General features: G+C 34.5%; 50 protein-coding genes, 2 pseudogenes, 1 riboswitch and 1 other annotated feature (2 of these 54 running past the window's edge). Of the genes and pseudogenes, 16 read left to right on the top strand and 36 right to left on the bottom strand.

From position 1 onward, the window contains the following. From FOT98_RS16680 to FOT98_RS16670, 3 genes and pseudogenes are all read right to left on the bottom strand, one after another. Positions 1-23, bottom strand: partial view of a PadR family transcriptional regulator gene (locus FOT98_RS16680; RefSeq protein WP_063263601.1) — the 5' end (the start) only. It extends 517 nt beyond the left edge of the window; only the first 23 of its 540 coding nucleotides appear in the window; it begins with the start codon at positions 21-23; the stop codon falls past the left edge of the window. 178 nt (positions 24-201) lie between these two features. Continuing rightward, a complete protein-coding gene (locus tag FOT98_RS16675) occupies positions 202-1,014 on the bottom strand; it encodes a polyphosphate kinase 2 family protein (protein ID WP_063263602.1) in 813 nt (270 codons plus the stop codon). 89 nt (positions 1,015-1,103) lie between these two features. After that, positions 1,104-1,297: pseudogene (locus FOT98_RS16670) on the bottom strand (carbon starvation CstA family protein); the annotation flags it as partial. 82 nt (positions 1,298-1,379) lie between these two features. On the opposite strand from FOT98_RS16670, the gene FOT98_RS16665 reads away from it, so the two are divergent. After that, positions 1,380-1,844: a hypothetical protein gene (locus FOT98_RS16665; RefSeq protein WP_063263603.1), complete on the top strand. Its 465-nt coding sequence runs from the start codon at positions 1,380-1,382 to the stop codon at positions 1,842-1,844. A gap of 19 nt (positions 1,845-1,863) precedes the next feature. On the opposite strand, the gene FOT98_RS16660 is transcribed toward FOT98_RS16665, so the two are convergent. Further along, the gene (locus FOT98_RS16660; protein ID WP_063263604.1) at positions 1,864-2,142 is read right to left on the bottom strand and encodes a hypothetical protein; all 279 of its coding nucleotides are present in this window, start codon (positions 2,140-2,142) and stop codon (positions 1,864-1,866) included. 27 nt (positions 2,143-2,169) lie between these two features. Further along, a complete protein-coding gene (locus FOT98_RS16655; protein WP_063263605.1) occupies positions 2,170-3,432 on the bottom strand; it encodes an MFS transporter in 1,263 nt (420 codons plus the stop codon). A 130-nt stretch (positions 3,433-3,562) separates the two neighbouring features. On the opposite strand from FOT98_RS16655, the gene FOT98_RS16650 reads away from it, so the two are divergent. Continuing rightward, the gene (locus FOT98_RS16650; protein ID WP_390842388.1) at positions 3,563-4,045 is read left to right on the top strand and encodes an 8-oxo-dGTP diphosphatase; all 483 of its coding nucleotides are present in this window, start codon (positions 3,563-3,565) and stop codon (positions 4,043-4,045) included. 28 nt (positions 4,046-4,073) lie between these two features. Here FOT98_RS16650 and FOT98_RS16645 read toward each other — a convergent pair whose 3' ends face one another. Genes FOT98_RS16645 through FOT98_RS16635 form a run of 3 tightly spaced genes read right to left on the bottom strand, consistent with a single transcriptional unit; the run spans position 4,074 to position 7,228 of the window. Beyond that, the gene (locus FOT98_RS16645) at positions 4,074-5,699 is read right to left on the bottom strand and encodes a YndJ family protein (protein ID WP_063263607.1); all 1,626 of its coding nucleotides are present in this window, start codon (positions 5,697-5,699) and stop codon (positions 4,074-4,076) included. Positions 5,700-5,704: 5 nt separating this feature from the next. After that, positions 5,705-6,316 (bottom strand): DUF4166 domain-containing protein, encoded by a 612-nt coding sequence (locus FOT98_RS16640; RefSeq protein WP_063263608.1) that lies wholly within the window; start codon positions 6,314-6,316, stop codon positions 5,705-5,707. A 3-nt stretch (positions 6,317-6,319) separates the two neighbouring features. Then, positions 6,320-7,228: a DoxX-like family protein gene (locus FOT98_RS16635; RefSeq protein WP_063263609.1), complete on the bottom strand. Its 909-nt coding sequence runs from the start codon at positions 7,226-7,228 to the stop codon at positions 6,320-6,322. A gap of 191 nt (positions 7,229-7,419) precedes the next feature. Then, positions 7,420-7,606, top strand: a riboswitch (Lysine riboswitch). Positions 7,607-7,805: 199 nt separating this feature from the next. On the opposite strand from FOT98_RS16635, the gene FOT98_RS16625 reads away from it, so the two are divergent. Both FOT98_RS16625 and FOT98_RS16620 read left to right on the top strand, forming a co-directional pair. After that, on the top strand, positions 7,806-9,035 hold the full coding sequence (locus FOT98_RS16625) for an aspartate kinase (RefSeq protein WP_063263610.1): 1,230 nt from the start codon (positions 7,806-7,808) through the stop codon (positions 9,033-9,035). Between the two features lie 346 nt (positions 9,036-9,381). Further along, the gene (locus tag FOT98_RS16620; protein ID WP_063263611.1) at positions 9,382-9,837 is read left to right on the top strand and encodes a VOC family protein; all 456 of its coding nucleotides are present in this window, start codon (positions 9,382-9,384) and stop codon (positions 9,835-9,837) included. Between the two features lie 206 nt (positions 9,838-10,043). Here the strand turns inward: FOT98_RS16620 and FOT98_RS16615 are convergent, their stop codons facing one another. Together FOT98_RS16615 and asnA are read right to left on the bottom strand one after the other, a co-directional pair. Further along, the gene (locus tag FOT98_RS16615; protein WP_063263612.1) at positions 10,044-10,481 is read right to left on the bottom strand and encodes a helix-turn-helix domain-containing protein; all 438 of its coding nucleotides are present in this window, start codon (positions 10,479-10,481) and stop codon (positions 10,044-10,046) included. A 136-nt stretch (positions 10,482-10,617) separates the two neighbouring features. Next, on the bottom strand, positions 10,618-11,601 hold the full coding sequence (asnA, locus tag FOT98_RS16610) for an aspartate--ammonia ligase (protein WP_061676615.1): 984 nt from the start codon (positions 11,599-11,601) through the stop codon (positions 10,618-10,620). Between the two features lie 70 nt (positions 11,602-11,671). Further along, positions 11,672-11,930, bottom strand: a binding site (T-box leader). 405 nt (positions 11,931-12,335) lie between these two features. Here asnA and FOT98_RS16600 point away from each other — a divergent pair. Beyond that, the gene (locus tag FOT98_RS16600) at positions 12,336-12,470 is read left to right on the top strand and encodes a DUF3934 domain-containing protein (protein ID WP_000047588.1); all 135 of its coding nucleotides are present in this window, start codon (positions 12,336-12,338) and stop codon (positions 12,468-12,470) included. 105 nt (positions 12,471-12,575) lie between these two features. On the opposite strand, the gene FOT98_RS16595 is transcribed toward FOT98_RS16600, so the two are convergent. The 8 genes from FOT98_RS16595 to FOT98_RS16560 form a co-directional block, all read right to left on the bottom strand. Beyond that, positions 12,576-15,782 (bottom strand): DEAD/DEAH box helicase, encoded by a 3,207-nt coding sequence (locus tag FOT98_RS16595; RefSeq protein ID WP_063263614.1) that lies wholly within the window; start codon positions 15,780-15,782, stop codon positions 12,576-12,578. Between the two features lie 133 nt (positions 15,783-15,915). Then, positions 15,916-19,554 (bottom strand): S-layer homology domain-containing protein, encoded by a 3,639-nt coding sequence (locus tag FOT98_RS16590; RefSeq protein ID WP_063263615.1) that lies wholly within the window; start codon positions 19,552-19,554, stop codon positions 15,916-15,918. 50 nt (positions 19,555-19,604) lie between these two features. After that, the gene (locus tag FOT98_RS16585) at positions 19,605-23,531 is read right to left on the bottom strand and encodes a choice-of-anchor L domain-containing protein (protein ID WP_063263616.1); all 3,927 of its coding nucleotides are present in this window, start codon (positions 23,529-23,531) and stop codon (positions 19,605-19,607) included. Between the two features lie 222 nt (positions 23,532-23,753). Further along, complete coding sequence (locus tag FOT98_RS16580; RefSeq protein WP_063263617.1) at positions 23,754-24,686, bottom strand: response regulator; 933 nt, start codon at positions 24,684-24,686, stop codon at positions 23,754-23,756. A 2-nt stretch (positions 24,687-24,688) separates the two neighbouring features. Further along, positions 24,689-25,987: a sensor histidine kinase gene (locus FOT98_RS16575; RefSeq protein ID WP_080467874.1), complete on the bottom strand. Its 1,299-nt coding sequence runs from the start codon at positions 25,985-25,987 to the stop codon at positions 24,689-24,691. A gap of 62 nt (positions 25,988-26,049) precedes the next feature. Beyond that, a complete protein-coding gene (gene malS / locus FOT98_RS16570) occupies positions 26,050-27,762 on the bottom strand; it encodes an oxaloacetate-decarboxylating malate dehydrogenase (RefSeq protein WP_063263724.1) in 1,713 nt (570 codons plus the stop codon). Positions 27,763-27,837: 75 nt separating this feature from the next. Beyond that, positions 27,838-29,277, bottom strand: coding sequence for an aspartate ammonia-lyase (gene aspA / locus FOT98_RS16565; protein ID WP_061676611.1), 1,440 nt, complete (start codon positions 29,275-29,277; stop codon positions 27,838-27,840). A 24-nt stretch (positions 29,278-29,301) separates the two neighbouring features. Continuing rightward, complete coding sequence (locus FOT98_RS16560; RefSeq protein ID WP_063263619.1) at positions 29,302-30,573, bottom strand: cation:dicarboxylate symporter family transporter; 1,272 nt, start codon at positions 30,571-30,573, stop codon at positions 29,302-29,304. 377 nt (positions 30,574-30,950) lie between these two features. Between FOT98_RS16560 and pyrH the strand changes: the two genes are divergently transcribed. Next, a complete protein-coding gene (pyrH, locus tag FOT98_RS16555; protein ID WP_000806134.1) occupies positions 30,951-31,694 on the top strand; it encodes a UMP kinase in 744 nt (247 codons plus the stop codon). Positions 31,695-31,745: 51 nt separating this feature from the next. Here the strand turns inward: pyrH and cls are convergent, their stop codons facing one another. Continuing rightward, positions 31,746-32,957, bottom strand: a complete 1,212-nt coding sequence (gene cls / locus FOT98_RS16550; RefSeq protein WP_063263620.1) for a cardiolipin synthase — start codon at positions 32,955-32,957, stop codon at positions 31,746-31,748. Between the two features lie 119 nt (positions 32,958-33,076). Here cls and FOT98_RS16545 point away from each other — a divergent pair, with 119 nt between their 5' ends. Continuing rightward, positions 33,077-34,015 (top strand): esterase/lipase family protein, encoded by a 939-nt coding sequence (locus FOT98_RS16545; protein ID WP_063263621.1) that lies wholly within the window; start codon positions 33,077-33,079, stop codon positions 34,013-34,015. 44 nt (positions 34,016-34,059) lie between these two features. Here the strand turns inward: FOT98_RS16545 and FOT98_RS16540 are convergent, their stop codons facing one another. The 5 genes from FOT98_RS16540 to FOT98_RS16520 form a co-directional block, all read right to left on the bottom strand. After that, on the bottom strand, positions 34,060-35,205 hold the full coding sequence (locus FOT98_RS16540; protein ID WP_063263622.1) for an ABC transporter permease: 1,146 nt from the start codon (positions 35,203-35,205) through the stop codon (positions 34,060-34,062). A 1-nt stretch (position 35,206) separates the two neighbouring features. Next, positions 35,207-36,316: an ABC transporter permease gene (locus FOT98_RS16535; protein WP_063263623.1), complete on the bottom strand. Its 1,110-nt coding sequence runs from the start codon at positions 36,314-36,316 to the stop codon at positions 35,207-35,209. 37 nt (positions 36,317-36,353) lie between these two features. Then, positions 36,354-37,292, bottom strand: a complete 939-nt coding sequence (locus FOT98_RS16530; RefSeq protein WP_063263624.1) for an ABC transporter ATP-binding protein — start codon at positions 37,290-37,292, stop codon at positions 36,354-36,356. Between the two features lie 136 nt (positions 37,293-37,428). Beyond that, positions 37,429-38,529: a sensor histidine kinase gene (locus FOT98_RS16525; protein WP_061676603.1), complete on the bottom strand. Its 1,101-nt coding sequence runs from the start codon at positions 38,527-38,529 to the stop codon at positions 37,429-37,431. 4 nt (positions 38,530-38,533) lie between these two features. Next, the gene (locus FOT98_RS16520; RefSeq protein ID WP_061676602.1) at positions 38,534-39,172 is read right to left on the bottom strand and encodes a response regulator transcription factor; all 639 of its coding nucleotides are present in this window, start codon (positions 39,170-39,172) and stop codon (positions 38,534-38,536) included. A 283-nt stretch (positions 39,173-39,455) separates the two neighbouring features. Between FOT98_RS16520 and FOT98_RS16510 the strand changes: the two genes are divergently transcribed. From FOT98_RS16510 to exsE, 4 genes are read left to right on the top strand one after another with little or no spacing between them, the layout of a single operon-like run. Continuing rightward, on the top strand, positions 39,456-39,938 hold the full coding sequence (locus FOT98_RS16510) for an RNA polymerase sigma factor (RefSeq protein WP_235608063.1): 483 nt from the start codon (positions 39,456-39,458) through the stop codon (positions 39,936-39,938). After that, positions 39,935-40,378 carry a hypothetical protein gene (locus FOT98_RS16505; RefSeq protein ID WP_063263625.1) on the top strand — a complete coding sequence of 148 codons (444 nt, stop codon included), beginning with the start codon at positions 39,935-39,937 and terminating at the stop codon, positions 40,376-40,378. The genes FOT98_RS16510 and FOT98_RS16505 overlap by 4 nt, the downstream gene beginning before the upstream one ends. Further along, positions 40,371-41,441 carry a hypothetical protein gene (locus FOT98_RS16500; protein WP_063263626.1) on the top strand — a complete coding sequence of 357 codons (1,071 nt, stop codon included), beginning with the start codon at positions 40,371-40,373 and terminating at the stop codon, positions 41,439-41,441. Before FOT98_RS16505 ends, FOT98_RS16500 begins: the two co-directional genes overlap by 8 nt. Then, entirely contained in the window at positions 41,438-42,394 is a 957-nt protein-coding gene (exsE, locus tag FOT98_RS16495; RefSeq protein ID WP_063263627.1) for an exosporium protein ExsE, read from the top strand. The genes FOT98_RS16500 and exsE overlap by 4 nt, the downstream gene beginning before the upstream one ends. Positions 42,395-42,423: 29 nt before the next feature. Here the strand turns inward: exsE and FOT98_RS16490 are convergent, their stop codons facing one another. Both FOT98_RS16490 and dsdA read right to left on the bottom strand, forming a co-directional pair. Continuing rightward, entirely contained in the window at positions 42,424-43,671 is a 1,248-nt protein-coding gene (locus tag FOT98_RS16490) for a DUF445 domain-containing protein (protein ID WP_063263628.1), read from the bottom strand. A 159-nt stretch (positions 43,672-43,830) separates the two neighbouring features. After that, on the bottom strand, positions 43,831-45,171 hold the full coding sequence (gene dsdA / locus FOT98_RS16485) for a D-serine ammonia-lyase (protein ID WP_063263629.1): 1,341 nt from the start codon (positions 45,169-45,171) through the stop codon (positions 43,831-43,833). A 149-nt stretch (positions 45,172-45,320) separates the two neighbouring features. Between dsdA and FOT98_RS16480 the strand changes: the two genes are divergently transcribed. Further along, positions 45,321-45,866 (top strand): helix-turn-helix domain-containing protein, encoded by a 546-nt coding sequence (locus FOT98_RS16480; RefSeq protein WP_063263630.1) that lies wholly within the window; start codon positions 45,321-45,323, stop codon positions 45,864-45,866. 165 nt (positions 45,867-46,031) lie between these two features. Continuing rightward, positions 46,032-47,321: an acyl-CoA thioesterase/bile acid-CoA:amino acid N-acyltransferase family protein gene (locus FOT98_RS16475; protein WP_063263631.1), complete on the top strand. Its 1,290-nt coding sequence runs from the start codon at positions 46,032-46,034 to the stop codon at positions 47,319-47,321. A gap of 40 nt (positions 47,322-47,361) precedes the next feature. Here the strand turns inward: FOT98_RS16475 and FOT98_RS16470 are convergent, their stop codons facing one another. From FOT98_RS16470 to FOT98_RS16445, 6 genes are all read right to left on the bottom strand, one after another. Continuing rightward, positions 47,362-48,042, bottom strand: a complete 681-nt coding sequence (locus tag FOT98_RS16470) for a prolipoprotein diacylglyceryl transferase family protein (protein WP_063263632.1) — start codon at positions 48,040-48,042, stop codon at positions 47,362-47,364. Between the two features lie 15 nt (positions 48,043-48,057). Continuing rightward, positions 48,058-48,612 (bottom strand): TlpA family protein disulfide reductase, encoded by a 555-nt coding sequence (locus FOT98_RS16465; protein WP_063263633.1) that lies wholly within the window; start codon positions 48,610-48,612, stop codon positions 48,058-48,060. An 18-nt stretch (positions 48,613-48,630) separates the two neighbouring features. Next, positions 48,631-49,344, bottom strand: a complete 714-nt coding sequence (gene ccdA, locus FOT98_RS16460; RefSeq protein WP_063263634.1) for a cytochrome c-type biogenesis protein CcdA — start codon at positions 49,342-49,344, stop codon at positions 48,631-48,633. Between the two features lie 54 nt (positions 49,345-49,398). After that, positions 49,399-50,211: a M56 family metallopeptidase gene (locus tag FOT98_RS16455; protein ID WP_063263635.1), complete on the bottom strand. Its 813-nt coding sequence runs from the start codon at positions 50,209-50,211 to the stop codon at positions 49,399-49,401. A gap of 1 nt (position 50,212) precedes the next feature. Then, a complete protein-coding gene (locus tag FOT98_RS16450) occupies positions 50,213-50,629 on the bottom strand; it encodes a BlaI/MecI/CopY family transcriptional regulator (RefSeq protein ID WP_063263636.1) in 417 nt (138 codons plus the stop codon). A gap of 107 nt (positions 50,630-50,736) precedes the next feature. Then, positions 50,737-51,135: a DUF3942 family protein gene (locus FOT98_RS16445; protein ID WP_063263726.1), complete on the bottom strand. Its 399-nt coding sequence runs from the start codon at positions 51,133-51,135 to the stop codon at positions 50,737-50,739. A gap of 381 nt (positions 51,136-51,516) precedes the next feature. Between FOT98_RS16445 and FOT98_RS16440 the strand changes: the two genes are divergently transcribed. Then, positions 51,517-52,215: a peptidase E gene (locus FOT98_RS16440; RefSeq protein ID WP_063263637.1), complete on the top strand. Its 699-nt coding sequence runs from the start codon at positions 51,517-51,519 to the stop codon at positions 52,213-52,215. Positions 52,216-52,271: 56 nt separating this feature from the next. Here the strand turns inward: FOT98_RS16440 and FOT98_RS16435 are convergent, their stop codons facing one another. Further along, positions 52,272-53,681, bottom strand: coding sequence for an MATE family efflux transporter (locus tag FOT98_RS16435; RefSeq protein ID WP_063263638.1), 1,410 nt, complete (start codon positions 53,679-53,681; stop codon positions 52,272-52,274). Between the two features lie 99 nt (positions 53,682-53,780). Beyond that, the gene (locus tag FOT98_RS16430; RefSeq protein ID WP_063263639.1) at positions 53,781-54,545 is read right to left on the bottom strand and encodes a DUF2087 domain-containing protein; all 765 of its coding nucleotides are present in this window, start codon (positions 54,543-54,545) and stop codon (positions 53,781-53,783) included. Positions 54,546-54,752: 207 nt separating this feature from the next. Here FOT98_RS16430 and FOT98_RS32940 point away from each other — a divergent pair. Both FOT98_RS32940 and FOT98_RS16425 read left to right on the top strand, forming a co-directional pair. After that, positions 54,753-54,854: pseudogene (locus tag FOT98_RS32940) on the top strand (MBL fold metallo-hydrolase); the annotation flags it as partial. 361 nt (positions 54,855-55,215) lie between these two features. Further along, positions 55,216-55,638, top strand: a complete 423-nt coding sequence (locus FOT98_RS16425; protein WP_063263640.1) for a PH domain-containing protein — start codon at positions 55,216-55,218, stop codon at positions 55,636-55,638. A gap of 92 nt (positions 55,639-55,730) precedes the next feature. Here FOT98_RS16425 and fumC read toward each other — a convergent pair whose 3' ends face one another. Together fumC and nhaC are read right to left on the bottom strand one after the other, a co-directional pair. Next, positions 55,731-57,119, bottom strand: coding sequence for a class II fumarate hydratase (fumC, locus tag FOT98_RS16420; RefSeq protein WP_063263641.1), 1,389 nt, complete (start codon positions 57,117-57,119; stop codon positions 55,731-55,733). 124 nt (positions 57,120-57,243) lie between these two features. Then, a protein-coding gene (gene nhaC / locus FOT98_RS16415; protein WP_063263642.1) for a Na+/H+ antiporter NhaC crosses the window boundary here: on the bottom strand, positions 57,244-57,671 show its final stretch. The gene runs 976 nt beyond the window's last position; the window shows 428 of its 1,404 coding nt (coding positions 977-1,404); its start codon lies off the right edge, out of view — the gene reads right to left on this strand; the stop codon is at positions 57,244-57,246.

Below are 57,671 nucleotides of genomic sequence, written 5' to 3'. Positions count from 1 at the left end.
AAAACAACATCTCTTCCCTTCAAAATAAGACCCCCACATTGTATATAATCAATAATCATATTAACATTGTTAATATGATTATTGATTATATACCTTATTCCGTTAATTGTAAAATGTTTCTAAATAAAAAAAATACCCTATAATTTTATTGTTTAAAATTACAGGGTAACTCTACTTTATATTTCATATGTAAACTCTGTACTATTTTACAACTGCATCTTCATTAGCTGCAAAAACCTCTGTCTTTCCCTCTTTTATTTCATGATAATACGAAGGTAATTCTATATTATGTTCTAAGAGATAATCCTCAATTAATGAAATAATCACTTTCAACGTTTTCAATCGAGCGTATAATTTATCGTTACTCGCGATAATTTGCCATTTCGCATTTGGCTTATTTGTTTTTTCAAACATGTCTTCCATCGCTTCAACATATTCATCCCATTTTTCACGGTTGCGCCAATCTTCATCTGTAATTTTCCATCTTTTCAAAGGATTGTTCTCTCTATCTTTAAACCTCTTTAATTGTTCGTCTTTACTAATATGATAGAAAAACTTTCCGACTATATAATGATCATCTGTTAATAGTTTTTCAAAATCATTAATCTCATCATACGCTCTCGTCCACTCTTCCTTTGTAGCAAAACCTTCAACACGCTCAACTAACACACGGCCGTACCATGAGCGATCAAAAATAGTAATTTGTCCGTACTGAGGAAGTTTTCGCCAGAAACGTTGCAAGTAATGGTACCGTTTTTCATGAGGTGCTGGTGCTCCAATTGGATTTACTTGGAACCCACGTGGATCAAGGTGTTCTGTCACTCGCTTAATCGCTCCGCCTTTTCCAGCCGCATCCCAGCCTTCCATAACGAGCATCACTGCAATTTTTTCTTCTTTTACTATTTGCTGCAATGCTAATAAGCGCCTTTGATATTTTTCAAGTTTCTTATTGTACTTAGATTTCGATTCAATTCTTTTCGTTACATCTACTTTAGCAAGATGTCCATTTTCCATAAAACAAATCCCCCTTGTTGTATGACAATGTTATTTTAACATATTTTTGGGAATTTTTTCACATTAGAAAAAACTGTGTAGAAAAATCTCTACACAGCTTCCTTCTCTAATTGCACATCTACTTCAATATTCTCATTTTTATTTTTCACAGCTTTCATAAAGAATACAGCCGTTAATATAACGGTATTCCCCCCGCACCTACCATATAAGATGTGTTTAACTGAATGTTAAAAGCAATTTTTGCATTTAAAATATAAATTATATTCATGATTGTCACAAATATCCCCTTACATTATATGGTATATACTCACATAAAGAGAAGATAATAATAAATAAATCCGTTACAGAATGGTGGCTCTCTAAAAATGAAAAGAAAAATATTTTCTCTCTTTGCACTAATCTGTTTAGCATTGCCAATACAAGCTAGTGCATACACATTTCAATCACTACCAATTGAATCAAAGTCAAAACAGTGGTATATCGAAATTGATAAATCCCATAACGCAAACAAGCAAGCAGTGCAGCCAAAACAAGGTGTATATGGTACATATCGTTTACTTGTAAAAAACATCGGTAATGATGTATCAAACGTAGCTGTAGAAATCGTTGATAACACCCCTACCTCTAAAGCTACTTTTAACCCTACTACATTACATAACAACGTTTCAAAAAGTCAGACAAGCTTTGACTACATCTTATTCCCTTTAGACTTTCACAGCCATAATTTCAAAGTCGTCATCACTTGGGAAGAAAACAATTTCTCTTACAACGGTCATCCGGTAAATGAAGGGAAACAAATGAAACAAACATTTGTATTCCATGAAGAGTAAGCCCTAATTTGATTATGGCTTACTCTTCATTTACAAAACCATATTGAATCGCTTCTGTTACCTCTTTTGTGATTTCCAGTTCTGTTGCTTCGGTGCTAATTTTCTTATGCCAAATATGTACAGAAGGCTTTTCGTTACAAAGATGTTTTAATAATACTAGTTGATTATATGTTAGCGTATGTTCTCTACGGATAACGATATAGACTGTGAAATTTTTTGCTTCAAAGATCTTTTCCTGCAAAGTGTATTCGCTGTCCAATTCCTTTGCTACTATGTCGTTCAAGTTTTCTATAATCATATAAGTCGTTCCCCTTCCCTTATATCATCAATCAAATCGTCGAATACTTGGCACACATAACGCTATTCCAATTGTTACAAGTACTAATATAGCTAGTGTTATAATCGTTATCTCGCCACCTATGACAGTAGCTAACCATCCTACAACTACATAACCTAGTGGCAATAAAGCAAATGAACCTAGCATATCAAGGCTTGCCACCCTTCCAAATGCTTCTTCTGGCACAAGCTCTTGTAAACTTGTTTCCCAAATGAGTCCAAATATCATCATACCGAACCCTTCAATTGCCATTAATCCAATTAATGCAGGTGCCCAAGCAATAAACGGCATTATTAAAAGCGCACAACCACTTATTAATACACCACCATAGGCAAGTAATCCCCGCTTATGCCACCGTTCCCTCCCGCCAAATATTAGCGCGGAAATTACAGCTCCAACACCAGAAGATGCCATTCCTAATCCATACACGTATGCTTCAAAATGATGATGAACATTAAATAACCACGGAATTAATACGACGATAATTCCTGCATAACAAATATTAATGAAAGAAAAAACTAAAATTGTAATCCATAGCCACGGATGATTTTTTAAAACGAAAACACCTTCCATAAACTCTTGTTTGTAATCGATTTGTCTCTTTTCAATGGGTTTTACTTTTTTAAACTTTATTTCTCTTAAAAATAATAAACATAAAAATGATAGCAAATACGTTACTGCATCCAGTCCAAATCCTATTCCGGCAGATGCAACTGAAACAATCAATCCTCCAAGAGCCGGTCCAATTAGTCGTATACCTTGATTACTCATTTGCGTTAATGCATTAGCTGCATTTCGAATTTCCGGTACAAATACTTTCGCCCTTACAGCCGCATATGCTGGCTGAAATATCCCTTCCATAAGCCCATATAATGCTACGAGTACATATAGAAGTGGAATTGTTAAAACATCCATAAATATAAGCATTGCAAATAATAGCATTAATGTGCAACGGATTATATCTGTAAATAACATTAATTTCACTCGATCAATTCGATCTACTACTAATCCAGCAAACGGTAACGCAAGAATATTAGGAAGCATGTACATTGCCATAGTCATTCCCATTACAACTGTTGAACCAGTTAATGAATACACAACGACTGGCAAAATAACCATCGTTATCGAACTGCCTAAAGTCGAAAGTAATTGCCCAATCCATAAAAATTTAAAATGTGGTGACGCTTTTACTGGCAACAATAATTTTCCAACATACCCCAAATCTTTTTCTCTTTGTACTTCCCCTTGCATTTCTCTCTCCTCTTTTCAATTGATTATAGGATCTGTAATATATAACTGAAAATTAACACTATTCTATTTTTTATTATATAAGAAACTATTATGTTATGGTAAAATTATCAAGAAAAATAAAGGAGAATACATGATTATGCCTCATAACATCGAGCACCGTATCTATACAATGTGTATGATCCAGCAAAATAATGACGTTTTACTTATAAAACGTCCCAATCATCGAGGTTTTCCTGGCTACATAGCTCCTGGCGGAAAAGTAGATTTCCCAGAAAGCATCTTACAAGCTGCTATACGAGAATCGAAAGAGGAAACTGGGCTTCACGTTTCTAACTTAATTTTCAAGGGACTAGATGAATACGTAAATCCGAAAGAAAATGTTCGATATATGGTATTCAATTATTGGACAGACTCATTTGATGGTGAACTTCTTATGAACCCTCCTGAGGGCGAATTATTATGGGTGCCAATTGATGAAGCACTAAATCTTCCTATGCAAGATTGGTTTAAAGAGAGATTCCCATTATTTTTTGAAAAGGGTACGTTTGAAATTCAACGCGTTTGGGACCGAGACTTAGATAAACAAGTTGCTATAACAATTACACATACATAAAAAGGCTTGGAATCTCTCCAAGCTTCTCTTACTTCTCCTCTATTTTCTTAATTTCATAATCAATTTCTAAAAACTTAACTCCAAATATCCACATTCTATGATTAGCTTCTAATATGTGATCCATGCTCTCTTTTATAATAAAAGTCTCTGCTAACGGTAAACGTATCGTAAAGAAACGAGTATGCAAATAAATCCCCTCATCTCCCTTACCATCTTCTCTTAGCTTACTAGTAATAATTAAATCATTACTCTTATTACATAATTTCAAAATCCCTGTCATATTCGAATATGGTAAAGGTAATGCAATATTCATATACGTCTCGTTCTCATATGTATGCTTTGAATAAAGAGCTACAAATATAGATTCTCCTACATCATTTTTTCTTAGCCAAGCCCTTACACCCTCTCTTCCATCCTTCTCATCTATTATCCCGACGATAGAGCCATGCATCGTTTCCCATTTGCCGCCCATTCCTAAATGTATTTGTCCTACACGTTTACTCATTTTCTCATAGAAAAATGCAAGAGGGCGGAACCAACGATTCCATTTAATATGTGATTGTAACTCATACTCTATTGTATTTTCATAAAAGCGAATAACACTTAAAGGAATCTTCGATATGTCAAATGCCTCACTATGAAAATCATTCATTTTATCAACTAAGCCTTTGTATTCTTTGCTTTCTATTAAATTTCTGTTATGTAAAAATGCTTCACCAACTGTCACATTCCCTCTTAACCTGCTCATTGGTTTCCCATAATATTTATAATTCGGAGCACTCTTTTCAATCAACCAGCCAACAAATGCTGGTAATGCTACTCCAATTCCATTGACAACACCGTGAATCCAAACCATTTGAGCAATTGTAATCGTCAGTACATGTTTCAAATTCCCATACGAATATATAAGTGAAAACATAATTGTTACCATGAGTGTACTAGACGATATGATCAGGAGAATCTTTGCACTAATAGCATTAAATTTCGTTCGCCAAACATACATCCCATAACCATAAATCGCACATAAATATAGGAACACTGCAAAAAATTCAAATACTCTTGAGTACGTAATTCCTATTGCAACTGTCATAGGTGAAACAACGATGATAAACATAATAGCATCATATACTTTACTTCTCTTTTCTCTTTTTCTCCCAATTAAACCCGCTGATAACGGCAATAGAAACGCTGAATAATGAAAGTGTGCAGCGGTAAGCAAAACAATGTCAGAACTAAAATGCATAATGGACAATTTTGCTACTGAAGCAAAAAACCAGCAACCACCTAAAAACAAATACATAAACGCACTATCGATAGCCGTCTCTTCTAACGGTTTCCATCCTCTTTCTAGCAATCTACTTACACCAAATAACGCAACAATTCCTGTATATACAAACCAAAGTAACGCAAAGAAATAGTGATTTGTTACGAAAGCTAGCGTTGCACTAATTACTGCAATTGGATATAACAGCGATACGAGTTTATAAAAGAAAACATATGATCCATTTCTTCTTTTCTTATCAATGATGCAAAATGACATCGGTATAAATAACAAAATAGATAATAAAATAATTGCTTCAACTGGGTTTATATTTGACCACTCACATATTAGAAAAATAATATAACAAGCAAGCCCAACTATTATATTGTTCATTTCGTTTATTTCCTTTCCACAAATGTTCCCTTATATGAAAATAATGAACCAATTAACGGATTGCGTACTTGTACATGAATTCGAAAACATTGTATTGTTTCATCATAACTTTCTACAATGTTGGCCTCCCCATATAAAAATCTAGGTAACGGGACTTTCCTTCCAAACATGTAAAACCATTGTTTCTTTGAAGAAATATGCATTGCTCCCACCTCATCAATATGAAAATTCAATGTAGAAACAAGTAAGTGCGGTTCACCAAAATAATCTACAATTTCATTATTCTCTTCATCCATCTGCATAATGGCGTTAAAGTATCTTTTCTTATTATGAAAATAAAAAGTACGATTCCACCGTACAAGTTCATTTCCATGTTCATCTCGCTCAGCGGTATTATGTATTGTAAATGGCACTTCCTTCCCCCGCTCAGAGAAAAACATTCTAAACTTCGATGTAATTTTTAATATTAATTTTACGAAAATAGAACCTCCATAAATTTCATCCATCCTCCCTTCTCCAGTAAAGCTATTTTCTTCCGTAATCTCATAGCGTTTCTGTAATTTCGGATGAAGTTTTTTATACGAATCTCCTAATAGCCTTTCATACATATTAACCATACATTATCCCTTTCTCTTCCTCTTGCAATTTTTTGCACTTGGTAAATCAAAACTATTTATATAACCGACAATCGATAACCCCATTAGTAAAACGTTTAATGTAATTGGATTAAACGGCTCTGTAAAGCTTACAATATTCGTAAATCCTGCTGCTATCGTTAAGGCTATTAACATAAAAATATGTACGATAAATACTTTTCGCTTTTGAAATGGCAACAACCATATGACACCAAAAATAATTTCTAGTAATCCAATTATTTTAAGTACAAAAATACTATGTTCAGTTGAACCAATCATCACAGACAGCATTTTTACTTCTTCTGAATGAGTAAACACTAGTTTCGGTACTATTCCTTGATACATCCATACAAAAGCAAATAAAAAACATACGAGCCAATATGTTATTGTTCTTTTAATTAGTAATCTAGGGTGAAGCCCTTTTTCTAGCCATAATTTTAAAGCATCAAAACTCCAAGCAGTCGCCCAGCCTAATAACGGCCGAAACATATAGACATCTATTATATTCCCTATACGACCAAACCTCGTATCATAATCATATTGTGTCTCAAAATGAATGTGTTCTTTACACGGTGTATACTTCCAATAACCACGCCCTATTTGAATAAGTGATAATTGATTGTCTGTCCAAAATTTTAAAGAAGAAATCCGTTCACCTGTTTCTTTTTTTATTTCACCTATCGATTCCCCTTCACCAGCTATTTCAAGTCCAAATCCGATTTTTGTTTTATATAAAAACTTCTGCGATTCTCCTTCTTCTTTCTCTAAATACGAAATTTCAGTAAAGCGGGCATCCCACTCTGTATGTATGTTTGGCTCTTGCGTATATTCCCATAATTTCTCCATTGTTGTGTTCATTTCTGCCGAAACATAAATAGGCTTTTTCCCCTTCATTCTTCCACCTCCAATGCACTATACTTTTAATGTACATGCAACGAATTCATTTTGCTACATTTTTCACAAACTTCCCTGTAAAAAGAAAGAATTTTTAAAATTTATACAAAACACTTGATTCCCCGAAAAATTTAAATTATTATAAAACAAATGTTACCAACAACTTCATAAATCAAACACTCTCGCCTAAAACGTGAGATAGAGGTTGCGATACTTATGATTATTCTAATGGAGACACAGAGATGTCTATGAAATTAGATGAAAGGAAGTATTGCCGAAATCGATAATTTTCTCTGCATTTATCGATTGGGGCTGTTTTCGAATAGAAACAGAACTGTCATATGTACAGAAGTGTATGTATGAAGAGCTATCTACAAAAAAGAGATATCATTCTTATGATATTCCTTTTTTGGCGGTTTTTTTATTAGCTCCGTTTTCTGTTTCCCTTTTCCTGTAACAGCACCATCCTCACTTATTTGAGATGGTGTTTTTTGTTTTTCTCTGGTAACTACAGGAATGTTGGGATTTATATATGTCCTAATCTATTCTTAAAAATGGATGAAAGAAGGAATTCGTAATGGAAACGATTGTACAAAAATTTGGTGGCACTTCTGTCGGAAGTGTTGAGCGTATTCAACATGTAGCAAATTTAATTATTGAAGAATATGAACGAGGACATAGTATCGTCTCTGTCGTTTCAGCAATGGGAAAGAGCACAGATGAACTTGTAGCACTTGCTAACGCGATTTCAGAAAATCCGAGTAAACGCGAAATGGATATGCTTCTATCTACAGGAGAACAAGTAACTATTTCATTATTAACGATGGCACTACAAGCAAAAGGTTATAACGCGATTTCATTAACAGGATGGCAAGCTGGTATTACGACAGAATCTGTACATAGTAGTGCACGGATTACTGACATTCATACAGATCGCATTCAGTCTTATCTTACTGAAGGTACGATTGTTATTGTAGCTGGCTTCCAAGGAGTTAGTGAAAACCATGAAATTACAACGCTTGGACGCGGTGGTTCTGATACAACTGCTGTTGCATTAGCTGCTGCGCTGAAAGCAAAAAAATGCGATATTTACACAGATGTGACCGGTGTTTATTCGACGGACCCACGAGTTGTAAAAAACTCTTATAAATTAGATGAAATTTCTTATGACGAAATGCTAGAGCTAGCAAATCTCGGTGCTGGTGTATTACACCCACGTGCTGTTGAATTTGCTAAAAATCATAATGTCATTTTAGAAGTTCGCTCAAGTATGGAACAAGAAAACGGAACAATTGTAAAAGGAGAATGTAACATGGAACAACAATCAATCGTTAAAGGTATTGCATTTGAAGATAATATTACACGCGTCACAATGAAAGGATTGGAACAAGGTTCACTTTCAACAGTTTTCTCTACATTAGCAGTGGCACATATTAATGTAGATATCATCATTCAAAGTATTACAAATGAAGGAACTGTTCACCTCTCCTTCTCAATCCATTCTAGTGATTTAAAAGAAACATTAGAGGTATTAGAACAACATCAAGAAACATTACAATACGAATCTGTAGAATATGAAAATCATTTAGCAAAAGTATCAATTGTAGGATCTGGTATGGTCTCTAATCCAGGTGTTGCTGCGAATATGTTCACTACTTTAAAAGAAGAAGATATTCATATTAAAATGGTAAGTACATCAGAAATTAAAGTGTCTGTCGTTATTGACCGCCTTCATTTAGTAACAGGTGTTGAGGCACTGCATCAATCATTTATGGCGAAAATTGAGCCTTTAGTGCAGATGAGTTAATTTCCACTAGTAAAACTTAAAACAAATTATATGAATCTATTTCCTTCCTATATAAATAGAAACAGGATAGGACTATTTTGCAGGAAAGTCGAAGTTATATTATCGAATAGAAACTACATTATCAAATCCTTAAAATAATAGCATTCACGAAAGAAAGTTCACGCGTATTTCAATAGTAGAGGGTTTACGAAGTGTTGTTCGTTAATAAAATATTATATACTATACCCGAAAACAACTTGTCACACTTTCCTACACTGTGACAAGTTGTTTTTTGTTTAGAAGGAACTTTAGTATAATTATGAGGAGAATTAAATAATACATTTCTACATATAAGGAGATAAAAACTATGGCAAACAACAAATTACTAAGAATGGACAATGTCAGCATCGTTGTAGAATCTCTTGATAACGCAATATCTTTCTTCGAAGAGATTGGATTAAAACTAGAAGGACGCGCTACTGTCGAAGGTGAATGGGCCGGTCGCGTAACTGGTCTCGGTTCTCAGTGCGTGGAGATTGCTATGATGGTAACCCCAGATGGCCATAGCCGAATTGAACTTTCGCGATTTCTCACACCACCTACTATTGCAGATCACCGGACAGCTCCTGTAAATGCCCTCGGTTATTTGCGCGTCATGTTCACCGTTGAAGACATTGACGAAATGGTATCTAGACTTACTAAGAAGCATGGTGCTCAGCTCGTTGGCGAAGTAGTTCAGTACGAGGACTCGTATCGACTTTGCTACATTCGTGGAACTGAAGGAATTTTAATTGGTTTAGCGGAAGAACTCGGTAACAAGTAAGTAATGTTTTATAAGAAGTCTTTACTGAAATAAAATATTTAAAAGAATTTCTTGCTTCATAAAACTTAGATTTTCAACCCCGTCCTAGCTTTAGAACGGGGTTATGCTTGTTTGAGCTTTTTAACATACTATCAACATCCCAAAATCATCATAAAACAATTGGATTTCTTGTTATACTCTTTCCTAGGAAATATAATGGACTCTTCTCACTTCTTATCATATATATCTTTCCTTTTGAAAAATGATCTGAACTCATTCAAAATAACTTTCTTCACGTCAGAATAAAAAGCCATCATGAATAGTGCTATCCCTAATAAGATCTCTTGCATTCCTTCATAATCAACGAAGGCACTCACAATCAGCAAACCAAACCCAATATAAAAACCAAACTCATTCTCTTTCTCAAAATCTTCATCTTCATCAATATGTATTTTCTCTTTTAAATTTTGGTTCCCTTTTATTAACTCATCGAGCGTAACATTATACATTTCGCTCAATAAAATCAAATTTTCAATATCAGGGTAACTTTTATCATTTTCCCATTTATACACCGCCTGCCTCGTAACACCAATCTTTTTAGCAACATCTTCTTGTGAAAACCCTTTTGACTCTCGTAATCTTTTAAGTTGTTGTCCTAAGCTCATAACGTCCCCTCCTTTAACAAATGATGACATAATAGGAGATAAAAAAAAAAGAAACTATTGGTACAATCCACTGTAAACCATTCGTTTACACAATAAAAAAGAGAGAATAACTCTTTGAGTTATTCTCTCTCTTCTATTAAAACAGATGAATGTTTTCTTTCTTGCAAGCTTCACGTAAATCGTCAGGCCATACAGAAGATTGAACTTCACCGATATGTGCTTTTCGTAAGAAGTACATGCACATTCTTGATTGTCCAATACCACCGCCAATTGTTAATGGTAGTACGTCTTCTAAAATACCTTTATGGAAATCGTACTCACGTTTGAAATCTTCACCTGTTTTCGTTAATTGCTCATCAAGTGATTTGCTATCAACACGAATTCCCATTGATGATAATTCGAATGAAGATTGTAATACTGGGTGCCAGAATAAAATGTCACCGTTTAATTTCCAATCATCATAATCAGCTGCGCGCCCATCATGCTTTTCACCTGAACGAAGTGCATCACCAATTCCGATAATGAAGACTGCACCGTGTTCCTTTGCAATTGCATGTTCACGATCTTTCGGTGTTAATTCTGGATATTTATCTTCTAATTCTTGGGAAGTGATGAAAACAATTTCTTCTGGTAAATACTTTCCAAGGAACGGATATTTTTCAAATAAGTGATCTTCTAAATCTTTGAATATTCCATAAATTGTTTGTACTGTTTTTTGTAAGTAATCTACAGTACGCCATTCTTTTTGAACGATTTTTTCCCAATCCCATTGGTCAACGTAAATGGAATGTGTTGCATCAAGTTCTTCATCACGACGAATCGCGTTCATGTTTGTATATAAACCTTCACCAGCTTCATACCCATATTCATGTAATGCGAATCTTTTCCACTTCGCTAGTGAGTGAACAATTTCTAATTCTTCTCCTGAATGTAACATATCAAATTCAATTGGACGTTCTACACCGTTTAGATGATCGTTTAATCCTGATTTTTTCGTTACGAATAATGGTGCAGATACGCGGAATAGTTCAAGGCGTTTTGCTAATTGATCCTCAAAAAATGTTTTAACTTCCTTAATTGCGATTTGAGTCTCTCTTACTGTCATTAATGATTGATACATGGTGGTTTCCTCCTAAAATGTTTGGATGTTGTGAAAAGAAGCCAACAAAAAAAGCCCTTCTTCCCCAAAAAACTGGGACGAAAGACTTTGGTTCCGCGGTACCACCCAAATTAGCAACAGAGGTTGCTCACTTATACAGTACGGAGATGAAATATCTCGATACTGTTCTTCTTGTAACGGCGAAGTACCCGGCTAAGTCTACTTTCCTGTAAAGGATTTCGGTTAGCAACTCCAGGAGGTTCTTCATAATAGGCTTCGTATCAGGCTCACACCACCCCTGACTCGCTTAGACTACATCCTACTACTACTCGTCCTTTCATAGTCGTTTTGTTGTCACATCTCTGAAACATTTTATTAATGATTATTCTATACAAAAAATAAAGAAAGTCAACAAAAATTTAAAAATATTTTTCAATTCTTTATTTTACGGCTTTATTGATTGTTGCTAATTTAACATCTTTACTTTTTCTGTCTCGTCAATCCCAAAAACGTTTCACTAACCGAAACTAACGTATACACAACAAGTAATGTAATCGTTCGAAATATAGAATCCGCAGTATTTCGTATTATTTTCATTTTCTTTATAATTCCTTTCAGTTTACTTGCAAATTCATGTTATACTATAGCATTCAAGCAGTTTATTTTTACTTAAAGTAAACATAGTCATTTATAAAGAGTATTTTCTAAATCATTGACTATTATCAAATAAGATTTTTATATAACGGAGTGATCATATGAGTAAAACGAAAGCAAAACCAAAAAAAGGTGTAGGACAAGGTACAGGAAGTAAAGGGTGGAACCGTTGGCAATCAAGTGCAAAGAAAAAGGCAGCTGCCAAGCCATACAAAAGTAAAGGCACAAAGAAGTAATTTAAATAACATTTGATTTCTTTACTTTGTACAAAACAAAACAAAATATAATTATTACAACAAAAAAGCTATGTCCTCATACATTTGAAGGCATAGCTTTTTATGTTAGATCATTAAAATATCTCGAATTTCTTCCTCAGTAATTGAGGACAATTTCTCTTCTCCCGGCTCAATCACTTCAGCGATTAAATTTCTCTTACTCTCTTGCAGTTCATGCATTTTTTCCTCAATTGTTCCGTGAGCCACTAACTTAATAACTTGTACCGTATTTTTTTGTCCCATTCGATATGCTCTATCTGCTGCTTGTTGTTCAACAGCTGGATTCCACCATAAATCGTACAATATAACCGTATCGGCACCCGTTAAATTAAGACCCGTACCACCAGCTTTTAAAGAAATGAGAAATAGATCCCCTTCTCCGTCGTTAAACCGATCACATAGCTCTACACGTTCTTGCGAAGGTGTATTTCCGTCTAAATAAAAGTATGGAACAGCTTGACGATTTAACTCACGACCAATAATAGACAGCATCTTCGTAAATTGAGAAAAGATTAAAATTCTCTTACCAGTACTTCTGCATTCCTCTAATATCTCTAACAGTTGCTCAAATTTAGCTGAACTCCCCTTATAATCATCAACGAACAAAGCGGGATGATTACAAATTTGTCGTAATCTCGTTAAGCCAGCTAAAATTCTAATTTTATTTTTGCGTAACGTATCTTTATCTAAATGCTTTAACGTTTCTTCCCTTAATTTTGCTAAATAAGCAGCATATAGTCTCTTTTGATCTGGTAATAACTCCGATGACTGTAAGTGCTCTATTTTATCTGGAAGCTCCTGTAATACGTCTTGTTTTAACCGTCTTAATACGAAAGGTTTTACGCGCTTCGCTATATCTTCGCGCCTCAAATCACCGAATTCTTTTCTTCCCGGTAATAATTCCGGAAAGACGACATGGAAGATAGACCATAGCTCTTCTAATGAATTTTCTACAGGCGTTCCCGTTAGTCCGAAACGATGCTCAGCTTGAATTGTTTTCACTGCTCTTGCAGTTTGCGTTGTAGGATTTTTAAACGCCTGTGCTTCATCAAGAAATAGTGTATGAAACGGCCTCGCATACGATCTTATATCTCTTCTCAGTAACGGATATGACGTAATTACGACATCAAATTCCGCTACGTCCTTTAAAATTTTTCGTCGTTCTGTTTGATTTCCATCTGCAATAACCGCTTTAATATGCGGGGCGAATTTTTTCAATTCACTAAACCAATTGTAGACGAGCGAGGACGGTGAAACGACTAATATAGGTAGCTTCTTCTCCCGAATTTCAGGCAAAACAGAATCTATAAAAGCAATACTTTGCAACGTTTTTCCAAGTCCCATATCGTCTGCTAAAATACCGCCAAAACGATAATAGGCAAGTGTTTTCATCCACTCGAATCCGTATACTTGATACTCTCTCATTACAGCATGTAAAGTTTGCGGTACTGTAAACTTTAATTTTTTCGGGTTTTGAATGCTTTCAACTAAGTCTTGAACAGACTCATCTAAACTTAAAACATGACCCTCGTGAAGTCCGTTCATCCATTTTACACTCCGAATAAGCGGAACATTCACTTCTTCCCCATGTAAAAATTCTTTTCGAATACCTGATTCTTTTACAAACTGATTAATTTCATTAAACTCTTTGCTCTCTAGTGATAATAAAGAACCATTCGCTAATCGGTAATATTTGCGTTTCTCTTCAAGAGCGACTAATACACCTTTAATTTCCGCTTCCGGTATTCCTTTTATATCAAAACGAAATGATAACCAATCAATTCTTTCTTTTCTTCTTACCCTAATAAGAGGAGCTGTATCCCTTTTATGAATGCGTAATTTGATTGCTGTTGTCGCGTAAATATCAACTAAACCTTTTAACGTTGGAACGATATGATATAAAAAGTTATACTCCGCTTCTTCATTATGCATAAAGTATCCACCTTCTGTTTTCGCGAAGGCACTTTCACTCATAATATCTAAAATCTCTTTTTCCTTTTTCTCATCCCGATTAAAAACAGACGGCTGCCCGTCTTCTTCTAGCGGATTGATCACAACATTGCCATAATGAAATTCAAGACCTGCTAACAAACGATTTTTCACTCGATCTAAATATAATTTTGCTTTTAGCGACGGCGTTTCAATACGATCTGATATGACTTCATCAATGCGTACCGTTCCAAGTTTCATTAATCCAGGTACAACTTTCGCTACGAAATGTTCCATCTTACTTTCAGGAATATAAAACTGATTGCTATTTGAGCGACTCATCATCTTTTGCAATTCAATAAGTCGCATACAATCTTCCATAGGTAAAGAATATAATTTCCCATCGTAAAGAGCGTTGTTATACATTTCCATCACTTGAACACGATTTAGGCCGTCTATATGAAGTGTAAACCCACCATTATTGCCTTTCGTAAACTCAAAATGTAATGGCAATAAACCGTTTGACATTTGTAATCCGTGAAACAGTTGCTCATTTTGTTTCAGCTGTACATACTCAACTTTAGAAAGTGAAGAGAGCATATCTTTCCATGAAGCTGGCGGTATGAATATCATACTTTCCTCTTGTTTCGCATGTACTTCTAACGCATCTTCATACATTTTTTCATTATGATACATTTTAATCAGCTGCTGAATAACCACATCCGTCTCTTGCCTGAAGCTATGTACATCTGATGTGTATGTAAATTCATTGGAACAATGAAAAGCCTCTCTTTTCTCCACTTTAGAAAGAAATTCTCTAATATGCTTTATAAAATAAGTTTTCGCAAGTTTTAACTGAATTCCAAGAAGGGCCCCACCACTTTTCGTCGCTACTGGTGAACATATAAACGAAACATCTAATATTTCACGTGTATCAAAACGGTGTTGTTTACTTTTTGGCCGCAGTGGTTTGTCTGCAAACAACTGAAACATCCCGCTCGTTAATTGATCATTTCCGCTCATGTTTTCATTACTAGCAGAGACCATGCCGCCCGTTTGCTGGTTATAATTTATTTGTATGAGTACGGCTGCAACATGTTGACAGTACGTTTGAAAAGACGCTAATGAAGGGCAACTACATCTCGCAACTACATCACCCTTTTTAGCTTTTTCTACTGTAACATGAAAATCTTCATTCCCTTTTACCGTCGCCTCACAAATTTCTTTCGTTTCATCATAATGATTCACAATTACTTTATTTGATTTATAATAAGCTTCGCCTCTTTTATAGGAGGTCTCTCCGCATACTTCTTTTATAATTGATTTATTTATATAAAAACTCAATGGTGCACCTCCTTACGTTACTCATTTCATTCTATAAAATATTTTACATGTATAATCCAGTAAGTAAAGCCGTACATACGAAAAACAAAGACAAGCCCCTTTCTCTATATAACGAAAGGGGCTTGTCTTTTAATTAATTGATGTCATCTAAATACCAAGATCCATCTTTTTTCACTAAATCATACGTATACGTAAATGATTCACCTTGTTCACCTAAAACTGGTACGCTTACTTTCACACTTAACGTTGACGGTGTTTCACTTACACTTGTGAATGTTTTCATTGCCTCTGTATTATAAACATTCGTTACAGGATATAAATAATACGGATTTAATATCCACTGTCTATTATACTTATAAGCTTTTTCAAATTGCTTTCCTGTAAATTTCGGCTCATAAAACTTTTTCATTTGTTTTTGTAAGTCTTCAAACTTTTCTTCTTCAGGCGATTTAACTGCCGCTTGTAAAATATTATTTGCGTGCTGCTCCGCATCTAATATTAATTGCTGAGCACTTTGTAAAGATAAACCTGATAGTGCTCGCTTATCTTCCTCACTTCCCGAAACTTGAGCACTCACCTTACCTGTCAATCCTTTATAAGCAACATTAATTCCAGTCGTATCTCCGATTTTCGCATCGTCCTTTACTGTCACTTCTCCATGCTCATTTACGATAACGAAATCTTTCGAACTTTTGAAAGTAAGTAGATTCGGTTGTGTTATTTTTTTATAGCGATACGGTTCAATTGGTAGCCCTAATGTTTCGTATTGTTTCATTACTTCTACCGGCACAGGTATCGCTAAACGTACTTGCAATTGTTCTTTTTGCTTTTTCATTACAAATGTTTTTTCAGGATCTACTTGTAACTTCGTTGGCTTCACGATATAAACTGGAACTTCTATTTCAGCCAGTACTTTTTCACCTTCTACTAGCTCAAATAATAGATTTACTTTCTGTTCCTCTTTTGCGTTCGGTTTCACATGAATTGCAAAATTATCTGCATCTTTTCGTTTTGCTTCTACTACATCTGTATTTTTACTTGATACTCGTATTTCCTGATCCTTCGATAATTTATCTACTTTCATTGTTAATTGATTTTCATCAAAGATTCTTTTTACTACTTTTAAATTTGTATCTTCTCCCTCTTCAAGTAATAAATAATCTTGCGCTGATTGTAAATCATACTTTTCACAATTACTTATTTTCTTGAACTCTCCATTTTTATCTATTAACGATTTCTTAATAGAAAAAATGTCGGCATAAATTATACTCGCCTCTAAACCGGCTTGAATATAATATCCAAGTGACCCTTTTGCACAAATACTTTCAAACGTTTCTAAATTACTAGAGTCAATGTCTTTTATTCCCTCCGACGCTCTTGCCAGTGCTTCTAATTTCAATCCAGCTTCAAAATTAGTCCCTATTAAAATTATATTAGCAAGTGTTAAACCGCCTTTAATTTCGAAACCTGCTTTCCCATCAATTTTTGCTTCCCCTTTAAATTTAAGATTAGGGCCTGTTTGATCGTGTACAAATACTATTCCGCCGTTTTCAATTCCCCCTTCAAACGAATCTGTTTGCTTCACATCTACCTCTATGCCGATCGATAAATCTGCTTTTACTACAAGCGAAGCTTCCAACATTACACTTATAGCTGGAGCAGCCGGCAGTGGTACGCGAACCATAAACAAAGATTTTTTAAATGGTTTCAGTGAAAGACCTTTTTTATCAATAATTTCTTTCCATTCTTCAAATGTTAAAGTTTCGGATTCTTTCTTCTTACAAGCTACTTTCCCTCCGAAACAACGGGAGTAATTAAAAGTGTATTTTATATTATTCTCAACTTCACCTTTAAGAATAAATTTTAATTCATCCAAACTAGTCGCATCTTTAAACAAAATATCAGCATCTACATTTTTAATTTTCATTTTACCATTTAGTGAAAAGGCTAGATCCTCATTAATTCCTAACTCCTTACCTGTTACTTTAACATTCGTGTTCGTACTAAATTCTTTTTTATCAACGTCATATTCAGCAAATGCACGTTGTAAGAAATACTCTGGTCCCTGTAAAACATATTGATTTTTTTCTTCCTCTCCATTAATTTTCTGGTTAAATGGATTTAAAGGGGCTGACTGTTTTTCTTCCAGCGTTACACCTTCTGCTAAATAAACAATTTCAGCATTGTCTCTCGTAATTGATAGTTTTTCCTTCACATCTATTTTTTCAATTACTTCTTTAGCCTCTGGCTGTACTGCTTTTACAACCTTCTCCCCATCACTTCCATCCGTTATAGAGATAATTTTAATAACAACTCCAAGCGGATTATTTGGGATTGGTGGTAAAATTAAAATATTATCATTTTTCAATCCTTTTAATTTTGCTGCTTCTTTTTTGAATGTGAAAGTATCTGTTTGCGTTTGTTCTATGTCGTTTTTATATTGCTCTTTCACTTCATATACGTTCTTTTTATATATGATACTTGCTTTTTCACCGTCTCCTCCATTACCTGTACCGCCACCGGTATTCCCATCGTTATTACCGTCCCCTGTAGTCGGCTCATCTCGCTTGTAATCAATCACTTTACTAACGACCGCTGTCGACTCGGCTCTTGTTAACGTTTGTTTCGGTTTAAACGTCCCGTCTGGATATCCTGAAATGATTTTTGCATTTATTAATGCAGCTATTAATTTAGGATTTTTCGTAAATTCACCTTTATCTCCAAATTTTATTTCTTCATTTACTTCCTTTAATTTCAACACTTTCGCAATAATGATCGCCATTTCTTCCCTAGGAATTTCTTGCTCTGGTTTGAAGCTATCTCCATATTCTTTCTTTTCAATAATTCCTTCTTTTATCGCTGTTTCGATGTACTGATTTGACCACTTACTTTTCGGTACATCTTTAAATGTCTCTTGATCTTTTATAATCTTATATCCTTGCTGCAACACGATCATCGACAAAAATTGTTCTCTCGTCAATCGATCTTCTGGACCAAAGATTCCATTCCCTTTACCAGATACAATCTTCAACTCTTTTAATCTCTTTATATCTTTATACGCCCAGTAGGAAGGTGGCACATCATCAAATACATATCCATAATCCAGTAATTTAACGATGACTGCTGTCGACTCGGCTCTCGTTAATGTTTGTTTCGGTTTGAACGTTCCATCTGGATATCCTGAAATAATTTTTGCATTTACTAATGCAGCTATCAATTTAGGATTTTTCGTAAATTCACCTTTATCTCCAAATTTTATTTCTTCATCTACCTCTTTTAACTTTAAAACCTTTGCGATAATAATCGCCATTTCTTCCCTTGAAATTTCTTGCTCTGGCTTAAAGTTATCTCCGTATTCATTCTTTTCAATAATCTCTTCTTTTATTGCTGTTTCAACGTATTGATTTGACCACTTATTTTTCGGTACATCTTTAAATGTCTCTTGATCTTTTACAATCTTATAACCTTGCTGCAACACGACCATCGATAAAAATTGTTCTCTCGTTAATCGATCTTCTGGACCAAATAGCTCATCTCCCTTACCAGATACAATCTTTAACTCTTTTAATCTCTTTATATCTTTATATGCCCAATAAGAAGGTGGTACATCTTTGAATACAAGCTCATTTGTATTCAAAGCTGCACTATTATACTGATTTGTTTTTTTATTTACCTCGTTAGCAGCGTACGCAATTGCGCCATCAAATATCAATGTTACAAATAGTACAAACAGTATACTCAATTGAGCTACTTTTTTAAGCCAATTTTTCATCCCGTATTCCCCTTTTGCATTCAAAATGAAATAAAGATAAACGCATCAAATTATTCATCAATTGTAGAAAGAACAGTCTCTACGTTTATACCGTCTCCAACCTTTTTAATGAATGATTTTCCAATATTTAAATCTCCTGAAATTTTAGGCAGCAGTAAATAATCAAGCCATACAGTTTCCCCTGATTGAATGGAATTAATACCGCGGTTCAACTCTGTTCCTGGTGTATAAACAAAGTTTTTCTTGTCAGCTTCATTTAACTCTACATGCAAATCATAAATAACGTTTGGAGATCTATTTTCGATCCCTACCTTGACTACATATGGAAGACCTTTATATGCTTTTTTATCTACTTTAATATGCATCTTCACTCCATCTTCCCCGTATACTTCAATTGGCTTAGCTGTTTTAAAACCGGCAGAAAGTGGCTCATCAAACGGGTATAGTGTAGATGAGAAATTAGCATTTAAATGATACTCGCCCTTTTTATCTCCACGAACATACCACTCAGCTTTCTTAATCTCATTTCCACCTATCGTTCCTAAATGAATTGTTTCATTTTGCTTTTCGGAAATTGGAGCTAAACTTAATCCTTCTGGTAAATTTAGCGCTACATTTGTATTTGTTAATTCAAATGGCTCGTCCGCAAAACTTTGAATCATCATTTCCACTTTAAAGAACTCTTTCAGCCAACTTACCTTTCCTGGAACAACCATATATCCAACTGCAGGAGGGGCTTCTTTTTCTTGGAAACGTTCATTTTGAATAACAACTGGGTACACATTAACTTCACTTGTACCACTACCGATTGATACGTGTAAATCACCTTGTATAACTTTACCTACATTATTAATGATGTAATCAACTTTTTTATTCTCATTATCTATTTTTAAATGCAGTTCAAATTTATACACGTGGCGATTATCTGGATGATTGACATCAATACCAGCCTTCTCTATTTCTTCTTTCGACATTTGAGTTACGTTCATCTTCCCATCAAATAACTGCGAAGATTCTAATATGACTTTCTGCTTCGTCCGCTCATCATTCTTTACAACCACATCTACTGCAACTGGCTTATATCCTTTCTTATAAACGTATACTTTATAAGCGCCTTCTTGTGGTTTTAACGACAAAGTACCATTACTACCTGTTATTAACTTTTGTGTTTTCTTTTTTGAATCTTCTAAAACGACGCTAACATTATCCATTCCGCGTCCATTGACATCTTGTACTTCTAGTAATAAACCAGTCTCTTTCTCTGTTACTTCCACAGGAATATTCAAACTTTGTTTATCTTTCGTTATCGTAACAGTTGCCGTTCCTTTTTTATCTTGAGCTACTAACTTCCCAGAAGCATCTACTTCTACTACAGACGAATTAGAAGATTTAAAATTCACACTTTTCGTAACATCTTTCAGCGAACCATCTTCATATACCCCTGTAACTTTTAATTCATATGCTTCTTTCGTTTTTAATGCAATTTTATCCGTACCAACTTGTAATGCAACGAGTGGATTCTCTACTTTTACTTTCACTTCCTTTTTCATATCTCTTACAGATACTGTAATAATAGATTCCCCTTCTTTTTGCGCTACAATATTTCCGAACTTATCAACTTTCACGTTGTCGTTATTACTAGAAAATGTCGCTTCGTTATTAATTGATGAACGGTAATCCTCTTCGTAAACTCCTGTTACTTGTAACTTTTTCGTACCTTTAATGGGTAATGTTACATTTGATGTTTCAAGTTCAATGTCTTTCAGACCGTTTTCAACGTATACTGGAATACGTATCCTCTCTCCTCTATAATTAACAATCAGAGTCGTTTGTCCTTGTTTAATTCCTCTAACCTCTCCATTAGCTGTAATTTCAGCGATATTCTCATCATTTATCCAAAAACTTACTTGATCAGTGACATCCTTCTCACTATTGTCATACTGTGCTTTTACTACAATTTTATCTTTAGTTCCTTCCTTTAATGTAAGCTGTTTTTTATCGGTTACTACCCCTTTCAATTGTTTTTCTACCGTTACTGTTCCCTCTAATGTTAAACCCTCATAGGTTACTTTAATTTTTGTTTCTCCTTCTTTCTTTCCGTTCACATACACCGAATCATACATTGAATCATTTGTTAATTCAGCAATATCTTTATTATCAATCACTATTTCCGATAATCGAGTAATATTTTCATTATAACCATCATCATAAAATGATCTCACTGAAAAAGGATAACTTTCTCCTTCTATTACTACCCAATTAATATTAGGACTAATATTAATTCCCTTTAATATACGATTCGATTTTTTCACAGTTACATTTACCGTTTTCTTAATTCCACCGTATTCTACGGTAATAGTTGCCTCTCCTTCATTTACAGCTCGAAAACTATTAAAACCAATGATACGTACAACATTTTCATCTGAGCTTGTTAGTTTTAAATTCCAATTTATACTTTCCACTAATCCGCCATCATAAATTGCCCTTGCAACGATATACCCTACATTTTTATCTGTTAATGTAAAGTTTTCTCTATCTAGTTCAATATCTTTTAATGTTTTTTCAACTTCTATCAGAGCCCGAATACTCTTCTCACCATATTTTATGGTCATACTAGTTACCCCAACATTTTGTGCAATTATTTTATTTTTCGAATCCACCTTCGCAACCTGAGTATCATTTACTACTATTTCAACATTCTCAGTAATGTCTTTTTCTTGGCCATCATTGTATTTAGCTACTACTTTAAAAGTTTTCTCTTCACCAACTTTTAATTTCATCTGTTCGGGATCGATATCCATTCTATTCATAAATATATTAATTGTATCCCGAAAAATAGTGGCCCCATCTCTCACTCCCAGTAAAGTAAGTTGCAAATCACGTTCTTGTTTACTTACTTCTATTTCAATCGTTTTCTTAGATTCGCCTTTCTCAAAAAATACCTTTCCTTGATTTTTCGTTACACTAGTACCTTTCTGAGGAAGAGTTACGTTCCACTCCACACTATCGTCTTTATTTGTATTTCCTATCCTTATAACATTAACACTGACTTTTGCCTTATCGATACCTGTATCCTCTACTCTCCATCCAGCAACATAAACGTGATCATACTCTACAGGGGAGGGTATATCTTCAAATGTAAAGGGTTTAACAATCACATTTGAATCTACACCGTTATCTTTGTCATCCGCTATTACTAACTTCATCCTATTCCAATCGTTTACTTTTAAGCTAGAGCTAGCATTTAATACTGTAGTCATTCCATCCATTTCCGTATTTTTAGAAGCCTTTGTATTCGAAATATAATAACTACTATTAGCCCACTTATCAATCGTAGAAGTTGTCACTGGACTCCTATTCCAATTTGAGATAACCGCTATATTCTCCTGGTTAATAAACATTCCTACCACATCACTATAATTCGAAAATTCTTCATACTCATCTGAAGCAAGCACATACTGCACGTTCATTCTTTCTTTCAATGGCTTAAACTCAAACTCTAAAGTACTCGCATCAAATGTTTTCGTTCTATTACCTAGCAATTTCTCTAAATCACTATCACCGGGTTGATTATTAATTTGTGTATAACTTTTATACTTATTAGGCCCTATAATGCCCTTCGCATTACCTGTACTTAATATAACTCCGTCTTCAATTCCAAAAATATTTTGCTTCGCTTGAAATGTGCCAGCTGCTTGATTTGCACCTTTATATTTCACATTTCGAATTTCTACTCCATCACCAACGAGCTTTTTCGCTAGCTGTTCTGCGTTCACATTATCATCTAATGTGGATACTGAAATGTCTGGGTTATTACTCTTACCAGCCTCTTGCACACTTTTAATTTCAAATTTTCTATCTTCTTTAATTATTTCTTCCCCATTTGCTTTTACATAAAAACCTGGAAACTGTAAACATAAAATAGCAATCATACAAACTGTTAAACCATTTTTAAACTGCTTATATTTTCCTCCCAACTACTTATCCCCTTTCCTTTTTCAAATACAAGCGTCTCCTCTATTGACTCCTTCCTTTGCATTTTATTGGAAACTCATAAATATATTAATCTATTCCTATTATCAAATTCAATAGCATTTTTCACAAATTGTTCATTTATTCCAAAAATACTTTTCGACACAAAATAAACCAAATCTATGTAAGATTTGGTTTATCAATGGTTATACCCTATATCGTATTTTTTAATCTATCTCCATCAACCGTTTCGCTTCAAAATAAAGCACTTGAATAAATTTCTTCGTATTAATTCGTATATGGCCAGAAGTCGCTATTTCATCCTTTGTCATTTCTGTCATCCGTTTTCTCACTACAGTGAAATCAAAAAACTTCGGAGCATAGCTTTCAAATTTCGGATTTGAAAAATCTGTTAACCCTAAAGAAGCCAAATGATTTAATGACTGATAAATCGCTCTGCGCACTCTTTGTTCAGATGCTTTTTTCTCTTTATCAATATCCGTATCTAAAGCTCCCTCTCCTAATTTTTTCATCGTAATATAGTGGAAAATATCTTTTAATGCCGGAAATCCAAATTCAAATGTTTGCGCCTTTTCTTGTCCGTATAAATATTCCAGCATACTAAGTAAATCTTTACTTCCATTCTCTCCCGCAATACCGAGTTCTGCTAGTAAGAAGCGTCCGGAATCTGCTATCTTTTTTGCTTCTTGCACCGGTTCATTGCGCATTTGCGGCTGCTCCCACTGAAACACGTTATTCAATGATTTTTGAATATCATGTATGGAACGCTCCAAGCGAATCCGTTCCATTACTTTTCGTACGACAGATTCAACTTCAATTTTGTTTAATGGTTTCGTAATATAATATTCCACACCAAGTGTATATGCCTCACCAATGAGCTGTTTCGATTCAACTTGGGAAATCATAATAATTTTCCCGTTGAATGAAGGCGCTATATGGCGAACTGTTTCAATGCCATCTCTCATTGGCATGAGTAAATCAATAAACAAAATATCCACTTTTTTATAATTTAGCTGTTCTACTTCTACAAAAGCTCCATCTTCCGATTCTCCAATTACTTCCCCAAGATCGCCATCCTCAATAATTTGCGAAAGCATCGAACGGAAAACTTCATCATCGTCTACAATATAATAAAACAAACCTATTCCCCTTCCCGCTTTAAACTGCCCTCCGGTAAACAAACGATAAACTTACATCCTTTTTCATTTTCATTGTTTTCTAACCTTACTTCTCCGCCGAGCTCTGTTACCATTTCGTGTATGTAAGAAAGTCCAATACCTGTTGACGGTGTTCCTGTTTGATCATACTTGGAAGTAAACCCGGGCTTAAATACTAATTTCTTATACTTTTGTGCTATACCAGGGCCATCGTCAATTACTTCAAAGATTACATGTTGATCTCGTTTATATAACTTAATATGAATGAGACCTCTATCTTCAATTGCTTCCACTGCATTGGCAACTAAATTATTAAAGATTGATAACACTGTATACACGTGATATGCAGCGTGTTCACCTTCTATATGTTTAGAAAAACATATATCTTTCTCTAGCATTCCAGCGTACTTTTCATTTATTCTTACAATCATTTCTGTAAGCTCATGACCTTCTACATACTCCGCCACATTTTTATCTAATAACAGTTTGGATAATCCTGCAAAAATTCTTTGATTATCCTTTTTTATTTCGTGCACTTCTCCTGCTATTTTCAATGCTGTTTTACTGCTAGAATCATTTTTCTCCTGTAAATTTCGATATAGTTGATATGCTTCTTGTGTAATCAATTCTGCATTTTGTAACGTTTTCTTCAAATGAACTGATTCTACATATAAATTTGAAAGGTGCATGAACATTTTTTCATTTTCTTTTCGAACTTGCGATTCTTTTAATTTCGTTTCATATAAAATCATCATATTTAAAAAGCCTAGTGCAAAGAAACTGCGGAAAATAGCAATAATGATAAGTTTATTTACTTCAGAAACTGTTATCGTTGTACCGAGCACGACCATATGATAAATCGCTAGTTCTGACATACTTGCGATAATTTCAATTGTAATTCCAAGGCAACCAATAACGATTGGTTTCTGATGAAACTTATTCACCCTACAAAATGAAAAAAGACTTCCATAAATAAAATAATAAAAGAACACAGGATAACGCAAATAAAATGATTCTGTCATATGAAATGACCCTTGCATAACCCAGTCAAGACATACGCGGAATAAAACGACACATATACCGACAAGAATACCTGCAGCCGCTGCTGGGATTCTTCTTAAAAACAGCAATAAAAAGAAGAAAAGCGGCGTCCCAAAGCTAACGCGAAACGTATCGTTAAAAGGATGAAAATTAAGCTCTCCAGCAATCGGAACAACAACCATTAATATAATTAAAAGAGATATATCTTTCTTCCATAACTGATTCCAATTCAAAGGTGCCACTTCCTATACTTTTTTCAGTAGTAATAGTGAAAGCCCGCTTATATAATAAACGGGCTTTATTTCTATATGCTAACCTTTTCTACCGCTTTTATTTGGCGATACTCTGGCTCCCAGATTGCTTCTTTCACTGCAATCTTGATATCGGTATCACTTAAATTCTCTCTAGCTACACCTTCTGCAACAGCAACTTTCGCTACTTCAATTGCAACCATTTCCGAGATATTACGTAACTCTTCAACTTCTGGCAAAATAGGTGCTCCTGGCTGACTTGTGTCTACCATGCATGCAACTGCTTCAGCAGCTGCTGCGAACATTCCATCCGTCATGACGCTTGCACGTACAACAATTGTTCCAAGACCAAGCCCTGGGAAAATAAGTGCATTATTTGATTGTCCAATTACATACGTTACACCGTTATATGTAACTGGTTCAAATGGACTTCCTGTTGCTACTAATGCTCTTCCTTCTGTCCACTCGATTAAATCTACTGGTTTTGCTTCAGCAAGTGGCGTCGGATTCGACATTGGTAAAATGATTGGTCTTTCTACGTGAGAAGCCATTTCTTTAATAATCTCTTCTTTAAATGCGCCTGCAACCGTTGATGTACCGATTAAAATTGTTGGTTTTACATGTTTCACAACTTCAGCAAGTCCGATCACATCATTTTGTTTCCACTCACTTACTTCTGCTTCTTTTCGTGCATACGGCATTTGGAAATCAAGAAGATCTTCCATATCATCTGTAACTAACCCGTTACGATCAATACACCAGAAACGCTTATATGATTCTTCTTCTGATACGCCTTCGCGGACCATTGCATCTCTAACTTGATCTGCGATACCGATTCCAGCCGTCCCAGCACCAAATACAACAACGCGGTGTTCACTTAACGGTACACCTGAAGCTTTCACTGCCGATAATACAGCAGCAAGGGAAACTGCACCTGTACCTTGAATATCATCATTAAATGTACAAATATCATGACGATATTTATCTAAAATTTTCCGTGCATTTCGAGAACTAAAGTCTTCCCAATGTAATAGTGCTTTCGGGAATTGCTTATTTACCGCTTGTACAAACGTATCAATAAACTCATCGTAAGCTTCACCAGTTATACGAGGGTGACGATTTCCAATATAAAATGGATTGTTTAATAGTTCTTCACGATTTGTACCTACGTCTAGAATTACCGGTAATACACGACTAGGATCGATTCCAACCGCGGCCGTATAAACAGCTAATTTTCCGATTGCGATGTTAATACCACCAACGCCCCAGTCACCAATTCCAAGTATGCCTTCCCCATCTGTTACAACGACTAAATCAATGTTTTCAGCTGTTGCACCGATATTTGCGAATGCTTCTTCAATACCTGACGGATCGTTAATTGATAAATACACACCACGTGGTTTACGGTATTCATGACTATATCTTTGAATCGCTACACCAACAGTTGGTGTATATACGATCGGTAACATTTCACGTAAATGGTTTGTTAATATACGATAAAATAATACTTCATTTCGATCATGCAACGCTGTTAAGTATACATTCTTTAATAAATCATCCGGCTGAGAACAAAATTGCTCGTATGCTCGGCGTGCTTGTTCTTCTAATGTTAAAACTGCTGGCGGTAATAACCCTTTTAAACCTAATTCTTCTCTCTCTTCTTGCGTGAAAGCGACCCCTTTATTTAAAAGTGGTGTTGATAATACTTCTACTCCTCTTAATGTCGTTTCTAATGAACCATTAGAAGCTACTGTAAACTTACTCATAACATCCCTACCTCTATTCATATATAGCATTTCTATATTGTAAACAAAGAAGAGGGGCTTGTCCCCCCTCTTCTTTTAATTTTTCTTTAAAAGAGTTGCTCCTGCAATCCCTGGGTGTGTCATTTCGAACGGATCTAGAATTAACTCTAAGTCTTCTTGTGACAATACACCATTTTTCACACAAAGTTCTCGAACGGATTGCCCTGTCGCGATTGCTTCTTTCGCAACGCGAGCTGCTGCTTCATAACCGATATGAGGGTTCACGGCTGTAATAATTCCTACACTCTTCTCAACATACTCTTTTAAGCGATCTTCATTCGCTTCAATTCCTTTTAAGCAATTATCTGTAAAGGCACGGAAACCATTATTCATAATACTAATTGATTGAAGTAAGTTGAAAACAAGTACTGGTTCCATAACGTTTAATTCTAGTTGTCCTGCTTCTGAAGCAAGGCAAATTGTATGGTCGTTACCAATTACTTGGAACGCAATTTGATTAATTACTTCTGGCATAACAGGGTTTACTTTCCCTGGCATAATAGATGAACCTGGTTGACGAGCAGGTAACATAATTTCCGCTAAACCAACACGTGGACCTGATGCCATTAAGCGGAGGTCATTTGCAATTTTAGACATATTCATCATACACACTTTAAGTGCTGCAGATACTTCTGTGTATGCATCCGTATTTTGCGTTGCATCTACTAAGTCTTCTGCACCAACAAGTGGTAATTCACTAATTGCAGCTAAATGTTTTACAACTGCTTCAATATATTCTGGATCTGCATTTAATCCTGTACCAACTGCAGTTGCTCCCATATTTACTTCATATAGATGTTGACGTGATTGCTTGATACGTTTCATATCACGTTCAAGTACGCGAGAGTATGCTTTAAATTCTTGACCAAGACGAATTGGCACAGCGTCTTGTAAATGTGTACGACCCATTTTAATAACATGATCGAACTGTTCTGCTTTTAATTCAAATACATCGTGCATATAACCCATCGTTTGTAATAAACCTTCTAATGCGTTTAATGTTGCAATATGAATCGCCGTTGGGAATGCATCGTTTGTTGATTGCGCCATGTTTACATGACTATTTGGACTAATATAATGATAGTCTCCCTTTTCCATTCCTAATAATTCAAGAGCACGATTGGCCATAACTTCATTTGCATTCATGTTCATTGAAGTACCTGCTCCGCCTTGGATTGGATCTACGATGAAATGATCATGCCATTTTCCATCAAGAATTTCTTGAGCGGCTTCTGCGATCGCGCCGCCCTTGTTCAATTCCAATCTTCCTACATCTGTATTAGCAAGCGCTGCAGCTTTTTTTACAATTGCGAATGCTTTAATTAAGCCTTCATGGATTTTGTATCCTGTAATTGGGAAGTTTTCTACTGCACGCATAGTCTGTACGCCATAGTATGCATAGTTTGGTACTTCTTTTTCACCTAAAAAATCTTTTTCAATTCGAACACCATTTTTAACTTCAGTTAATGTTGCCATGATTATTCACTCCTTAACGATTTCTTATGCTGCTTTTGTTTCTTTGACTGTTTCTACATATTGTTTTGCTTTCTCATTATCGAATTCGCCTTCCCACTTCGACATAACAATGGCCGCTAATGCATTTCCTAATACATTGACAGATGAGCGAATCATATCTAAAATGCGGTCAATTCCCGCAATTAACGCGATACCTTCTAGTGGTAATCCCATTGAACCTAACGTTGCTAATACAACAACGAATGATGCACCTGGAACTCCCGCCATACCCTTGGATGTTAACATGAGAACGAATAATAACGTAATTTGCTCTGTCAGTGACATGTGCACACCGTACATTTGTGCAACAAACAATGCCGCTAACGCTTGATAAATAGCCGATCCAGTCAAGTTAAATGTATAACCTGTCGGAATTACGAAAGAGGCAACTGCCTTTGGACAACCGAACTCTTCCATTTTTCTCATTATATTAGGTAAAACAGCTTCTGAACTTGCTGTCGTAAATGAAAGAATAAGTTCTTCTTTTAAAATTTTCATTAATGTAAAAATGTTTACGCCAACCATTCGTGCATTAATACCTAATACAATCACAACGAATAGTATAACAGTTACGTATACAGCTAGCACTAGTTTTCCTAAAGGAAGTAGTGTTGCTACACCAAATTTTGCAACTGTAACCGCAATTAATGCGAATACACCAAATGGTGCAAATTTCATAACTTGATTTGTAACCCAAAACATCGCTTCGAGTACACCTTCAAAGAAGTTAAAGACAGGCTTTCCTTTGTCTCCAATTGCCGCAACTCCTAAACCGAATAATACGGAGAAGAAAATAATCGGTAATAAGTCACCTTGTGAAATCGATTCAAATACATTTTTCGGTACAATATGAACAATCGTTTCTGCAAAGCCTTTCTTCTCTGTTGCATCTGCTGTTTGTTTATAAGAAGAAATATCACTTTGCTGTAAATTACTCATATCAACGCCAGTACCTGGCTGGAATATATTCGCTGCAAGTAATCCCATTAAAATAGCAATCGTCGTAATGATTTCGAAATAAAGAATCGTCTTCCCGCCCAGTTTCCCAAGCTTCTTCATATCTCCTACACCAGCTACCGCAACAATTAATGCTGAAATAACAATCGGTACTACAATCATTTTAATTAAGTGAATAAATATATCCCCAATTGGTGTGATATAAGAAATCGCCGTTTTATTACCATAGAAGATTGCCCCTACTACAATCCCTAAAACAAGTGCAACAAAAATTTGTGTTGCCAATCCGAATTTTTTCATTTATGTTCATCCCCTTTATGCGAACGCTTTCATTTCGTATTTATAAAAGCTTACACACACATCATATAGGCGAACCTACAAAATCATACAAAAACCTACAAGTTCGTCACAAAAAATTCAAAAATTTTTCTTCTCTTTTTCATTGACACCTTTTCATGAAAAAGAAATAAAATATACTTGATAAGTAATCAGATTGTTTCGTATAATCAAAAAGATATATACTTACAACAAATCGAAGCGAAAAGGAGTGGATGGTATGAAAAATTATGTACAAAAATTCGACCTATCTTCTTCTTTTCTTTTTCATTTTCTTAAAAAGGAACAAAGGCATTTGCCTTTGTTCCTTTTTTATTGCGATCTATATAGGGGGAATTGTTATGAAGCCATACAAAAGAGTCTTAATTAAATTAAGCGGCGGCGCACTTGCTGATCAATCCGGAAATAGCTTTAACTCCAAACGATTAGAACATATCGCAAACGAAATTATATCGATTATTGACTTAGGTATCGAAGTATCCATTGTCATCGGCGGCGGTAACATTTTCAGAGGTCATCTAGCTGAAGAATGGGGAATTGACCGTGTAGAAGCTGATAATATCGGTACGTTAGGTACAATCATTAATAGCTTAATGCTTCGCGGCGTTTTAACAAGTAAAACAGATAGAGAAGTACGCGTTATGACTTCCATCCCGTTTAATGCAGTAGCAGAGCCTTATATTCGCCTCAGAGCAGTACATCATTTAGATAACGGTTATGTTGTCATTTTTGGCGGCGGTAACGGGCAACCGTTCGTTACGACAGATTATCCAAGTGTTCAAAGAGCCATTGAAATGAATAGTGACGCAATATTAGTCGCAAAACAAGGCGTAGATGGCGTCTTTACTAGTGATCCAAAACATAATAAATCAGCGAAAATGTACAGAAAACTAAACTATAACGATGTTGTTAGGCAAAACATTCAAGTCATGGATCAAGCCGCTTTATTACTTGCCCGTGATTATAATTTACCCGCTCACGTCTTTAACTTTGATGAACCTGGAGTAATGAAACGAATTTGCTTAGGTGAGCATGTGGGGACTTTGATTAATGATGATGCTTCATTGCTTGTGCATGAAAACTAACTATTTACCATAAAAAAAGGTGTCTATAAAAGACACCTTTTTCATTAACCTTTATAAATAGAAATCAGCCAATCCCCCCAACTTTTCCTTACAACGCTCCCAAAACGATAACTTCTCAAAAAACTCTTTCGTCATTTCTTTTGAATCACGAAAATCTTCTGTTAACGCCTTATTCACTTCTGAAGCGATAGTTCCACCATGAATATACAAATTCATCTCATCATTTATATAGAAACTTCGTGCAGTTATGTTCGTTGTGCCGATAACAGTTAGTTCATTATCAATCAGCATTAACTTTCCATGAAACATACCTTTTTTATAACCATATACCGTAATCCCGTTATTAACAGCTTGACGAATATACGGATACGCTGCTTCTTTAATAAGAGGAATATCTGGTTTATATGACCATAGTATTTTTACTGTAACACCACGTTTTTTCACTTCCATTAAAGCATTCATAAATTCTTTATTTTTCGCTATAAAATAAGGTGTTGTAATGACAATTGAATGCTTCGCTTGTTGTATTAATTCGATATATGTTTCAGCGACGTGATGTCCATTGTAGCTAGTCATCGTATGTAATGTGTTCCCTTTACTCGCTTTATTCGTACTTCTTTTGATATGTTCTTTCGTATCTCGTTTCCAATCTAAAGCGAATTGTTCTTCTAAATCTTTTGCTCCTTCTCCTTTAAGACGCACATGATAGTCACGCCAATATCCAAATCGCTTATCTTTTCCTAAGTACTCATCTCCTATATTAAAACCACCTGTATAGCCAATCTCCCCATCAATCGTCGTAATACGGCGATGATTGCGATGGTGAAGTGAATAAAATCCGAATGGTAATTCAGGTTTTCTACTATATGTAAAATGCACACCACTTTCCCGCAATTCATTTATCACCTTTCTTTCGAATGATAAATCATTAATGCGATCAACTGATAAATAAACGTTTACTCCTTCTTTTGCCTTCTCTTTTAATAAGTTTAAAAAAGTATGACTACTTTTATCATCCGACAAAATAAAAAAGTACGTGTAAATAGATTGTTTCGCTTCTTTTATATCAGTAAATAACTGTTTATAAAATGACTTCCCTTCTACATATAATTGAAAGTCACTATGATGAGGTGCATACTCTGTCGGCATGTTTTTCCCGGCTTCCATTTTTCTTCCGAGCGTAACGTCAATATGCATACAAATTAATATAAAAATAACAATCGCAATAATAATAGAAGTAACTCGCAATATTTTTTTTATCATTTTGATTTCCTTCCGCTCAAATTACTTTCTACTCCGTAGTGTTTCATTTAAATATGTTTTCATACGAAATGTATTTCTTAATTTTTTATCGATGTTAAACAGATAAAGGAGAGAAGAATATGAGAAAAGGAAAAATCCCTATTGTTTTTATCCCAGGGCTTTTCGGTTCTATGAGTAATAATATTATTCCAGGTACCGGTAATTGGGGCTTTGGACTTGCTGCGTTTGTTTATGAGCCATTCATCATGATGTTAGAAAGTATGGGTTACAAACGAAATAAAGACTTGTTCATCTGTTTTTATGATTGGCAGCAGCGTATTGTTTTTTCTACACAAAAATATTTATTACAAACGATTGCCTATGCGAAAAAAATTACAGGTTGCGATAAACTAAATCTAATATGCCATAGTATGGGCGGACTTCTTGGACGGACTTACGTTCAAAGTGACGAATATAAAAATGATGTGAATCAGCTTATTATACTCTGTACACCAAACGCTGGGTCTCCAGCAAATTATAGTTATTGGACTGGAGGTAGTCTTCCTGTCCATGCCTCTTCTAAAATAAATATCGTCCATTTTTATATGGAACAATACATTCACTATTTAGGCACCTTACATAACATGAATACAGTTGAGGCGATACATCTTTACTTTCCAGGATTACAAGATGTTATTCCGTGTAAAGATTACGGAAATTATTTATTTGTAAAATCTGGATCTTCGATTACATTTCTTCCTTATAGTAGGATGAACACGAAAAACCCTTTCCTCGATGCATTAAATGAAAATAGATTTATGATACAAAAAAGAAATATTGAAACTATACTCATTGCCGGGGATGGAGAGGAAACCATTCAATATTTACAAGTTGTCCCTTCATATTCCAAACTGAAATGGACAGACGGCAAAGTCGTCGGTGATATACTGACAAAACATGGTGATGGTAACGCTGTTCTACATAGCGTTTTTCTTCTGGAGGGAAATAAATATGTTGTGCATGCTTCACATAACGAAGTGCTCTACAAAAGCATCCCTATATTACAAAAGATACTCTAAAGCACGAATAAAAAAGGTGCGGCATGAAGCCACACCTTTTTTATTTAAACAAAGTTTCTCGCATCATTATTTCTTCCAAACTTATAAATAGCAATTAAGAAGAATGCAATCGCAAAGGCGAATAAAATTAAAATGTTTAAATACAACTCAGAGAATGGAATTCCTTGTTGTAGTTTTGATACAGTGTCTAATAGCCATCTCTGCGGAAGAAAATCAGCTACTTTTTGTACCGCTTTCGGCATAATGTCATACGGAAAATAACATCCAGCTAGTAAACATGTCGGTACAATAATCATATTTTGCAGTGCATTTGCTGATGCTGAGTTTTTCGAAAAAGCGACAAGGACTAACGATATTCCAATCGCTATTAAAGCAAATAGCATGAGTACACCAATCATCACGATGAAAGGCATATTGATATTTATATGAAAAACATTCGTTAGGACTAGGATTGTAATTAGAATTTGTACTGTTAATATCATCAAATTTACCCCGACATTAGATAATATGAACTTCTTCCCATCTATCGGCGTTGATAAGAGTCTAAAATACGTTCTATTCTCTTTTTCCTTTAAAATCTGACCGGATAAGTTCGCTGCTGAAAATAACATAAACATAATAAGGTAACCCAGCGTTTGTTTTGTCATATCCTTATTTTTCGAAGTATCTTCTAGCGTTTCAGTTTTCATTTTAAATGAACCTTTTTGATACCCAGCGTACATAGTATCAAATGTACTTTGATCTGCCCCTGCTACTTTACTAATAGCCGCTACATTATCAATATAATTGTATAAATATGATTTTATAAATCCTGTTACTTGATCGCCTTTAATCGATGAAATTTCAATATGAGCTGGTTTCCCTTCTCGAACACTTTTGGAAAAACCAGAATCTAATGTAATCACTCCATCAAGTTTTTTGGAAGTGAGTTTATCTTCTACTTCAGATTCTTTAATTTTACTTACCTTTACATGATTTAATCCTTCTAAAAATTTCACCGTATCATTTGCTATAGATTGATTTTCTTTATTTATAACCCCGATATTTAACGTCCCTTGCCCCACATTCCCATACATTGAGAAGGAGATTAGCGTCCCTATTATCGGTAAACTAATTATAATAAGTAAACTTTTTTTATTTTTCAAAAGCACAGATAATGTTTTTTGTATGAGCCATAAAATATCTTTCATACTATAGCCCCTCCCGTCTACGTAATGCGATAATTGGAATTAATAAAAAGAGTGCCGAAATGCCAAGGTTTAAACATATTACTGGCAGTGCTGCACCTACATCATTTGCATAAATAATTTTCATAACAGCTGTGTTCGCCCACGTTAATGGTGATAAATTCGTAACGAAATTTTCTTCTATTACGAAATATGCACCACCAAAAATAGAAGCTAATTGCACTACTACCATAATAATTGCTCTTGATGATTCCGGTGTTTTTGTAATATATCCGATTCCTAAACCGAAACTAATTGCTAAGAAGATTTGTGTTAATAAAATAATAAATATGATTCCAAGATGGTCGCCCCAATTCGCTTGAAAAACAAATTTACTAAATAACATGACGAGTAATATGCACAGAGCATTTGCTACTAGGCTACCAAGTACTTTTCCAATGAATATTTCAGCCTTACTTATAGGTGCAGCAATGAGACGATCTCCTGTTTTACGTATTCGTTCTCCTCGAATTAAAGAACTTGCTCCCATCGCAGCATATAGTGCAATCATCGTCGTCATTACAACCGCATAGTAATCCATAGAACCTGGTTTTTTCGCAGCTTGTAAAGATGTTTCTTTTATATAATCATTATGATTTCCATTTGAAATAACTGCGCTCACCTTACTAGGATCAACTTTTGCAACTTCAGCCGCTACATTGTACTTATCAACAAATGTTGTAAGCATGCCTTCCACAATACTTCCCTCAATACTACTTTTGTCACTCCCGTAAAATTTTGCACCATCTTTATTTAACTCTACATAAGCAGCATATTTATTTTGCTTCACTTCTTCTTTCCCATCTATACTGCCGGAAGCTTTTTTAAAATGAATACCCGATTTATCGACTTCTTTCGTAAATGCTGCAAACGATTGAGAAAGTGTACTACTCGCTTCATCTTTATATAGTACTTGTATATCCTTAATCGATTGACTATCACTATTAAATGCATTTGTTAACGCTGTTCCTAATACAAGCATAAGCACAATCGGAAATGCTAACATAAAAACTAAAGTTCTTACGTCTCTGAAATCTCTTTTAATATGCATAACTGCAATATTGAAGATGTTCAATTGATGAACCTCCCTTTACCTTTTCTTCATTTACATTTTATTTATCTCGTAAGTTTCGTCCAGTCAACGTAAGGAATACTGTTTCTAAATTTGGAGCCTGTTCCTCTAACGAGCGGATTTCAATGTCATGATTAATGAAGTGTTGAATAATTTTATTTAAATTGTTTACTCCTGCATCCGAGTTTACTTTAATTACGTTCTCTTCAATTTGAACAGCTTTCACACCGTTTATCACTTTTAACTGTTCTACATCTAAATTTTCTACTGACTTCACTTCCACCCAAATATCTTTCGTATCAGTAATAATCGCTTTTAACTGTTCTTTCGTACCTTCTGCAATTACTTTACCGTGATCCACAATTGCTATTTTCGTACAAATCTCTTCTACTTCTTCCATGTAGTGGCTCGTGTAAATAATGGTACTTCCCATTTCATTTAATTTTCGAACAGACTGGAGAATATAGTTTCTTGACTGTGGATCAATTCCAACTGTCGGCTCATCCATAATAATTAACTTCGGTCTATGAGCGATCGCACAAGCGATATTCAGTCTTCGTTTCATCCCGCCAGAAAAGTTTTTCGGGTAACTTTTAAGTTTATCACTAAGCCCTACAAACTGAAGTGCTTCCTCTACTCTTGCTTTTAGCTCAGCACCTCTTAACCCGTACAATCCAGCAAAGAATTTCACATTTTCATAGGCAGTTAACTCTTCATAAATCGCAATATCTTGCGGAACGATACCGATATTCATCTTCGCAAATCGATTATGTTTCTTTATATTTTTTCCTAATATGCTAATTTCACCTTCATTACTTCTTAACAACCCAGCAATCATATTTATCGTTGTACTTTTACCAGCACCATTTGATCCTAAAAAGCCAAATATCTCTCCTTCTTTAATAGATAAAGACATATTATCTACCGCGATGAAATCACCAAATTTTTTCGTTAAATTTTTAATTTCTAATGTATTCATCATTTCACCCCTATTTCGGTTTCTCTGCTATTATTATAAACAAAAAAAATGAACCCGCTCAGTGCAGAAGTTCATTCTTTTCACATGAGATTATTCACTTTTTTCATATGAGATGATTCATCTTCGTCCCATTCTCTTATATCGGCAACAGCATTGTTACTGAAAAACCACTTGTTCCATCTACAATAATTTTCCCGTTTACTGACGCTGTTCGCTCCTCCATCCCCATAATCCCGAGACCTTTCTTAACGAGAGTTTCACCTTTTCCGTTATCCTTCACTTGTACTTTCACCATCTTGTTAAGTACATGAATATCGATTGAAATGACTGTCGCATCAGCATATTTCATCGCGTTCGTTAGTGCCTCCATAACATTTTCACCGATAATCTTCCACTGAATCGGTGAAATCATATCTAAATTCCCTTTATATACGAAAGGAATATTTATATCATGCTTACCGGCAAATTCCTCTATGAATAATTTCATACGATGAATACCAATTTGCTCAGTTGGTGGCTTCATATTTTTTAATGTAACTCGAATACTTTCAATTCCATCTTTCGAAATATGAATTGCATTTTGTAATAACTCGGCAGATTTCTCTTTATCTATCCCCATTAATCTCTTTGCCGCTTCCATTTGAATTAACGCTCCTGTCATCGAGTGGCCAATTTTATCATGAATTTCTTGAGAGAGCCGGTTTCTCTCTTCTAACTTAAATGTGTACTCTGATTGCTTTATGTACTCTTTATTTTCATGTAAGCTTTTCGTCAGCCGCTGCATATCTTTTCGCATCTTATCATTTTGTGATTCAAGCTTTAACACACGCGATATATAACGTTCTGCCATAGTTAATACAAGGAAAGAAAATGCAACAATTAATCCATATGTCATTCGAATACTTTCATCTGTAAAGATAATAGGAATCATCATAATGATAAAGAGCTGCCATTTCTTCTCTATATAAGGAAATATAATTTCATATAAGTTCAATGGTAAAAACAAAATAAAAAACGGATGAACCTTCCATGCAAATAACATAACTACGCCAATTGACAGAGAAGTTAATATGTTTTTGTACGTATCTTTTTTAAATATAGAAATTAGCACGTTTACAGAAAGATATAAAAGCAAAGTCAGTATAATCCATGGTAAGTTCACAACATTTAAATAAATGTAACTAAACACAATATATATAAAAACAATTAATTTACTTACAATTAACCAAAATTCCATATCACTAATCTACTTTCCCTGTTAAGTAATAAATCGCAATTTGTGTGCGATGTTCTAGTCCAGTTTTCCCTAAAACCGATGTAATATAATTTGCAATCGTTCCTTCTGATATGAAAAGTTGCTTTGAAATTTCTTTATTCGAGAAACCTTTCGCAATTAATGCGATAATACTAAGCTCTCTTTCTGTAAAAAGACTCTTATCTATTTTGCATTCGTCCTCTTTACTTTCCATTAAATTAGACTTAATTTTATCAAGCACTACATCTTGCATAACAGTTTGACCGTTATATACTCCTTTTATTGCATCACGAATACGCTCTGGATCATTATTTTTTAATAAATAACCTTTCGCCCCGTTTTTTACTGCGTCCAAAATATATTCATCATCATCGAACGTCGTTAAAATTAGCGGTTTCGTTTTCGTCTCTTCACAAATGAATTTCGTCGCCTCTACCCCGTTCATATTTGGCATACGAACATCTAAAAGAGCAATATCAACGTCGTTCTCTTTACAATAGTCCACTGCTTCTTTCCCATCATTTACTGTATCTACCACTTCGAACTCTTCATATGTATTTAAAATAATTTTCATGCCTTCTCTAATAAAAGAATTATCATCTGCTATTAATATTTTAATTTTCATGTTTGTTAGTATGGACATTCCCCTACTAACATTCACATCCTTTCTTCGTGTAACATTTCCTACTTGCTCATTATATACTTCTCTTTACCATTTTTTCACACCTTTTTTCATATAGCTTCCTTTCTAAAAATATATTATTCTTTTTTTACAACATGTGTAGGGTGACCGGCCATTTCTTACGTCTATATAATAGAATGCGTCAAAAAGGAGGGAGAGACCCATTGAAGAAAAACAATTAATTGAAAAAGCACAGCAAGGAAGCGAACATGCTTTTCGTATCCTTGTGCAAACATATCGTCACTATATTTTCCAAGTTATCTTTTCTATTTTAAGACATGAAGAAGATGCGAAAGATGTTACACAAGAAGTATTCGTAAAAATCCACGCCTCTCTCCCAAATTATCAATTTCGCGGATTAAAAACGTGGATGGCGCGTATTGCCACCAATCACGCTATTGATTATAAGAGAAAAAAAGCTAGAGAAAACGAAGAACTCTCCTTATGTAAAGAAACTGAGGAAAATATAAAATCCTCTCAGAATATTGAGGCTTTATTATTGACGAAAGAGCAAAAATTACTCATTGCTCAAAAACTGAGAGAACTTCCTGAAAATTACCGCGACGTCGTTCTCTCACATTATTTAGAAGAAAAAAGCTATCAAGAAATTGCTTTACAGGAAAACATCGAAGTGAAAACAGTCGAAATGAAATTGTATCGGGCAAGAAAATGGATTAAAAAACATTGGAAGGAGGAAGAGTTTCTATGACGCATTATTCAAAAGAAGTTTGGCGCAATTATACTTTAGATTTTTTAGAAAGCAATGAACGTGAATCTATGGAAGAACACCTTTATGAATGTGATCATTGTTTAGCGCTTTATATGGAAAGTATCGATGAACAACACGAAAACCTTCCAATGATAAATGATGATTCATTTACGAATGAAGTTATGACGCAAATTGATTTTGAAACGCTACAACCTAGTGAAAATATAAAAACAAACTCACTAAAGCGAACGATTATTCACTACATAATTGCGACCGCAGCTACAATTATTTTTATGGTAAGTGGTTTATTCCAATATATTTTCACAGCGACATCAAATTTCGAGAAATCTTCAAAACATAACGAGTCTTCTATCTCACAACAAATTGTAAACAAATCGGTAGACACATCAAAAAAGGACGGAGGTTCAAAGCATGAATAAAAATCCCTTTTTAGCACTTGTATTAGGGCTAATTCCCGGGCTTGGGCATTTATATTTAAAGAAATTTGGACGGTTTATTTTATATAGCGGAGGGGCTTTATTACTATTTTCTTTTGCAGTTTTTTGCGTAGTAGAATTAGGAGAGCGCACCATTGTCTTTCTCCCCCTATTTTTACTAGCTGTTCTATGGATAATTAACTTACTAGATTTAGTTATCACCATTATAAACCAAACGAAAAAACAAGAAGCTGGAGAATTGATAAATTCCTCTAAAGAGAGCGAACGATTTTATATCATTCTTCTATCAATCATTCCTGGACTTGGACATTTTCAATTAGGACTTATGCAACGGGGGCTTACATTTTTAGTAGCTTGCACAGGAATCGGAAGTATGATTATTTTCGTTGCACTTTTAACATCGCAAGAAAGTTTCCTTATCTTCCTTATTACATTACCTGTTTTATGGATTTACAATTTCTTCGATGTTGTTCAGCAACTCCAGAAAAAAGAACGTGGCGAGCAACTAGATGATCGTACTATTTTCGAAGAGTTTGAAGAACATCGTGAACAAGGAAAGAAGAATAAAACATTCGCTTCTATTTTAGCGATGTTCCCCGGAGCAGGACATATGTATTTAGGTTTACAACGCCGCGGCCTTCAGCTTATGGCAGCCTTTTTACTTTCAATATATTTACTCGATTTATTAAGACTTTCTGCGTTTTTATTTTTAGTTCCAATCATTTGGTTCTACAGCTTCTTTGACGCTTTACAGCAAACTGCAAAGTATGGAAAAGAACGTGTACATGACGAACCTATCATTGATTATTTTATCAATCATCAAAGATGGATCGGTATTGGGTTAATTACACTCGGTGGTTATTATTTATTAGATCAAACACTCCTTCCTATTTTGAATGATTACTTTGCAACTATATTTAACATTCATCTTAGCGAGCTATATTATCGCTATTTCCAAACATCTATCGTTGCACTCCTCTTAATTGGTGGCGGCTTTAAATTGTTACTTGGAAATAAAGAAAACAAAGGTGGTACAAAAGAATGAGAACATGGCGCGTTGGAACATTTTCAATGGGGCTTTCTATTATTTCATTAGGTTGCTTCTTACTATTTTCAGTTATAAAAGGGACTGAGGTATTAGATTCCTTAACAGCATGGTGGCCTGTTTTACTTATTATACTTGGCGTGGAAATTTTACTATACCTTCTATTTTCTAAGAAGGAACAATCCTTTATTAAATATGATATTTTTAGTATTTTCTTTATCGGCGTTTTAGGAAGCGTTGGAATTTCTTTTTACTGTTTATTATCAACTGGATTACTAGATGAAGTTCGTCATTCTATTCATACCACTCGCCAAACGAGTAATATTCCAAGTGGACAACTTGATATACCTGAATCTATCAAAAAAATTGTAGTGGATGCAGGACAGTACCCTCTAACAATAGAGGGAAATGATACAAATCAAATTCACCTTCTTGGAACATATGAAATAACGACGAAAGCTAATGAAAAACTCAATTTAAAACAAGAAGATTTCCTTTCAGTTCAAACAGCAGGGGAAACGATGTATATTACTTTAAAATCTTTACCAGTTCAACATACGTTATGGAATTCAGCACCACAGGTCAAACCGACACTCGTTCTTCCGCAAAATAAAAATGTAGAAGTTCGTGCTTCAAATAACGAACTATCCCTTTATCCAGGTCAATTACAAAATAATTGGTTTGTACAAGAAAGTTCACATGTATCTGTTCATTTAACGAAAGAAAGCGATGTATCTGTAATCGCCGTAACAAACAAAAAAGAAGCACACGGAAACACACCTTGGGAACAAGTTGAAGATTTAACGAAAAAAGAAAATAATTCTTCAGAAGAAAATCCAGAATTCAACGAGCAAGAACATTGGTATAAAAATTCGATTAAAACAGGCAGCGGGACGTACAAGTTAAATATTGAAAAAGCTTATAATATCAATATGAGTATAATTGAAAAATAAAAACCTTCCACAATTGTGGAAGGTTTTTCTCATATAATCGCTTTAATTCCTTCTAACACTAATCCAATCATAAATCCGCAAACAGCCCCGTTTACTCGGATCCACTGTAAATCTTTACCGACGTTATTTTCAATCATTTCGATTAACGTTTTATCATCTAACTTATCAAGGTTTTCTTGTACAAGTTTTCCGATTTTCGAATGATTCTTTTCAACAAGTGTGACAACTTGTTTTTGTAACCACTCTTCTATTTTTTGAACAGTTTGTTCATCTTCTTTTATTTTATTCATTTGTGTTTGTAAAAATGGAATAACATATTTATCCGTAAATTCTGCATTTTTCACAAAAGTAATTGCCCTTTGTTGTACTTGCTCCAGCATCTCTTTAATTTTGTCAGTAGCATTCCAATTGGCAATCCATTTCTCTTTCCAATTTTCTAATTCTTGTAGTAACGCTTCATTTTCTTTTACATTTATAATTTCTTGACGAATTTTCGATAATATAAGTTGTCTTGTGCTATTATCTGCATCTTGTAAGCTGTTAATATTGCTAATAATGAATTTCTGCAAAATACCGCCAATTTTATCTTCATCTACAATATTCATAAACGATTTCAAAGTAAACTGTAAAAATCCATCTACTTTTATGTTTTCCATCGCCTTCATACCTAAGCTTCCGAGCTGGTATCGTGCTTCATCTTGCGCTGTCCAATCTTTCACTTTTACTAAAATGTAATCAAGTGTCTTTTCATCATATTCTTGCACAACTAATTGATCAACAAGCACTTGTAAAATGTTACTTGTATTGATTGTATTCAAATACGTTTTTAATTCTTTTTCAATAATAACCGCTAATTTTTCCGTATCTATTGTTACAATCGCTTTCTCCGCAATCGTTACAATCCCTTTTTTCACAGCGTCAGACTGCATTTCTCTCTCAGCAATTTGTAGCACCATTTGCGCTAACTGCATTTCTGTTACTTTATTCGTAATACTTTCTTTCGTTAGCCACTCATTTTCTAACGTATGAATGAGCCCCTTCGTTACTCGTTTACGATTTTTAGGTAATAACGCTGTATGAGGAATTGGAATTCCCATCGGATGACGGAATAGTGCTGTAACCGCGAACCAATCCGCAAGTCCGCCAACTAACCCAGCTTCAAATCCCCCTTGAATAATCTCTCCAGCTACCGTTCCTTGAAACGGGATAGAAGCCGCAAAACCTACTCCCATAACCCCAAGCGAAATACCCGCTATATATTTAGTCTGTAATGACATCGTATACACATCCTCTTATTATGTAAAATAAAGCTTTTTTGTTATATTTATTTGATATTCGTTCTTTATATCTATACTATAATGAACTAATGCGAAAATAACAAAGAATTTATAATAATACATATGTCATATAAATAAAAAATGAGGCCACAATTAGCCTCATTTTTCTAATATTGTTAATGACTCACCTGTTTTATAATATCCATTCATCACATCTTCTGGAACCATACTACCACCAGTTCCCCACACAATATGAGTACCTTCCTTCATCTTCTCTGTTAACTGTTGTTTTTGTAAATACTCATCTTCTGTACACACTTTCACTGGCCCTATCATACCAGCTAAAGCTGAAGGCTCTAAATAAATATTTTCTGTATCAGCTAGTTCTTTCAACAATCTATATAACTCTTCATCACTTACTGTGTAATTTCCACTCAAAAATGGTTCCATCGTTTTACCGACAAATCCAGACGGTCTTCCTACCGCTAGTCCGTCCGCGTCTGTTACATTATCAATCCCGATATCTTGAACGGCAATTTTATCATGAAGTCCTGTCATTAAACCGAGTAACATAGATGGTGAATGTGTTGGCTCTGCAAAGAAACAGTGCACGTTGTCTTTATACAATAACTTTAAACCAAATGCGACGCCGCCAGGTCCGCCTCCTACTCCGCACGGAAGGTAAACGAATAAAGGATGATCTTCATCTACTATAATCTCTAACTCTTCTAATTGCTTTTGTAATCGCGATGCCGCTACTGCGTATCCTAAAAATAAATCATGGGAGTTTTCATCATCTACGAAATAACAGCTAGGATCTGCATCTGCTTGCTGACGCCCCTCTTCTACTGCTTTACTATAATCAGCTTCATACTCAATAACGTTTACACCTTTACTTCTTAATAAATCTTTTTTCCATTCTTTTGCGTCTGCTGACATATGAACAGTTACATTAAAACCTAGTTTCGCACTCATAATCCCAATACTTAGCCCTAAATTACCTGTAGAACCTACCGCAATTGAGTATTTTGCAAAAAACTCTCTACATGTATCACTATCTAAAATAGAGTAATCAGCTTCTTCTGTTAACATACCATGCTGCAATGCTAATTGTTCAGCGTGCTTCAACACTTCATAAATGCCGCCTCTAGCCTTAATTGACCCTGATATCGGAAGATGACTATCACATTTTAATAATAATCCCCCTAAAATAGGTTGCTCGTAATGTTTCTCTAAAGCTTGTTTCATTGAAGGGATTTTTAGTAAGGGTGATTCAATTATGCCGCCTGTTTCTTTCGTTTCAGGAAAAACTTTTGCAATATATGGTGCAAAACGCTTTAACCTCTCTTCCGCATCTTTTACATTCTCTTCATTCAGTGGCGAATCTTTTATTGCCGTTTCATACTTTTCCATGTTCGGATTCACCCAAAACACTTCTTCTGTTGCGATTAATTTATTTAAGAGTGGATATTCCTCTTTTAATTTCTCTATTTCCTTCATTTCTCTTCCTCCTCATCAACTTGTAGCTTACGATTTAATAAATTATAATTAAATTAATTTTAATATAGTTTAACATAAATTATTCGCTTTAGTTAATTTTAATTTAATTTATTTAAATATAATTAAATAAATGGTAAGGAGCTTTAATCATGGAAAATATAGATATCGGTAAAAAGATTGAAAAGCAAAGAAAAGAAAAAGGTTTAACGAGTAAAGAACTAGCAACGATGGCAGGTATTACACCTTCTATGTTAAGTCAAATTGAGCGTGGGTCTGCTAACCCTTCTATCCAAACATTAAAAGTACTCGCAAAAGCGTTAGATGTTCCAACATTTAGCTTTTTACTTGAAGATACAAATACAGACGATTTAATTGTACGTTCTCATAAACGAAAAAAAATGATTATCGATAATTTATCATATGAATTGTTATCACCTGATTTTACAGGGAATTTAGCAACAGCAATTATGACTGTTCCGCCGAATACAGCTTCATCAGAAAATGTACTAGAACATAAAGGTGAAGAATTAGCATTTGTATTAGATGGGATAATTACATTACATTTAAACGAAGAAGAGTACACTTTAGAAACGGGTGATAGCGTAAAAATACCCGCTTATTTAAAGCATAAATGGGTAAATCAATTCGAGAAAAATGCCATTGTTTTATTTTCTGTTACTCCGCCGATTTTTTAATACATTTAAGAAAAACGGGATAATCTTTGTAAAACATGGATTATCCTTCTTATTTAATAAGCAGGAAACTACTCCTCATATTAATAAAATTCTATTTACAGTAGAGGTCTATTTTGTTATTCGTAGAAAACTTGTTATATATAATTTATATTGAGGTGTTATGAAATGAGTATTCACAAAAAAACGAAACCCCGTATTCATGTTAGTTCGTCAATCTCATTAATTGATTCTCCCATTCAAATTTATATAACTGGATTAGAACCTTTACAAGAAGTAACAATAAGAGCCTCCAGAATTGCCGAGGGAATACATGATATATATTTAGAATCAAATGCTACCTTTATTGCAACTAAAGACGGTAATGTAAACCTTACTGAACAAGCACCCATTAATGGCTCTTATACAGGGATTGATGGAATGGGATTGTTTTGGTCCTTAGACATTATTAAAATAGGCGAACATTACGAGTCTACGCAAAATGATAAGAATCCACTGTCGCCTCAAAACTTAACTTTATCACTTGAAATTAATGGATCTATTATTGATGAAATAAACATATCAAGATTATGGAAATCAAAACAAATCGTTCGGTATCCAATTAGAGAAAATGGGTTGGTCGCTACTTATTTCTACAACGAAAATAAGAAAGCGTATCCAGGAATTATTGTACTCGGCGGTTCAGAGGGTGGATTAAATGAATACCTTTCCGCTTTACTTGCATCACATAATTTTTCAGTACTCGCCCTCGCTTATTTCGGAATCGATAATCTACCAAAACAACTTGTAGAAATTCCCCTTGAATACATAAAAACAGCCATTGAGTGGATGAAACAACGAGAAGAAGTCACCAACAATTGGTTAGGTATACATGGGACCTCTCGAGGAAGTGAACTAGCCCTTTTATCAGCATGCCTTTTCCATGAACTAAAAGCTGTTACTTCTCTAAACGGTTCAGCTATTGCATTAAGTGGGATTGTACCGTGGTCTAATGTTACAACATTACCTCCTGCTTGGACCTTTAAAGGGAAAGCATTACCGTATGCGTCTCCTGAAAATCCCATTTCCATCGCACTCGAATGTCGTAAAATGTTTGAAGAACATAGGGGAATGCCATATAGAAAGTGGTATAACGCTTTAACTTCAAATTCTGAAGTTGTAGAAAATGCTACTATACCAGTTGAAAAAATTGATGGGGATGTATTGCTAATTGCTGGTGAAGAAGATGAAGCTGATATTGTAAGATTATCAAAAAAAGCGATTGATAGATTGGATACATTTCATTCTCCTCATTTTTATAAACAACTCGTATATAAAGGGGCTGGACATTCTATCGGCATCCCTTATTTAAGAATAAATTATAACCAGGGGAGCAAAAAAGATAACGCTTTTGCTAGTATTGATTCATGGAAGAAGACCATTCATTTTTTTCAAAAAAGCTCACAATCCCAATTATAAAGAGGTATGCATGTATGAAAATTTCATACATGCATACCTCTTATTTTTTCGGCACCAACAAAATTCCTAAACTAATAACAAAAAAGCTCATTATTTGCTGTGCTGATAAACCAAATAGAACCGAATTTTGTTCACTAACAAGCGACATAATGATATGAGCAAACCCCTCAACTATTAGAAAAACACTTATATTCTTTCCATTTCCTAATCTTTCATTTTTCATCCATAACAAGCCCAGTATACAAAGGCCAAGGATGATTTCATATACGAAAATGGGATGATATAAAAATTTAGATTCATATATTTTCACACCCCAAGGCAGTGTCGTTTGTACACCTATTTTGTGGTGGAATAGAAAATAAAAAATAATACTCATACATAGCCCAATAGGCAATGCATCAAGTAAAATACGAAACGAAAATTGCTCCTTTTTACTTTTCCAAACAATATATGCACTCGCAATTACACAGCCTGCTATAATATGCTTCATACTTCCTATAGCTAATAATGCTTGCAATGGCGATTTAAAAGCCCATACTGGATTTATAATTGCCGGTGCAAATTTCCATACAAATACAATGATTAGAAAAGCATTTGTTACTGCATCCATCATTTTTTCATATGGTACACTTTCGTTCTTCATCTTTCGTTTCATCAACATAAATCCAAATAGACTTCCAATTATAAGAGATACAGGTTGTAACCTCACGATCCACTCCATCAATACAAAATCCCCTTAACTCTCAATTAATTTCTTAAATTTCTCTTCTAATTGATCTGGAGGTAATACACCTCGTACTTGCTCTACGATAATCCCATCTTTATTAACAAAAAATGTCGTTGGTAACGAAAATACTTTATAATCTAATCCAGCTACTCCGTCCATATCTAGTAAAACAGGAAACTTAAATCCGTGATGATCTGCAAATGCGCTCGCTTCTTGTACTGGATCTCCAATTGTCGCATTTACCGCAAAAATTTCAACATCCTTTTGATATTTATCATACAAATGAACTAAGTCAGGTGCCTCCATTTCACATGGGCCACACCATGATGCCCAAAAATTAATAAGGTATGGTTTTCCTTTTGCATCATTTAACGAATGCAGCTTCCCGTCTAATCCTTTTAATGTTATGTTTGGCGCTTTAAATCCTACTTGTGGTAATACTTCTGTTTCTTGTAACTCCGCTTGTTTTGCTTTTCTTTCTTTTTCTTCTTTTTTTGTATTATAAAAGTTCACTCCGGCCCAAATTAGTGCCCCGGCTAGTATAATCGCAATTAGTTTCTTCACTTTTCTTCCTCCTCATTTTTAAAAACCAGTAAATCCACCGAATAGGCGAATAAAGAATGCTGTAATTTTCGTCATTTGATTTGTATACAGTAAAATACCTGTTATAATCATCATTCCTCCGCCAATTTTCATCATGACATTGGCATATGTAACAATCCATTTTACCTTTCCAATAAAGAATGCCATTACGAAAAACGGAACCGCAAACCCAAGATTATATGCTGTAATATAAAGAAGTGCACCTTCAGGATTCGTCGCCCCAAGCATGAGTACAGCTGAAAATATCGGTCCAACACATGGCGTCCAACCGGCTGCATATGTCATACCGACTAAAATTGAGCGAATATATCCAGTCGATTTACTTCTATACTGTACCTTTTTCTCTGCCATAAGCCACTTAGGCTGAAACAAACCTGTCATAAACAGCCCCATCAAAACAATGAAAATCCCGCCAATTTGTTGAATTAATTTTTGGTTAGATGAAAATGTTATTCCAATCCAACTTACCGATAAACCTAACGCATAAAATATTACCGAAAATCCGATCATAAAAAATACGGTATGCATAATCGCTGATTTTTGCATCATTCCACGATTATCTTTTAAATCTTGAATAGATACACCTGTAATATATGATAAATAAGATGGATATAGCGGTAAAGAACACGGTGATATAAATGACAATACCCCTGCCCCAGCTACAAGCCAAATTGTTAAATCTGCTGCATTCATTTTATTCCCCCTAAATACACTACAATGAGTAGTGTTGATTCTTAAAAAAAGAGGCTATATGCACTCTCCTACAATAAGTACAACCGATATACAGAATAAAGCTAATGTTACATATACCGAATTCGTATGTAATGGAATATTAAGCTTTACGACTTTTTCATTTAACACTTGCTCGATTCGTAAATTTATTGCTGTTTTTGCAAATGAAGCTGTCACACATCGATTTTCGATTGTCTTTATTTTAATTATTTTTAATAATGCGCTACCTAACTCGAATTTAGATTTCATTTTTCGCATTGCATATTTATCTGCAGCTAACTCCTGATACACATGATAGCGTTGCAATAGCCCTTTTAATATCGGGATGTATATCATTCCTTCTGCTAATAACGTAAAACAAAATAATTTTAACGGATCTCGATTATTTTGATGATATTCTTCATGAAAAATAATTGCATCCATTTCTTCATCTGAAAATGTTTGAAGCATCCCTTCTGACATGACAACTTTCGGACGAAATAACCCAATTGTAAATGCCGCAACTTCCGAGGTCGGCAATATATATATTTGTTTTCCTTTTCGAATGAAAGGGATAAGTACTTTTTGTAATTTTTTACTATAGAAAAACTGTCGCCAAATTCTTTTGCATACTATGAGTACAGTAAGTAATAGTAATCCAGCAATTATAATACGAATGAGCGATAATTCCTTCATATGTTGTTCTAAATGAAACAAGCAAAACTTTGAAAGAAAGAACGCCTTATTTTGAAATAGAAATGGATATGTAACGTAATACACTAACAAACTGAAAAAGAGAGTACTAACAATTACTGCTAACAATATGATTTTACGCATTTGCCATTTCATTTCATTGATCCTCTTTTTTTAACTGATTCAATTTGTCTTCTAATTTTTTTATTAAAGTCGGATCAGCCTGCTCTAACTCATCAAGCATATGATTTACAACTAAATCTCCAAATTCCCCCATCAATTCCTGTGTCATTTTCTTCGTTTGATTGGATAAGAATTCTTCTTTTGTTTGCACAGCACGATATATACCACTTCTTTTCACAGTCTGTTTTTCTAAGTGGAATTTCTCTACTAACCTGTTCATAACTGTCATGACCGTATTAAAATTCACAGGTGATTCTTCACTTAATTTCTGCTGCACTTCTTTAATCGTAATACCCTCGGTAGACCAGACAATCTCCATAATTTTCGCTTCAAGCGGTCCAAAGAAATGATTTAACCCTTGCTCATTTAACTTATAGTTTTGAGTAAACATAGTACGGCTCCTTTCACACTACGAATTGTAGTATAAATTAAATGAAAGGTCAAACACGAATGATATGCACTAAAATTCACTACCTATAAATCAGTACCCCGTTCTATTCATCGTAAACCTAATTTCTCTCCAAATGTATCAAAGAGATACTGCTCTAATATTTGCACACTAAACTTCTCATTACGTCCAAGTGCAAATAATTCCCGATCTTTTACTACAATCGTATCTAACGGAATAACGACATTATCCACTATTTTTGTAATTTCAATGATGTTACTTTTTACATTTACCTCTGTTTTAAATTCAATGTTTTCTAATACGATATGCGAGCGTCTTCCTGATGCCAAAAAAGTAAAGTTAGGATTTTTATAAATGCCAATTTCACTCTCTAATGGGTATAAATACTGAAAAATGATATCTCTATGTCCATCTTTTATTATTTTTTCATCCTTCTCATCATCTAAGTATTCTTTCACCTTCGTTGTAAATTCAAATCGAAAATCCACTTTTTTCACGCTCCCTCTTTGTATTTTTATATTAAATAAATATATTGAAATAATTTTACCATATTGTAATACAAGTTCCTATTAAAAGTAAAAACTCATTTGTAAAATCTCTATTATTTCCGATTCTTTTTTAAAGTATAAGCACTAATTCAATATGAATTCATGCTTTATTATATCTATTTAAACATATTGTTTCCATATTTTGAAACAATAGTATGAAGTATTATATATCGATAAAGTGAAACTTTTATCAACCCTCGCCACCTTTACTATTCCGATATACTGAAACTACATTTTCTACTTATTCATTACATAGAGAAGGAATGTAAGTCTCTTCTATCGAATTTTTATATAACGAAAATGATTAGGTGGTGCTTTACTATGAAATTAGCTGTCATTGGTGGCGGTGACTTACAAGATTCAAATCACTCGCCTATTAATGAACGACTTATAGCATTAACAAATAAACAGTATCCAAAAGTACTATTCATTCCTACAGCAAGTCATGATGATGAAAGCTATATAAAACTATTTTTAGATACGTTCGAAAAACAATTACACTGTGAAGTACAAATTTTACGTACTATAGCCGATACACCTTCTAAATATGAAATAGACGAAATGATTCAATCGGCTGATTTAATTTATCTCGGTGGCGGAAACTATATTCACATGCTTACACAATGGAAAGAACTTAAACTAGATGAAAAATTATTATTTGCTTTGCAACAAGGAACGCTCATTGCAGGGTGTAGCGCCGGCGCTATGTGTTGGTTCACCTCTAGTATCCGCTCAGATTATGAAGATTCTGGTTATATAGAGAGCAATGGCTGGGGGATTGTGAACAAAAGATTTTGTCCACATTATAATCAATTAAATAGAATGAACGCCTTCCATACCTTTTTACAAAATCATCAAGGTAATATAGAAGGAATTGCACTAGAGGATAATTGCGCTTTATATATTACAGAAGAGTCTTTTGAAATTATCGGCGAACCTGAAAAAGCGTGGGAGTTTTATATGAGTGATAACAAACTCATTAGACAACATTTTGATATCACTTTAAAAAGCTATTTATAAACCTACACTTACCAAAAATGTCCCTAAGTATAATAACTTAGGGACATTTGCATGATTTAGCTCACTAATCGTGTAATTCGTTTCTTCTGCCATGAAAGCTTATAATATGCATACTGTAAAATTAAGCTGACAATAAAGGCTGCTGGGTACCCAATCCATATCCCTTCTATCCCGAGACTTGTATGGTAAGAAAGGTAATACGCTACGGGTACTTCAACAAGCCAAATTGATACAACGCCGATAACAGTTGGCCATAATACTGTACCACTTGCTCGCATTGTCGCACTAATAATTTGCGCATGACCAAAAATTAAATAGCTCCATAATGTGATCATAACTAGGCTGTGAGCAATATCAATTGTAGTTTGACTCGTTAAAAATAGTGATAGTATGTCTCTTGAGAACAAGTAAATAAGAGATATTAGCACACCACCGATGACATAGTTCATAATAATTCCGGCCTTCACAACTTTCTGCAATCGATCAAATTGATTTGCACCAATTGATTGTGCTGCAAAAATAGAAACTGTAATACCGAGGCTAACTGCTGGCATTTGTACATAACTTGCAACTTGATTCACGACGCCATATGCTGCTGTTGCATCCGAACCGTAACGATTTACAAACGCGATGACCGCAATTTCAGATAATGAAACTAATATCATATTAATACTCGCCGGAATACCGAGTCGTAGCAATAGCTTCAATAACTCCCCATCCATGCGAAGATATTTCCTTACCGTACTATCTAATTGTAGTGGGTGATTTTTCTTCTTTAAATACACCAACATGACAATAAACGTAATAACTGTAGATATAACAGAAGCATACGCTGCTCCATACACATCTAATTTCGGAGCTCCTAACCATCCAAAAATAAGAATTGGTAATAAGATCATATTTAGTGCTGTACTTACAATTAAAAAGTAAAATGGCGTTTTAGAATCTCCTGTACCTCTCATAAATGTTGTATATGCGAAATATAAAAATAATACTGGCATCGATATAAATAATATACGTGCATAATGTACACTTATTTCAATAATATTTTCTGGCGTTCCCATAAGGCGCATAATATCCATTGCAAAAATACTGCCTACTATCGCCAACACAACTCCAATAATAAATGTAAATGTCAGCGTCGTACCAACGATAGCTTTTAAACGATCTTCGTTTTTAGCGCCAAACGCCTGACCAATTAAAATAGAACTACCTGAACCAATACCAATTACAAATGAAACGAGTAAGAAAAATAGAGGGAAGAATGCTGATATGGCTGCTAAATCATTAACTCCAAGCCATCTTCCTACTACTACCATACCGAATAATTGTCCAATCGATTGTAATACATTACTTAATAGTAACGGTACTAAAAACATGGACATCGACTTCCAAATCGGTTTACTCTCACTTTCTAACTTATGTGACTCCGCACCTTCTTTATTGTTATCTGTAGGTGGTTTCAAATTTCATTTCTCCTTTTATTAAAAATCTATTTTTCAACTTCTATCTCTTTGTATAGTTGTTATAATAATGTGCTTCTATTCACTTTCTTTTCCGTATGATTATAACTTCACCCAATATTGGCTTCCATCAGCTGTTCTATCTAAAAACCCATATTCGATTAAATATCTTCTTAACGTTACAAAATCCGGATATACACTTTCTATGACAACATTTACTTCTTTCTCAGTGTACTTTTTATTACTATCAAACTTCGTCACTAAATGGCGTAATATAATTAATTTACGCTTTTGCTTTTTCGGAAATTTAGAAAGCGGTCCATCTAATCCTTCTGTAAAATGTGCTTTTAATACTTCATCATTTTCTTCTTCCGTAATATTGTAGCGATCATCTACCATCGTCGCTGTTCTATGAATAGGTACAAATTTCGTTTGTACTTTTGATTTTTCTTCTGACAGTTCCATTAAAGCTAAAAACACTTTCGCTTGCTTCATTTTCTCTCGAAGTGTAAATCGATGATTGCGAATGGTTGAAGTACTTCCGCCATCCATCTCTTTTACAATCTCTTTATCATTCAGCCCCATATGGAAAAACTGAACCATTTTCTTTTGCAAATCCGTTAAGCCCGTATACTTCTTATCAAGATTTAATAAATAATCAAACATAGACGTATGTTCATTTTGCACATGCACTTGTACAAACTTCTCAGCTTCATACAAAACTTGATTATCTTGATAAATAACTCCCTTAATAAATGCTTCTCCACAAGCTAAACAAATATATTCCTCTGCTTCCGCTTCAAATACATACCCTTTCTTCAATTCCTCAACCGAAGCATCCCAAAACTTCTCTGAAATATCACTCACACTAAACACTCCTTTAAAATGTTTATCTAAAAATAGACATTTTCCAATAACGTTTACTATCACTTCATCATCTTAACATACAGTAAATAAACATTTCAATGTTTCGTTTGCCCATTTTATAAACTTTTATTAAAACGTCTACTAGATAATCCTATAGTAGGACTTAAAGCAATGAACAGAGAATGTATGTAATAAGTGAATTTCTAATTGAAAGAAGTAAAATACGTTATTCAATATTTAAATGATAACAACCTCGTTCAACATGGAACCGGTACTCAATCATTCCAAAACTTTAGCATTCCATTTTAACTACAAAAAAGGTGTTTCCATATACGAAAACACCTTTTACCCATTATATATTCTATTTGCAATCTCTAGTAAAACTTTACTTACCTGTACGAATATATGCTTTAGGTTTCGATCTTCAACAAATGTATTAGCACAACTACCCAAAATCATCATACAACTAATTATGACTATCGCTAACTTTCTATTCTTGTAAGTCACTTCATGCCACTCCACTATACAAAACTTCCTTTGAATTTATCCCCATCAAGAAATTTTACATGAATAATAAAACGTGTGAATATGCAATTCTGCATATTCACACGTTTTATTACGATGTTATGATTTAATTTAGTTACAGTACACGTATACCGAGGTGACTAACTTGAAATTTAAAGCGAAAAAGAATCCATTTCACGTCATTTTCATTACATTATTTATCAGTATTTTTCTCGTTTCACTATTCTTCCAAAATGAAAGTTCTATTTTTTTCACTCTCATGATGCTTTTAAATATCGTGAACCTTTCTTCTTTCTATTTCTCTCACTACAACGTAACGGAAGCATCCCTTATCGTAAAACATGGTTTTGTATTTCATACTGAAATTCCATTTGAAGATATTCGTCACGTTAAATTCTCTGGCAAAACACTTCACTCTGAAAAGTGGACTAGGCAGCAATTAGAAATCCATTACAATTTATTTGACTCTGTGACAACTTTCGTACCCAAAGAAGAAGAAAAATTCATTGAACTCTTAAAAGAAAACTGTCCACAAATGAAAGTATTGAATAGTCCTGCTAACAAATAATATATTTTGGCAATTGCAGTAATACAAACAGAAGACATACAAATATATATCAAAAAAGCCAAGATTCTAAACAAAGAATCTTGGCTTTTTTATTACTCTTTCGGAGCAATCATTTTTTTCGGATCTACAATTTCATCAAATTGCTCTTCTGTTAGTAGTCCAGATTGCAATGCTGCCTCTTTTAACGTTAACCCCTCTTTATGAGCATGCTTCGCAATTTTCGCTGCATTTTCATATCCGATATGCGGGTTTAATGCTGTAACGAGCATTAATGAACGATTCACATTCTCTTTAATTACTTCTTCATCTGCTTCAATACCCACTGCACAATTATCATTAAATGAAACAATTGCATCAGCTAATAAGTGAGCAGATTGTAAGAAGTTATATGCAATAACAGGTTTAAATACGTTTAACTCAAAATTACCTTGGCTCGCAGCAAATCCGATTGTTGCGTCATTTCCCATCACTTGCGCTACAACCATCGTTAACGCTTCACTTTGCGTTGGATTTACTTTACCTGGCATAATAGAGCTTCCTGGCTCATTTGCCGGAATAATAATTTCTCCTAGACCACTACGCGGACCGCTTGCCAGCCAGCGTACATCGTTAGCAATCTTCATTAAATCAGCTGCTAATGCTTTTAATGCACCATGCGTATATACAGCTTCATCATGGCTCGTTAATGCGTGGAATTTATTTGGTGCAGAAATAAATTGCTTTCCTGTAAATTGGCTAATTTCCACCGACACCATCTCACCAAATTTAGGATGAGCATTAATACCTGTTCCAACAGCAGTACCACCAATTGCAAGCTCTTTCATATATGTATTACTCTCAGCAATCATACGCTCTGTTTTTTCAAGCATACGGTGCCATCCGCTAATTTCTTGTCCTAATGTTAAAGGCGTTGCATCTTGTAAGTGTGTACGGCCAATTTTTATAATATGTTCAAATGCAGTTACTTTTTCTGCTAACGTTTCTTTTAATTTCGTAATGGCTGGTAATACATGATTTTCTACTGCGATCACACATGCTACATGAAGCGCCGTTGGAAATGTATCATTTGAACTTTGAGACATGTTCACATCATCATTCGGATGAATATGTACGTCAGATCCCTTCTCTTTCAAAATTTGATTCCCTCGATTTGCAATTACTTCATTCACATTCATGTTTGACTGTGTACCACTACCCGTTTGCCATACGACAAGTGGAAAATGTTCATTCCATTTCCCTGCAATCACTTCGTCAGCTGCTGCCACAATTGCTTCTGCTTTTTCTTCTGATAGCTTTCCTAATTTTTGATTGCTAAGTGCTGCACTCTTTTTTAAAATCGCAAACGCTTTTACAATTTCAAGCGGCATTTGCTCTGTTCCAATCGGGAAATTTTCTTTACTACGTTGTGTTTGTGCTGCCCATAATTTATCAGCTGGAACTTTTATTTCTCCTATTGTATCTCTTTCAATTCTGTACTCCATTTTTTCATCCCCTTGAAAATAAAATACCTACATTTCTTATATTAACAGACTTTCACCCAGATGATAAGGATTCTCACTCGTATATATAAAAAAAATACCTCCTGCCATCGCAGAAGGTATTTTTTTATGATACTTGCTTTCCTTTTTCAACGTCATCTACATACCAGATGAATTTGCCTGTATATCCGTAAATAACCGCCAAAATTAATGATACAAAGCTTAACCACATAAACGGAACGTATGAGAACGTTGCTACACCTAAAATACCAGCCATAAAAATACCATTATCAGACCATGGAACCATACCTGAAGTTAACGTTCCACCTACTTCTGAGTTACGTGCTAATACACGTCGGTCTATTTTTAATTTATCATAGCTATCTTCCATAATTTTCGGTGTTAAAATTAGTGATACGTACATCGCACAACCAAATATATTCGCTAAAAATGCCACGATTAATGTAGACAATGTTACATTACCTGCAGAATTTAATTTCTTCTCAAATTTTGATACGATTACTTTTAAAACACCTAGTTTTTCAAGTAATCCAC

The organism is Bacillus sp. HY001 (genome assembly GCF_007558965.1).
Lineage (GTDB): Bacteria > Bacillota > Bacilli > Bacillales > Bacillaceae_G > Bacillus_A > Bacillus_A mobilis.
The sequence above is the reverse complement of the archived record's forward strand: the minus strand, read 5'-3'. Positions and strand labels throughout refer to the sequence as shown.

Coding starts and splice junctions, on each gene's coding strand:
- FOT98_RS16615 (WP_063263612.1), bottom strand. CDS start 10,481: ATGAGCTTAGGACAACAACTTAAAAGATTACGAGAGTCAAAAGGGTTT.
- FOT98_RS16640 (WP_063263608.1), bottom strand. CDS start 6,316: ATGGTTAATATGTATGAAAGGCTATTAGGAGATTCGTATAAAAAACTT.
- FOT98_RS16650 (WP_390842388.1), top strand. CDS start 3,563: ATGATTATGCCTCATAACATCGAGCACCGTATCTATACAATGTGTATG.
- FOT98_RS16530 (WP_063263624.1), bottom strand. CDS start 37,292: ATGAATACATTAGAAATTAAAAATTTAACGAAAAAATTTGGTGATTTC.
- FOT98_RS16625 (WP_063263610.1), top strand. CDS start 7,806: ATGGAAACGATTGTACAAAAATTTGGTGGCACTTCTGTCGGAAGTGTT.
- FOT98_RS16520 (WP_061676602.1), bottom strand. CDS start 39,172: ATGAAAATTAAAATATTAATAGCAGATGATAATTCTTTTATTAGAGAA.
- FOT98_RS16655 (WP_063263605.1), bottom strand. CDS start 3,432: ATGCAAGGGGAAGTACAAAGAGAAAAAGATTTGGGGTATGTTGGAAAA.
- FOT98_RS16525 (WP_061676603.1), bottom strand. CDS start 38,529: ATGGAATTTTGGTTAATTGTAAGTAAATTAATTGTTTTTATATATATT.
- FOT98_RS16500 (WP_063263626.1), top strand. CDS start 40,371: ATGAATAAAAATCCCTTTTTAGCACTTGTATTAGGGCTAATTCCCGGG.
- FOT98_RS16635 (WP_063263609.1), bottom strand. CDS start 7,228: ATGAAGGGGAAAAAGCCTATTTATGTTTCGGCAGAAATGAACACAACA.
- FOT98_RS16440 (WP_063263637.1), top strand. CDS start 51,517: ATGAAATTAGCTGTCATTGGTGGCGGTGACTTACAAGATTCAAATCAC.
- FOT98_RS16660 (WP_063263604.1), bottom strand. CDS start 2,142: ATGATTATAGAAAACTTGAACGACATAGTAGCAAAGGAATTGGACAGC.
- FOT98_RS16490 (WP_063263628.1), bottom strand. CDS start 43,671: ATGTCATTACAGACTAAATATATAGCGGGTATTTCGCTTGGGGTTATG.
- FOT98_RS16480 (WP_063263630.1), top strand. CDS start 45,321: ATGGAAAATATAGATATCGGTAAAAAGATTGAAAAGCAAAGAAAAGAA.
- FOT98_RS16540 (WP_063263622.1), bottom strand. CDS start 35,205: ATGAAAGATATTTTATGGCTCATACAAAAAACATTATCTGTGCTTTTG.
- FOT98_RS16505 (WP_063263625.1), top strand. CDS start 39,935: ATGACGCATTATTCAAAAGAAGTTTGGCGCAATTATACTTTAGATTTT.
- FOT98_RS16475 (WP_063263631.1), top strand. CDS start 46,032: ATGAGTATTCACAAAAAAACGAAACCCCGTATTCATGTTAGTTCGTCA.
- FOT98_RS16470 (WP_063263632.1), bottom strand. CDS start 48,042: ATGGAGTGGATCGTGAGGTTACAACCTGTATCTCTTATAATTGGAAGT.
- FOT98_RS16600 (WP_000047588.1), top strand. CDS start 12,336: ATGAGTAAAACGAAAGCAAAACCAAAAAAAGGTGTAGGACAAGGTACA.
- FOT98_RS16645 (WP_063263607.1), bottom strand. CDS start 5,699: ATGAACAATATAATAGTTGGGCTTGCTTGTTATATTATTTTTCTAATA.
- FOT98_RS16560 (WP_063263619.1), bottom strand. CDS start 30,573: ATGAAAAAATTCGGATTGGCAACACAAATTTTTGTTGCACTTGTTTTA.
- fumC (WP_063263641.1), bottom strand. CDS start 57,119: ATGGAGTACAGAATTGAAAGAGATACAATAGGAGAAATAAAAGTTCCA.
- malS (WP_063263724.1), bottom strand. CDS start 27,762: ATGAGTAAGTTTACAGTAGCTTCTAATGGTTCATTAGAAACGACATTA.
- FOT98_RS16620 (WP_063263611.1), top strand. CDS start 9,382: ATGGCAAACAACAAATTACTAAGAATGGACAATGTCAGCATCGTTGTA.
- FOT98_RS16545 (WP_063263621.1), top strand. CDS start 33,077: ATGAGAAAAGGAAAAATCCCTATTGTTTTTATCCCAGGGCTTTTCGGT.
- FOT98_RS16450 (WP_063263636.1), bottom strand. CDS start 50,629: ATGTTTACTCAAAACTATAAGTTAAATGAGCAAGGGTTAAATCATTTC.
- FOT98_RS16665 (WP_063263603.1), top strand. CDS start 1,380: ATGAAAAGAAAAATATTTTCTCTCTTTGCACTAATCTGTTTAGCATTG.
- FOT98_RS16590 (WP_063263615.1), bottom strand. CDS start 19,554: ATGAAAAATTGGCTTAAAAAAGTAGCTCAATTGAGTATACTGTTTGTA.
- cls (WP_063263620.1), bottom strand. CDS start 32,957: ATGATAAAAAAAATATTGCGAGTTACTTCTATTATTATTGCGATTGTT.
- FOT98_RS16455 (WP_063263635.1), bottom strand. CDS start 50,211: ATGAAATGGCAAATGCGTAAAATCATATTGTTAGCAGTAATTGTTAGT.
- asnA (WP_061676615.1), bottom strand. CDS start 11,601: ATGTATCAATCATTAATGACAGTAAGAGAGACTCAAATCGCAATTAAG.
- exsE (WP_063263627.1), top strand. CDS start 41,438: ATGAGAACATGGCGCGTTGGAACATTTTCAATGGGGCTTTCTATTATT.
- aspA (WP_061676611.1), bottom strand. CDS start 29,277: ATGGCAACATTAACTGAAGTTAAAAATGGTGTTCGAATTGAAAAAGAT.
- pyrH (WP_000806134.1), top strand. CDS start 30,951: ATGAAGCCATACAAAAGAGTCTTAATTAAATTAAGCGGCGGCGCACTT.
- dsdA (WP_063263629.1), bottom strand. CDS start 45,171: ATGAAGGAAATAGAGAAATTAAAAGAGGAATATCCACTCTTAAATAAA.
- FOT98_RS16675 (WP_063263602.1), bottom strand. CDS start 1,014: ATGGAAAATGGACATCTTGCTAAAGTAGATGTAACGAAAAGAATTGAA.
- ccdA (WP_063263634.1), bottom strand. CDS start 49,344: ATGAATGCAGCAGATTTAACAATTTGGCTTGTAGCTGGGGCAGGGGTA.